Raw genomic sequence first — 57,651 nt, forward strand, 5'->3', positions numbered from 1 at the left:
ACTACACCACAGTGGAATGTGGAGAAATACGGAGATCGTATTGATGTAGATAGTCAACTAGAGCAATTATCTAAGGATTCATCATTTCTAAAGCAAGCAGACAAGGATATCAAAGCAAACGCAGCACAATTTAATTTTAATGAAAACCAGTCATCAAAAGATTCTACTAATAATGATTCCTTTACATACGATGGAGGAACAAAGCTATTTTTAAATAGAAAATTAAACTTCAAAGAATTTACTCTTCGTAGTGTTGGAGAGAATGTTGAAATTTGGGTAGCAAATGATGTATCTTTCCCAGAAGGTGATTCTCGTCCAGATCCTGTAATTACACAAAGTCAAGTAGACAAACTTCGTGATGAGTTTGATAAAAATATTTATCCAAAAGATACTGAATTTTTTGGAACTCCAGACAAACATGATGGTTCAAAATCTCCTATAGCTGGAAAGGTTGAAGGCATTCCTAAAGGTTATTATGAGGGTAGTGAAAAAGTTATAATGCTAGTAGATAATATTATAGATGATAATTATAATGATCCAAATTATCCATTCTTTGTAGCAGGTTTTTACTGGCAAACACTTGAAAAATACATGGATAGAAATATCATAACAATAGATACAAGAGATTGGGATACTCGTTTAGAATCTACATTCTATGGAACAACTATCCATGAACTTCAACATTTGATTCATGCAGACAATGATGCTGCTGAAGAAACATGGATTAATGAAGGTATGTCTACTTTCTCTGAATATCTTGGAGGATATGGGCATGATGATGGTTCTATCAACTTCTATTTAGATCATCCAGAAAATTCACTTGTTAATTGGGATGAACATAAAGTAACATCAACAGGTCCAGAAACTATTGCCGATTATGGTCAGGTATATTTATTTACTTTATATATGAATGATAAATTTGGTAAAGACTTTATTAAAGATTTAGCATTAAATAAAAATCACGGAATCAATAGTATTAATGAAGTATTAAAAGATCATGGAATAAACCTTACTTTTACTCAGCTTTATCAAAACTTTATAACTGCACTAGCTTTAGATAGTGACAGAGGAGGAAATAAGGATTATAAGTTTGATAGTATCAATCTTAGAGATATTGCTGTAGATAAACAAGGTACAAAACGTGGTATGACAGTAAACTATGAAAAAGCTGCACAGTTTGAAAAAACAGGGGTTCCAGCTTGGGGTGGAGACTTTAAGAAATTAGATTTTAAAGATAAAATTAGTAGTATATCTTTTGATGGTGTAGACTTCTTATCAAGTCCATGGAAATCAGTAGCTGATCCTAAAGATCCAAATAATAAAGTACTTTGGGGTAATACAGGTGATGAAGCAGATAATGGTTTGATATTTGAAGCAGATCTTACTAATAAAGACAAAGCGACTTTAAAATTTGATAACCTTATTAATATAGAAGAGCAATGGGATTTTGGAGTTGTTCAAGTTTCTACAGATAACGGTAAAACTTGGGTAAGTCTAGCTAATGAAAATACACGTAGCGATGCAGTGCAAGAAGGACATCCAAAAATAAAAGAAAACCTTCCAGGATTTACAGGAACTTATGATGGATGGAAAAAGGAAACATTTGATTTAAGTGCATATGCTGGTCAAAAAATATTAGTTTCATTCCGTTATTTAACAGACTGGGGAAATAACGAAGCTGGATGGTATATAGATAATATTGAAATACCTGAAATTGGATATATTAAAGATGGAAGTTCTATAGATGGTTTTAAATCATTTAAAGAATTAGCTGGTGAATATGTAAATTACACAGTAACATTTATTAATGAAAGAGAAGTTGGAAACAAAAATGGAAAGAAAACAAATTATAAGGTTATTACAGTGGATCCATTCAATGTAACTCAAAAGGATGCATTATCATTAAGACAGTTATTCCATGATGGAAATAACTATATGATTACATCTTATGCAGCTCCTACAGATGATAAAAATCCTGTAGATTTCACTTATCAGGTTAATTTAAAGACAAATAATTCTCATAAAAAATAAATATGAGCGCCTAGCACTTTAAATAGTGTTGGGCGTTTTTTTAGTGTGATGATGTCGTTGGCGACATGAAGTGTAGCGGATTTTTTAGTGTGATGATATGATTACATAAATTTTAATGAGAAAAAATAATAAAAGACATTGGTTTTCATAAATTCGATGTAAAAAAATGTAGAAAAATGTAAAAAAATGTATTTTAATAAAATAAAAAAGATGATAAAATTATAAATCTGTGTATTCTATATCATTTAAAGGTGGTGAGTAGATATAGATATAGGTATATACAAATAAAATAGATGTACTATTAAAAAGGAGAAGTAATTTGAAAAAGTATCAAAAAATAATATCTATTATCTTAATTATTTCCATATTTGCAACATCATGCCCTATGGAAATCTTTGCACAAGAGATACCTAACATATTTTCTATATTTAAAAAAGAAGATGCGTTAGATGAAAATGAAGAACCTAAGATAATTGGAGAAATAAAAGAAGAAAGAGAAGAAAATGTAAAATATTTCTTGAAAGAAGACAAATCATATGAAGCTGCTATTTATCCAAATGCAGTTCATTATAAAGAGAATGATGAATGGAAAGACATTGACAACTCTCTAGTCCAGAAACTTGATAATGAAGAAAATCAAAATGTATTAGAAAATAAGCAAAACGAGTATAAGATAAAAATAGCTAATAATACAAAAGCAAAGAAAACCGTAAAAATAAAAAAAGATAGCTATGAACTATCATGGAATATAGATAATGCATCTGATTCTAAGGCTGAAATTATTGGAAATGATAATGACTATTCGGATTCATTATCAAAAGAAGAAAAGAAAAAGATTGTACCTAAGATTGGTTCATCTGTTAAATTTAAAGATGTATATGAAAATGTAGATTTTAGATATGACCTTATATCTAGAGACATAAAAGAAAGTATAATTATAAAAGAAAAATTGAATGACCCAGTATTCAGATTTAATCTAAAACTTAAAAATTTAATTCCTAAATTACAAGAAGATAAAACCATAATTTTTTATGATGCTCAAGATACAAGTAAACAAGTATTCATGATGGATGCACCATTTATGTATGATGCAAAAAGTGAAATAAGCAATGATATCCAATTAAATATTAAAGAAAATAAAAATGAATTTATATTAGAATTAGTTCCAAATAAGGAGTGGATGGATAGTACTGATAGAGTTTACCCAATAACTATTGACCCATCAGTAAGCACACCTATAGAAAGAACTAAAATACATGACGCTCATGTATCTCAAAGTTATGGCACAGATAATTTTAGCAATAGCGTTATGTTGAAAACTGGAAAAGGGTCACTTTCAGGTATAAATAGAAGTTATATGTCATTTGATTTACCTGAATTAAAAACAGGGGATCTAATAACAAATGCTAATCTAGATTTGTCATTATACTCAAATAATTCAACATCAGCACAAGTAAATGTACATAAAGTTTTATCTGATTGGAATTCTTATGGTATAACATGGAATAATAAACCTGCATATGGATCTAAAATTGAAGATTATGCAATCGCTCAAGGTGAAGCAGGCAAATTTTTAACGTGGAATATAACAGGTATAGTAAAAGAATGGTATTCAAGTGGAAATAACTATGGATTGATGATAAAAAACAATAATGAAACTACAGGATATACAGAGTATTTTTCATCAGATCAATCATCAGACGAAGCAGAATTTAGGCCACAAGTTACAATAGATTATATAAATAATTCTGGTCTAGAAGATTACTGGACATATCATTCGCAAGATATAGGAAGAGCTGGAACGGGATACATTAATGACTATAATGGAAACTTTGTCCTAGTTCATGATGATTTAGAGATGAATGGAAATAGAATGCCAATTTCCATAAATCATGTATTCAATAGTAATGATAGAAGTTCAAGTGTAGGGTATGGGCTTGGGTGGAGAACTAATTTTAACCAGCGGATAGTTTCTGAAACTATTGGAGGTACCCAGTATTACGTTTATATAGATGAAGATGGAACCAAACATTATTTAGAATATAGTACAACAAACACATACAAAGATGAATCTGGATTAGATTTAACCTTGACAATAGATCCATCTGTTACAAATGGAAGATTTAAGCTAAAAGATAAAGGTGGAAATCAATTAGTATTTAATCAATATGGAACTTTATTGTACATAGAAGATAATAACAGTAACAAAATAACATTAAGTTATGATGGACCAAACTTAAATAAAATAACAGATGGAGCAGGAAGAGTTGTAAATTTAAATCTAGATGCTAATGGAAGACTTACAACTATAGTAGATCCAAGTAATAGAACAACAACTTTTACTTATGATGCATCAAATAGACTTACAAAAATAACTTATCCTGATTCTAAATATACTACGTACACTTATGATTCAAATAATAATTTAACAAGTGCAACAAATTTTGATGGATATAAAATAACATATACATATTATCAAACTTCTCCATATCGAGTACAAAAAGCACAAGAATCTCATACAAATGGGACACTTGGAGAAGAGATTGGTGTATCTTATGGTTATAATACAACAACATTTACTGATTATAAAGGTAGAAAAAATGTATATCAATTTAATAATCAAGGAAACACAATAAATATAAAAGACAACGATGGAAGTGCTCAGTATTATAAATATTTTGAAAGTGGCGGAAATAAAAATAAACTTAATAGCCAATCAAAATTACAAAAAACTATTTCAAACTATTTAAAGAATCATAATTTTGAACAAAATGGATATTGGAGTGAGTTTAACTATGGTAACTCAACTGCTAACATAAGTTTTACAACTGAAAATAAGAACATAGGAAATCAATCTTTAAAAGTTGAAAAAACTAATGCGCTAGGAGATCAGGGTTACTATCAAAGTGTTTCATTAGAAAAAGGAAAAACTTATACACTTTCTGGATATATAAAAACCAATAATATTTCAACTGGAAATAAAAAAGGTGCCGCCCTAATTGTTACATATCAAAAATCGGATGGAACATGGCAAAGTGTATACTCTGATTATATAAATGGAACAAAAGATTGGGAAAGATATGAAACAACATTTACATTACCTTCAGATGCAATGTCTAATTCAGCGACGGTTAAAGCAGGTGTTGATAGAGAAACAGGAACAGCATATTTTGATAATCTACAGTTAGAAGATGGAAATACAGCAAACAGATACAACTTAGTAGAAAATGCAAACTTTGAGTACGAAACATATTTTTGGCAAACTAATAGTGCTTGTAATAGTTCTGATTTTAGAACAACAGCTACAGGTCAACCTGCATCACTAGGTAGTAATGTATTTAAAATAAGTGGAGAAGCAGATAAAAGTAAGTATATAGCTCAAACAGTAAATATATCAGGAAAAAAAGGTGATGCAATAGTATTCGGAGGCTGGTCAAAAGGAGAAGGAGTACCAGATCGAAACTATGCAATTGACCTTGGTATTGAAAAAACAGATGGAACATATCAATGGATCGGAGGTCGATTTAACGAAGATTCAAATGAATGGCAATATACATCAAAGGTAGTTGTAGCTGATGGTGATTATAAAAGTATTAAAATTTATGCACTATATTACAACAATGCAAATTCAGCATATTTTGATGGACTACAATTATACAAAGAGGAATTTGATGAGAGTTATCAATACGATTCAAATGGTAATGTAGTATCTACAAAAGACTTAGATAAGCAAAACTCACAATTTGCATATAATACAAATAATGATTTAATTAAGTCTGTAGATCCTAAAGGAAATAGTTTTAAGTACAATTATGATTCAAAACATAATATGTTAGATGCAACATCATCTGAAAATGTAGTATATTCATTTACATATGATAGTTACGGAAATCCATTAACATCAAAAGTTGGAGATTCTAGCTTATTTATAAACTCATCATCAACTTACACTGCAAATGGAAACTACATAAAAAGTCTTAAAGACTCTGAAGGTAACGTAGTAACATATAATTATGATGAAACAAAAGGAAATCTAAATAGCGTATCAGATGCAAATGGAAAAGCTACATCATACTCATATGATAATATGGATAGACTTCAAAGCACATCAAAAGTTGCAGATGGAGCTACAATAACTAATAGTTATTCATATGAAAATGATAAACTAAAAACTATAACACACAATGGATTTAACTATGGTTTTGGTTACGATTCATTAGGAAACAACACAACAGTATCAGTTGGAAATCAAAACTTAATAACTAATACTTACGAAGCAAGAAGTGGAAAACTTCTAGAATCAAAATATGGAAACAACCAAAAAGTAAGTTCTGTATACGATAATGAAGACAGAGTAATATCTGAAAAGTACACAAATGCATCAAATGTAACTCAAGAGACACATAAATACTCATATGATGCAAGTGGAAACTTAGGATATCATGAGGACTTAGTAAATAAAGTAAACTACAGATACATATATGATTTATCAGATAGGTTAGTAAAAATAAAAGAATCTAATGGAAATGAAATATTATACAACTACGATGCAAATAGCAATCATAACAAAGTCACAGAAAAAGTAAACAACAACACATATGTAACAAGTTACGCATATGACAAAGACGATAGACCAACAAGTGTTACAACACCTAAAAATAAAAATATAAATTATAACTATGACAAAATAGGAAGATTATCAAATAACACAATAAGTACAGGACTAATACCATACACTACTAAGTATTCATATTTAAATGGAATAGATGGATCTACAACAAACAAGATATCATCTATTGAAAATGGAGGAAAGAAAATTTCCTACACATATGATAAAAATGGTAATATAGAAACTATAACTGAAAACTCAAAAACAACAAAATATTACTACAATGAACTAAATGAACTTATAAAAGAAGAAGTAAGAGATAGTGGCGGATCACTTGAAAAAACTATAAAGTATTATTATGATGGTGGAGGAAACTTACTAAAAAGAGAGTTGTATAAAGGAGAATCTACAACTCCTGCAGTAACATCTACTTCTACACAAATTGATGATAACTGGAAAGATAAATTTACAGGATTTAATACAAGAAGTATAGGAATTGATGAAATAGGGAATCCAATATCATGGGAGAAATGGGTTACTAATACTGATGGTGAAATTTTAGATATAGATGGTAATGTAGATAAAGATGGAGAAAATCCACTTTATGAACAATGGGAATTTGAATGGGAAGAAGGAAGACAGCTATCAAAGATATCTAGAAGTGGAAAAAGTCTATATGATATAGCATATAAATATAACTCTGATGGAATAAGAACAGAAAAGACAGTAAATGGAGTTACAACAAAGTACCATGTAGTAGATGGTAATGTAACATTTGAAACTAATGGAACAGATAAAATCTATTACACTTATGATAGTGAAAATAAGCTTGTAAGTATAGAGTTAAATGGAGTAGAATATTACTACGTAAGAAATGCTCAAGGAGATATAATATCTCTAATAGATAGTTCAGGTGATGAAGTTGTATCTTATACTTATGATACATGGGGTAGACTATTATCAATAGATGGAAAGTTAAAAGATAGCTTAGGAGTAAAGAACCCATATAGATATAGAGGATATAGATACGATAACGAAACAGAGTTTTATTACTTACAAAGTAGATACTACAACCCTGAGTGGGGAAGATTTCTAAATGCAGATAGTTTAGTTGGAGAAACTGGAGAATTATTATCTCACAATATGTTTGCATACTGTTCAAATGACCCAGTAAACAATGAAGACACAGGTGGGGAATCTGCAACTGGAATCCGACGTCGTAATCCATTGGTAACTGGAATTGCGTTACTTGAAACTATGATAGCTGGATCTTTATTATATACACAAAATAGGATAAAGAAATCATATACAAGTTATAGGTCTAAAATAAAAGTTTATTCATCAGAGTTAAAAACAAAACAAAAAAGTAAAACAAAAACATTCCCTAAAAATCCTAAAGAGTTAGACAAAATTTTAGGGAAACAAGGGCAAAAGGTTAAAGATGGACCGAAGACTAAGGGCAGGAATAAAACAAAGTGGACGCTGCCTAATGGCGTAACCGTAACACATGAGCAACATCCATACGACACTACTGCACCCAAATATCACAAAGGTCCACATTACCATGTTGATGGGCCAGGATATGCCCATACTCGTTTTATGCCAGGTGCTAAAATACCTAATTTTTAATTCTAAAGAGAAAGTGAGAGTTTTTTAATGAATAATGAACTTAAAAATATTGCGACTATTAATATAGCTGATACTAAATTCAGCGAGAGAAATGAAGGGGTAATTATAGTAAATTCATTTGATAATGCTGAAATAGGATTATGTATTTCAGAAAAATATAATGGAGATCCTCAATTATGGTTTGATGTTGATGAAGCTCTAAAAATTATTTCGTCACTTGAAATTGCTATTAAAGAGATTAAAGATAAAAATCATTAAAATTAAATGGAAAGTGAGATTTCTTAGATGAACAATAAAGTTAAAATTATTATAAATATTAATATAGATAAAACTGAATTTGATGAGGAAAATCAAGGGGTAGTTGAAACTAAAACTTTTAATAACAATAAAATTGGATTAAAGGTTTCACAAATAGATAATGGAAGTGCTGAATTATGGTTTGGTGTTGATGAAGCACAGCAAATTATTTCTGCTCTTCAATTGGCTATTAAAGATATAAAAGATAATAAATAATATTAATAAAGTTCAATAGGTTAAGTTACTTATTGGACTTTGTTTTATATTTAATTATAAGAATGATGAAAGAAGAACCGAAAAAACACTAAATGGGATAAAATATTGTCATACAAAACAATTATTAAGGATAAATAGTATTTGTAATTTCTTAAATAGAATTAGGAGAAAATAAAAAATGGATAAATTTATAGATGGATTCAGATTTTTTGAACATGAAAATATGATAGTAATAGAGCAAGATAGAACAAATGAATATGTTGATTATATAAATAAAAATAATATAAAAAAATTAATGATAAGCGAATTATATTATTTTTCAAATGAGATTAATTTCCTAGAAAAATGCAAGAATGTAGAAGGTGTACATATAATTGCTAATAGAATTAGTGACTTTTCGCCCCTATATAACTTAAGAAATCTTAAAAGTTTATATGTTGATGAGCCGACTGTAGAACTTAATATTTCTCTAATTAAAAACTTAGAGTATTTTAATATAAATGATGCTAAATATCTTAAAGGATTAAATGAATGTAAGAAGTTAAAGACGCTTTTAATATCAAAGTATAAACCTAAAAGTAAGAATCTTGAAGAACTTCACCAAGTATCAAATTTAGAAGATTTACAAATATTTCAAACTCAGATAATATCCTTAAATGGAATAGAAAAATTCACTAAATTAAAGGAACTTGAAATTTATAGGGCACCTAAATTGGAAAGTATTGAAGCGATTGAAAAAGTATCTAAAACACTTAAATTGCTAAGTTTTGATTGCTGCAAAAAAATTAAAAATCATAATTATGTATCTCGTTTAAAGGAAATAGAACTAATTGCTTTTATAAATTGTGGGGAAATTCAAAATATAAAATTTATAAAAGATTTACCAAAGTTAGATACATTTAGCTTTACAGATACTAATATAGTTGATGGAGATTTATCACCATGTATAGGACTTGAATATTCAGGATTTTCTAATAAAAAGCATTACTCTCATACATTTAAAGAATTAAATGATGAAAAGTATTGGTAACATCAACTTTAAATTTAAATCATAAGAAACATAAATAATATATTTTATAAATGAGGTAAAGAAATCCACTGCAAGTATTGTAGTGGGTTTTTGTTTGAAAAAAATTAGCATATTATCAGTATAGACCTCAAAGTACATAAATGAATTTAACTATAATTTTGGTTACGATTCATTAGGAAATAACACAACAGTAGCAGTTGGAAATCAAAACTTAATAACTAATACTTACGAAGCAAGAAGTAGTAAACTTCTAGAATCAAAATATGGAAACAACCAAAAAGTAAGTTCTGTATACGATAATGAAGACAGAGTAATATCTGAAAAGTATACAAATGCATCAAATGTAACTCAAGAGAGACATAAATATTCATATGATGCAAGTGGAAACTTAGGATATCATGAGGACTTAGTAAATAAAGTAAACTACAGATACATATATGATTTATCAGATAGGTTAGTAAAAATAAAAGAATCTAATGGAAATGAAATATTATACAACTACGATGCAAATAGCAATCACAACAAAGTTACAGAAAAAGTAAACAACAACACATATGTAACAAGTTACGCATATGACAAAGATGATAGACCAACAAGTGTTACAACACCTAAAAATAAAAATGTAAATTATAACTATGACAAAATAGGAAGAGTATCAAGTAACACAATAAGTACAGGGCTAATACCATATAGCACTAAGTATTCATATGTAAATGGAATAGATGGGTCAACAACAAACAAGATATCATCTATTGAAAATGGAGGAAAGAAAATTTCCTACACATATGATAAAAACGGTAATATAGAAACTATAACTGAAAACTCAAAAACAATAAAATATTACTACAATGAATTAAATGAACTTAAAAAAGAAGAACACAGAAATAGTAGTGGAGCACTTGAAAAAACTATAAAGTATTACTATGATGGTGGAGGAAACTTACTAAAAAGAGAGCTGTATAAAGGCGAATCTACAACTCCTACAGTAATATCTACATCTAAACCAATTGATAATAATTGGAAAGATAAATTTACAGGATTTAATACAAGAAGTATAGGAATTGATGAAATAGGTAATCCAATAGCTTGGGAGAAATGGGTTACTAATACTGATGGTGAAATTCTAGATATAGATGGTAACGTAGATAAAGATGGAGAAAATCCACTTTATGAACAATGGGAATTTGAATGGGAAGAAGGAAGACAGCTATCAAAGATATCTAGAAGCGGAAAAAGTCTATATGACATAGAATATAAATATGATGATGATGGAATAAGAACAGAAAAGACAGTAAATGGAGTTACAACAAAGTACCATGTAGTAGATGGTAATGTAACATTTGAAACTAATGGAACAGATAAAATCTATTACACTTATGATAGTGAAAATAAGCTTGTAAGTATAGAGTTAAATGGAGTAGAATATTACTACGTAAGAAATGCTCAAGGAGATATAATATCTCTAATAGATAGTTCAGGTGATGAAGTTGTATCTTATACTTATGATACATGGGGTAGGCTATTATCAATAGATGGAAAGTTAAAAGATAGTTTAGGAGTAAAGAACCCATATAGATATAGAGGGTATAGATACGATAATGAAACAGAGTTTTATTACTTGCAAAGTAGATACTACAACCCAGAGTGGGGAAGATTTCTAAATGCAGATGGTATAGTTGGAGAAACAGGAGAACTGTTATCTCACAATATGTTTGCATATTGCAACAATAATCCAGTAAATCGTGAAGACCCAACTGGATTCAAAAGTAAAGTCATAGCACAAGGATTTTATAAGAATGTTAATAAGCTAACGATTAACCTTCCAAAGAGTATACGTGAAATAGCAAATGGAAAATCAAAAAAAGATAAATATGGATATGGAATAGGAGGCGGATTTGAAGCTGGATTAGTCAAAGTAGGTACGAAAAATTGGAGTATTAAAGGTCCTAGTATCACGGCAGGAACATCTCTGTATACAAAAGAACAATCATTATATGGGAGAGTATCTTTAGCTGAAATTAGTGTATCTAAAAGTTTTCGCCTTAAAAAAATAGGGAAAACTGTTACAATAGGAGGTACTTTAACTTTAGGCAGTCTAGGAGCTACATATGGTAGGAAGAAAGGGAAGAAACTTACCTGGGGTAGTCATTATGGTGCAGGCTTTGAGGCTACATATGGAATAAAATAAAATATATATTATAAAAATGCTAACTTAACTTAATATTAAAATAAGAAAGGATTACATTAATGGAGCTAGTTATAGAAAAAAAGCAGTTAAAAAAATATAAGCTTGAAACACGGAAGCATGAATTTAAGATATACTCAGATGAAGAACTTATATATACAGCTAAAAGAAGTAGAATGAGACCTATTATTGAAGGAATGACAAAAATATATTTATATGACAAATATGAAAATAAAATATGTTTTATTAAACAAGAAGGTTGGTTACAACGCATCCTAATTAATATTCCAATTATAGGTTCGTTTTTGTTCGCAATGTGTCCATATATTTTTTATAAAGATGAAGTTAGACAAGGATACTTAAAGTGGCAAGGTGGAAAAGTAAATACTGCAAATGCTGTTGGTGAAATAAATAATGATAAATATAAAATACATGATGATGGAAGAAACATATTTATTGATTGTAATGGAAAACAAGTAGCACACATAATTAGAGATAAATTTATGCCATATGAGGATGGCAAGTACAAGTTGTTCTTAGATGAAGATTTTGATAAGGAAATAGCAATAATGTGTACAATTTTTATAGATATAGATTTTAGTGAGACTCGTAGTATATTCTACAATTTCTAAAAATACAGTATATGATATGTAAGTTTTATTATTATAAATTTTATTAATACCTAGAGATATACATATATTTTTTATTACTAATGAAATAATATTAATTTTAAAACTTAATTATTAAAGTAATATCAATATATTGAGGAAAGTAAAAAGTGACAAAATAACTCTAAATATAGTGTCTGTATTAAAGAGGTAAATTATAGACTACATAAATTATATATAGTCTAGGTGTAAAACTAGCCATAGCAAGGGACTTATAATACTTTGGACTAGACATAAAGTGGAGGATAAAATATATGAAAAAATATTTAGTAATATTTTTAATGACAATTTGTACTATATTTATGTTAGGCTGTGATATGCAACTTATGTATGTAACTGAATCAGACGATGATTATTGGTATAGTGAATACAAGCTTTTTAATGGCTCAGATTCAAAAACAATTAATGTAGATAAAGATCAAGTTGTCAAATTTGATGTTGTTTCAGAAAAAGGTAATTTAAATTTATCAATTAAAGATGAAAATGGAGAAACATGTTTTAATAAAAATAATATTGAGACATCATCATTTGAATTTACACCTAAAAAAAATGGTAAATACGAAATTAGCGTTGATGCTAAAAAACATAAAGGTGGATTTTATGTATTATGGGGACAAGATGATTCTAACTAATACCCTTATATAATCTTGAATTTAGTTTCAAGAATTATTTATAAAATTACAATGTATATTTAAAGAAAAAATTATTGAGTAAGATGATTTTAAGGAAAAATGAACAAAGTTCAATATAAAATTATACTAAATACTTACAATAATTCACAACCTTGCCTTAATAATTTAAGTATGACAATATTATTTAATTATAGTATCTGTAAATTTTAGTCAAAAACTAAATTATTGTAATTTTAAATAAAACATAATAAAAAAAATTTAGGAGAGTATAAAGACTTTGAAAAAAGTATTTATACTACAACAAAATCTTGACTGTAGATAGGTTTGTGTAAAAATAAACTTACCTACAGTCTTTTTTTCATGCAAAACTGGTAAATTTAATAGTAATATAACTACAATGTAAATTCAGCATACTTTGATGGACTACAATTATACAAAGAAGAATTTGATGAAAGTTATCAATACGATTTAAATGGCAATGTAAATTATAATTATGACAAAATAGGAAGATTATCGAGTAACACAATAAGTATAGGATTAATACCATACATTACTAAGTATTCATATTTAAACGGAAGAGTAATATAAATAATAAATAGATTTGATCATGTAGAATTATTCTTAGAATATATATATTATGATATAATCATAATACAGTTAAATAAAGGATGTGATGAGATGAGAGGATTATTAGATCCTAAGATGGATTTTGTGTTTAAAAATATATTTGGAAATGAAAAGAACCCTAAAATACTAATATCATTTTTAAATGCAACTCTAAAGCCTCAATATTTAATTCATTTCATAGAAATTCCTAAATTAGAAGAAGGAAGTGACGAAAAGGACATGCTTGTCAACTGGGTTGAGTTTTTAAGAGACCCAGAAAGTGAAAGAGTTAGAAGTTTAGAAATGAATATAGAAGAAATTAGGCAAGCAAAAGATGAACTTATTAAAATGAGTAATGATGATACTCAACGCCAAATTTATGAAATGAGAGCTAAAACTTTAAAAGATAAAGTAAGTGCTTTAAATGAGGCTGAGAGAAAAGGTATTGAAAAGGGAATTGAAAAAGGTGAAAAAAATAAAGCTATAGAAATAGCAAAATCATTGCTAGATGTGTTAGATTTAGAAACTATAGCATTAAAGACAGGATTATCTGAAGATGAAATAACTAATTTGAAGTAGTATAGCTATTGATATAAAATTATAAAAAATACATTTAGGCAGTCATCGAATATGGTGGCTGCCTAAATATGTTTTTTGATACGATATATAGTTTTATTTAACTATACTGAAAGGAATTAAAAATTATAATACTGGAATTGTAGGAGTTGGAGCACTACAAACTATCCTTGAAGCAGTAGATAACTTTACAGGTTCTGTAGAAGATACAGTTTATAGAAAAGGTAATGACTATGATACATATAAAAGTGAGTGCAAGAGTAACAGTAAAGTCCATGGAAATATTTAGAAATTAACAGTTGAAAATAAAAATATTTATATAAATTTATGAGTAGAATTTAAATTAAAAAATGAGATAATTAGTTATAAAAGTAGTGATCAAGGGTATATAAGACTTAAGTAAATAAAAAGCCGTAGTTTAAGATAAATATAGTTATAAAATAAGGGGCATTGAGTTATTTCAATGAGTAAGAAGGGATGAATATATTTACATGATAATAAAACAAATTGATATTACAAGTAAAATGGGATTGCAATTGTCTATGGAAGAAGATTTATTTATTGTTAAGTTATATGAAGATAGTTTATCTGGATACAAAGAAAATGTTGTATACAAGTGTAAGGTTAGTGATTCAAGTATGGAAGAAATGATTAATCATATAAATAAAACTCATAAGATAATAATGCAACAACAATAATTAAGCTTTAATGCAAATAAAAAAGCTATAGTTTAGGGGGACTATAGCTCCAATAGGGGAGGTAGAATTTTACTTTCCGATCATATATATTAAGTAATTCTTGATTAACCCATCTTAGGTAAATTTAGTATATGAATTAAAATTGTATCTATTTATTGAAAAGTGTTATATAATAATATTTGTAGCAATACAAAATTAAATCAAGATTAAATCTTGAATAGGTTAATTAGGAGTATATAAATGAATAACGGAATAGTAAAATGGTTCAACAATGAAAAAGGATTTGGTTTTATAACAGTAGATGGTGGAGAAGATGTATTTGCACATTTCTCAGCAATACAAACTGATGGATTCAAATCATTAGAAGAAGGTCAAAAAGTAAGCTTTAATATAGTTAAAGGTGCTAGAGGACCTCAAGCAGAAAACATAACTATATTATAATATAGATGGATTCATAAAAAGACACTTTTTAGTGTCTTTTTATTACAAGTAAATTATGATACTTGAAAATCTATGTAAAACTTGTGTATGTAAGTAATATCAACGTATTTTACAAAGTAACATAAATTAAATTTGACATAATATCATATAACTGATATAGTAATAGATGTAGCAAATAATATCGCGGAGTGGAGCAGTTGGCAGCTCGTTGGGCTCATAACCCAAAGGTCGCAGGTTCGAGTCCTGCCTCCGCAACCAATTATTTATATAAAAAAAGTTCTTATATCTAAAGATATAAGAACTTTTTTTATATAAATAATAAAATTTAAGGATACATGAAGAAAGAAATCACTTAGATTGGTTTCTTTTAACCACATTAATGCAAGTAGATAATACGTCACTAAAGGATCAAGAAGATAAAATAAAAATATATGCTAAGCCTAACATATCATAGAATTTGTTAGGCTTATATTAATACTATAAGATAAAAAATTTCAAACTATATATAATATCATTAATCTATAGTTTTTCAGATGAAGTTGTAATATATAAATAGAAGGAGAGAATTAATGAAGACAAATGTAAATGTTGAATTTAATATTGTAGGTGATTATTTTAATCCTGATGTAGTTACTCAAATATTAAATTTAGAGCCAACAGACTCTTATATCAAAGGAGATAAGGGAAGATATACAACTAGAAAGGAAACTTGTTGGAGTATAGAAACTGGATATTATGAATCATTTGATATATCACAGCAGATTAATTTGATGCTTAAAACTATTTCAGAAAAAAAAGAAATACTAAAAAAGTTAAGGACACAGATTGACGTTGAATATTTATTTATGATTGTTATTAAGATTGAAGATAACAGAGGACCTGCTATGATATTTGAGTCTCCAATTATTGAATTTGCTAATTATATAGGAGCTGAAATCCACGTAGATTATTATATAAATTAGTACTAAGGGATAAACTTTGGTGTAAGATTAATGGAGACTCATGCTTTATTCATTTTGGGTATGATTATTATATGTACTTTGGAAACAAAAACAATCCTGAAAATGCACTAAAAAAGATTAGGGAATTAGGTTTATTTGTAGAATGCATAGAGTCTCCATACATCTAGTTTTACTGCACTATATTGAAAGGAATTAAAAATATTAAGGTTTTAATTAATACAAATATGAAAAGTTTAGATGACTTTAAATTTAAAATATAGGAGATAGTGTTCGGCAATGAAAATAAAATGTACAAGTACAAATGGTTATACATTCACCCCAAGAAGTATTAGAAAATATGGCACAGATATGAAAACTGATCATCAGCAAATTACACTAGATAAAATATATAACGTATACGGAATAAGCCTTTATGAAGAAGGTTTAGATTATTTAATATATGATGATTATGATATGGCTAGCTGGTATTGTGCTGAATTATTTGAGGTAGTAGACCATAAGATGCCTAATACCTGGCATCATAGATATTTTGGGATTAGTGATGAAATAAGTCTATCAGCTATTTGGGGATATCATGAATTAGTTTTTTCAGTAGAACATTACAATGGATTATTAGAACAAGAGCGAGAAGATGTATATCTATTTTATAAAAGAAAAAAAGAGATTGATTTAATAAGCATTTATAATATTGAAAATTATGAAAATGAAATAAGAAAGAAACTTGCTAATTATACGAAAAATTTAATAAGTGAATTGAGAGATATATGTTCATATAAACTTTATCCAGAGGTTGGATTGTTAAAATTTTGTGCATCCATACAGTCTTGGGATTTGAATTTAATGGTATATTCAATGAATAGTGAAGTGGATAAGGTATTTAATGAGTATGATAAGGATAGTCTTTTTTATGAAAGTAAGGAAATTTTTAAAGAGCTAGAATATTATCAGATTGAAGAATCACAAGAAGATTTATTTTTTAATTTTTATGAAAAAAATTATGAAATATTAGAAGCACTTGAGAAAAAAATTATACTTGAATGGTTTTTATCTTGTTGGGAACAATCAGGTGGATTAAGTTTAAAATTTCCTGTATATTTCTTATTTAATGATGATATAAAATATTACAATATTCAAAACTCAAAATGGATAAAGAACAATTGTAAATGTAACTGATAAAAATGAAATAAACTATTTGTTTGAAGAATGGTTTAACGTATTAATAAAAAAATTTTAATTAGAAAAGGGAAGTTATATGGAAATTAAACACTTATTATTGGAAGTATATTGCGATTGTGAAGTTTCAAAAGGTGATATTAAACCAACATACTGTTTAAATGGGCTTAACAATCCAGGAAGCCATTGTTTTGAAAATGAATGTAAGTTTTTTAGCTATACTAATGCGCAAAATGAAATAGCTTATGTGGGTATAAATGGCTTAGTAGAACAATTTGATGATTGTATAGGTTTTGGGGGAGAAATGGAACCAGAACTTAATGATGTAGAGCTACGAAAGCTTTTAGTATCTAAATGGAAAAATATATGCAAAAACAAAATAGATGAAGCCTATGATGAATATATGAATATAAAAAATACAATCACTAAAGAGTAATTACATTACAATAATGAAATGAAAAATAATGAAGAATTTGATTATGTAGCAAAATATGATTTTGAAACATTTAGTAATGAAGATAAATGGAAAGTTAAATAAATAGTATAAAGAATTAAAGATATAAGCCTAACATATCATAGAATTTGTTAGGCTTATATTAATACTACGAAGTAAGAAATTTCAAAGGAGATATAATACAATTAATAGATCGTTCTACAAATGAAGTTGCACCTTATACTTATGATACATGGGGTAGACTACTATCAATAGATATAGGCTACTATAAATCGGAAAGATTAAAGGATGGATGAAATATGAAAATTAAAATAGAGTTATATGGAGAAATGTATGAACAAAAATGTAACTTATACTATAAAGAACAAATTTTGTACAGTGGATATGTAGATAATCTAGTAACATCTGTAAATGGATATTTAGAGCTAAAGCTAAATTATGGAACAAATATTACAACACCTACAATTATAAAAAGATTAGGAAATATAATTTTGTGGATTCCTACAGATAACATAAAGTTAAATGAAAAATATTTAAATGTTATAATCTCAATAGAGGAAATGGCAGAAATATGGAAAATGCTAGGGTATGAATTAAAAGATGATATGTATTTAATAAATTATGCTACTAATAAAGATTTAAAAGCATTATGGGTTGCCAATAGTGGTATTAGATTATATATAGAAAATACTAGTGAAGCTTTAAAAATAATTGAAAATAATAGTATTGGATTTAATGATGATTCTAAGGAAGTACATGATTATATCAACTATTTAATCAAAGAAGATTGGGATGAATTAGAAGTGAACTTTATTAATAAAATAGATTTACCCAAAGATAAATTAGTGATCTATATTGACTATCTAAATATACTTACCGAGTGGATACCATTAGTTAATGAAGAAAAACACTACGATGTTATTAACTTAGGAAGCAACTACATTATTAAGTTTATTGGCCAATAGTATTAGAAAAAATATACCAAGTTTATGGACAAGAAAGTCTTTTGATAATAATGATCCTATAGCTTTAGAGGAGTTTGAAAAAGCTGAAAGAGAAATATTAACTCAATCGTAACTTTTAATGGTGAATTAATAGAATATAGTATAAAAAGTTCTAGGGTTTTCAATCTTAGAACTTTTTTTTATTAAAGAACAAAATAATAATGTAGAAAAATGTAAAAAATATTAGAATATAATTAAAAATATGGTAAAATTATAAAAATAAATATAAAATTATTTTTAATAATCAAAAAATAATTTTAGGTAGATTAGGAGATTAAATGGAAATTAATTTTGAAGTAACAAAAGAGGATTATATTAAATTTGAATTATATAACCTTAGTAATTCACCATATCATAAGAGAGATATAAAGTTAAATAAATATGGAATGCCAATAGGTTTTTTATGTATTAATATGATGATGCAAACTAGTGTTGAAGACATTATTATAGCTACTACAATTGAAGCGTTTATATGGCTTGTAATTTATCCTAAGGCTAATAAACTTTTAACCAAAAGAGAAATTGAAAATGTGATAAAAGAAGGCGATAGCACAGAACTATTTGGAAGTAAGAGAATTATTATTGATGAGGAGTCGATAACTATATTTAATAAATCTTCCACAGAAAGAGTATTAAAAAGTGCTATAAAAGATGTAAAAATATATGATGACATAATAGTTATATACACAAGTTTATTGACAGCTTATATTGTACCAACTAGATATTTAGAGGGTGATTTAAAAGCAGATTTTATAAAACAAGTTAGTAAAATAGATAATTTCAATAAATAATGAAAAAAAGAGGAGCAATTAAAAAGTGAAGAATCAATCACCTACTGTAGAACAAGTAAAAGAAATTCTCAACATTGTAAAAGAGAATACATTGAAAGAAGTATTACATATTAGTGCAATTAAGGAAAATACATCTCTATATGACAGTAAATTTGGAGGAGTTCCTTATTTGCCAAAGTGTAGTGGATTACCAGTAAATGAAGATGGACAACAATTGAGATTATTATCTCAAATAAATTTTGAAGATTTGCCAGATAATAATATTTTTCCTAATGAAGGAATCTTACAATTTTATGTAAATGATATATATAATATGGATCTTGATAATCAAACTAAACAAGATAATTTTAGGGTTATTTATTATGAAAATATAGATTTATCGATAAAAGAAGATGATGTTATTAAAAAAATAGATGACTTCGAATCATGGAATGAAGATGAAGAATTTCCAATTCAAGATGAATATAAATTAGAATTTGAGATTGCCAAAGAAGGTATTACTATTCAAGATTATAATTTTGATAAACTATTCAATAATGAATGTAATAAATCATTTATAAATACTATAGATGACGAAGTTATGGATGAAATATATGATGATGACGATGAACAAAAAGATGGCTGCACTCAACATAAACTAGGTGGATATCCATTCTTTGCTCAGCAAGATCCAAGAGAAGGTGAAAAGTCTTTAAGGAGATTTGATACACTTTTACTTCAAATAGATACTGAAGAAGATGAAGGTATTGTATGGGGAGACTGCGGTATTTGTAATTTCTTTATAAACAGTGAAGATCTGAAAAATAAAGATTTTAGTAACGTATTATTTAACTGGGATTGTTATTAAGGATTTCAGTGTAAATAATTTTTACATATTACTAATTAAAATATATAATAATTTATCAGAATAGATTTTTATAAAAAATATTACTGAACTTGATAATTTCAGTAATATTTTTTTATGTATCAGTAAATTTTGATTACACAAAAAATAAGAATTAGTCCATTTGAATATTCGCTATATAAAGGAGAAATCAAAAGTGATAAAAAGAAGAAAAAGACCTAAAGATGGAGATATTTTTACAATAGAGATAAAAGAAGGATTGTACTCATATGGACAGGTAATAGATAAAGAATATAACCTATATCTAATATATGATATATTAGGTGATGAAAATAAATCTATAGAAGAAGTAATAAAAAGCCCCAAAATGCTTTTAACAAGAAGTTTTAATTATTCATTTAGAGATGGGGATTGGAAGATAGTAGGTAATGCTCAAATTCCAGAAGACTTGAATATACCTATGTTTAAAATGGGGGTAGATAGTAAATATCATGTAGTAAACTACAAATGGGATGTAATAAGAAAAGCAACTAGAGAAGAGGGATATTTATTACATTATGTAGATGAAATATCACCTGGTGGTTTGGAAGAAGCTATAATGGCTAAATATGAAATGGCTGAGTGGAACTATAATTATGATTATATGCTATATCCACCTAAGTATGGAATAACTTATAAAGATGTTCTACAAATGTCAGAGTCTGATAAATATCGTTATTTTAATACAACAGTAGCTTACTATGAAGAGCTATGGGGCCTTTATGACGATGGATGGGCTACAATAGAAGGTGATGAAGGCGTGACTATACCACTTTGGCCTGATAAGCAGTATGCAGATATATGTGCTAAGGGAGACTGGGAAACATATACAGCTAAAAGGATAGATTTATATGAGTTCTTAAATAAATGGGTACCTGAAATGGAAAAGGATAATATTAAACCAGCAGTATTTTGGGTAAACGAAGAAGCTGTAATAGTAGATGCAGATTTTCTCCAAGGTACTTTAATACTCTCGTTAGAAGAATATTAATAAAATAGAAGGGGACAGGAGTATGAATGAGTATAATTAAATTTTAATTCAAAAAACAATATATGATTCAATAGCCATTATGTTTTTTATAGCAATTGCAATTGTATTATTTTATGGAAAAGACACTATTAAATCTATCAATTTTTTAGTAGATCAAAATATATAATTCTTGGCGAACATGTTTTTTCACTGAATGTAAAAACATTAGAATCAGCTTGTTAGAAACATTAGATATAAATAGGGCGGTGAATTAATGTTATTTAGAGTATTTGAATATTCAAAGAATCAACATGAAGCAAAGTTGATATTTGAACATATTATTAGTGAAATTCAAAATAGTATAATAAGTAAAGAATATAAAAAAATTGAACCATATTGGAAGGTTGAAGGAATTCATATCGTAGAAGTATTAATTAAACTTGATAAAAGTTTTAATAAAAATCAGCATGAAGAATTTCTTCGAAGTATTTCAGATAAGTGGATATCATATGGAGATCCTGTGAATGAAATAATTGCATCTGAAACAACAGAAGGTTGTAATTATATTAAAAAAGACGTAAGTATGATTAATATATTTTATTAATATTTAAGTAAATTAATTAAAGTAGAATAAGTAGAGGATTAATTATAATGAATGATAAGATACAAAAAATAAATTGGAAAAGAGAGCAGCTATGGAAAGGGTGTATGTTAGCGACAATTGCTCATGCAATTATGGTAGCTCATTATCCAGAGATATCAAATGAACATTCATGGGATGGAATGAATTATAGTGTTCAAGACAGTGAAGGAAGTAGAGGAACTATAACATTCCATCCTGAAATTTGTGTAGGAGCTTTTCGAAATGATAATAGTGATAGATTAAATTCAATAGATAATTGTAGACAATTTAGAAAATACTTTGAAGGAGCGCCTAAAGAAATAATAAATATAAGTGAAGAAGAAGCATTGCAATATTTATTAGACGATATAGATGGAGATACATTACCTCTGATAACTACAGCTTTTTGGGTAGTAGATAACGAATTTTATACAATAGACTCATTTAAAGATATGTACAATAATGGTGGATTTTTATTAGAAAGACAACTTATGGATATTGATATAGCAATAAAATCATGGATAGAGTATTATGATATGTCTTTAAAACAAGGAGAGTTATTAAAAATAATTTTTAATAAAAAAATTAATCAAAGAACAGAACGAATTATATTAATCAAAGATGAAATAAAATTAATAGGAACTAATGATAGACAAGGATTAAGAGAAAGTAGAATTTCATTTAAAGAAATCGGTATAACTTTCAAAAAAAGTTGGAATGAATTTTTAAATTTATAGTTTTATAGTAAGTTATTATATCTATTTTATTTGTAGGGTATTTAGATAAATTAGCTAAAGAATTAATTCAAGCCTATTAAAATTAAGAATTTGAGGTCAATAAATGCACAGAAAATTAATAGAAAAAAACTATATTTACATTTGTAAGTACTTTGAATGGGAAGAGAAAATAAAAGAAGAAATAATAAATAACTCTAATGACGTATTAGTAGTTGAAATAGAGTGTGAAAATTGTAAAGATAAACAAAGTTTAATGGTAGAAATCGCTAATAAATTAAATTTTCCTAGTTACTTTTCATACAACTGGGATTCTCTTGATGAATGTTTAAATGATTTAGAATGGATTGAATTTAGTAGTTTAATTATTGTACTAAGAGATACTGAATACTTATTAGCAAATGAAATTTATAATTTAGGATACTTCTATGATATTATTTCAGATTCATTAATTGAATGGAATGAAGGTAGAAATTGCAATGACTATAAAACTCTTTCAAAGATATATTGCGTACTTTCTACTGTAGAAAATCTAAATTTATTAGAAAAAGAGCTTAAAAAATGTGATATACAAAAATACATATAAATAAATTAAAACATATCTATTATAATTAGGAGACTAACAAAAATGTTAAGTAAAAAAATGAAACAGTTTACTATAGTTGATATTATAGAAAGGCAAATGCAATTTACAAAATCAAATACTGTATTTGATAAAATAGACTTTAAGTATAACGATGAAGGTGAGTTATTAGCTTACAATGAGATGCTTGAAGATATTAAAATAATGAATGAGGATGATTTTAAAAATAAGTACATTAAAATAATTGATGATATAGGAACACATTTTGATAAGATGAATGAACAGGTTAACAGTATTGAAATTTTAAACAAAAATAAAAATGAAGTAGATAAAATATGTGGATATAACAATGCTATAGTATTAATTTTAAGATGTATAAATCCAAGTTTTTATTATGCAGAATATAGAAATTGGATTCCAACAAATACGATAAATAAAAAAATGAAAGATATTACTATGATTGATATTATAGAAAGACAAATACAATTTGTAAAAGATAATATTATATTTGATAAGCACTATAATGCAGGTGAGCAATTAGGTTACAAAGATATTCTTAAAGATATTAAAATAATGAATGAGGATGATTTTGCAAATAAGTATTTTAATATAGTCAAGAATTTAAGGATAAAGTTTAATAATGAAGAAATTTTAAATCAAGATGATGCAGACAAAATGAGTGGGTATGATGAAAGTATAGCATTAATTTTAACATATATGGACCCTATGTACGAACATGATCTACCAATGTGTTTATATGATTTAACACCACAGGATAATTAGTTTTTAATTTATATCGAAATTTAACATATGCAGGTATAAATAATCTATCAAAAATAACATCTAATTACATAAATAAAAAATAAGTTGGGAGATTAAAATGAAATTAAAAGTATACAACTCATGGTATTTGTTAGAAGATTACGACAATATAGATAATATACTAAGCTCTGAAGATGACTACAATATATTGAATTTTGAGAAAGAGAAATATTTAGAGAATAACTCAAATATAATTGACTGTTTTTTAGAAAATAGTGACAGGCTGCTATTTTGCATAATAGAAGAACAGTTAAATTGTTTAAGTGAAAAAGATAAAAAATTCATAAAAGAAAGAACTATTTGTGTTAATAATGAATGGGGTTATAACATACCAAAGCCTAAACATGAAATACCAAAAATAAGATGGTATGAAGCATTAAATAAATCAGATACCATACAGATACTAAGAGATGATTGGCAATTTACATGCGCTATAGTACATAAAAATCGTGAAATTAGTGATGCAAAATATATATTAAATGTAGATGAAGGTGATGAGTGTAATATCTTACATATAAACGAAGGAATAAATGGTGATTTTTTTAATGTAGTTTTACCAAAGTTAAAGATATTACTAGAAGACCAGCTACAAGTAATTGATGAGAGATAGATTAGTGGAAAAACTTTAAATTTGGATGTCTTCATAATCTTTACAAAAGTTTTAATAATCCATAAAGAAAGGAATTAATAAATATGTCATTTTTAGGACCACATACTGGAAATATCAATAAACCATATAGTTATCTTTTCGGACCACACTGGAAGGATAAAAAAGGGTATAGAGTTGTAGAAGGAATTGATAAATATAATCACAAATTTGGAGGTAATGATTGGAACGTACCTGTATGCAAATTATGCAATGAACCAATGCACCAAATTTTTACATTTGATTTAGAAGATCCTAAATTAAATGACATTAATATAGAAGGTATAACGGAAATACCATTAGTATCATGTTTAAATTGTTCTACATCTTGGGATACTCAGGTGTTTAAATTAAATCCACAAAATAAATCAATTGAAATTATTAGTCAAGATGACATTGAAAATTGGACACAAGATGATGAGGATAAGATACCATCTCCATTACCAAATATAAAAATGTCGCTTAAAGAAATGACACAAGATGATATACCAATAAATATTATCAAATATGAAAACGCAATAGAATTATTTGGAACTGAATATTTATGTAGGATTTTAGGAGCTCCGTTATATGCACAAGAGCCCTTGGATAGAGAATGTCCGGTTTGCAAAAAAGAAATGAATTATATTGCAACTGTATCTGGAGAAAGTTATTATAATTCATTTAATCTTATAAAAGAAGTAGATTTTACTATTGGAGAAATGTATTTATATTTCACGATATGTAAAGAATGTCTAACTATAAAAGTGGAGTGTCAAGGAACATAGTATTATGTAGAAGAGAAATTATTATATAAGATAGAAGGTGGAGGTTTTATTCCAGCAGAAATTTGTGATGCAGATTATAAAAGTAAAGAAATAAGTATATATGATATATTTGTGCCATAAATTTAATTATTTTATATTTTTAATAACCCATATAAATAACTTGATATATAAAATGTAGATTTTGATTTTTTTATATAATTTATTTTATGGAAAAGATATTTTAGAAGGAGAAATTATGAAAAATAGTAACTATAATAGTTTGTTACCAGAAGAATTAATAAAGCGCTCATACAACCTTGAATCTATAGGTATATCCGAAATAGCATGGAAAAGCGAGGATATTATTAAAGTTATTGACTTCTTAGTAGACAAAAAATATGTGATTCTTGGAGGGGATGTTTATTCACTGAATGGAAATATATTAGAGTCAACTTATGATAGTTGGTATATAGACGGGTCAGTAAATCAGAGTTTGCTTGAAGACAGTAGAAAAAAAGCTTGTGAATACATTAATAAATATGTGAAGAATAATGGTAATTATTATATTTATAGTGTAGTGTGTCAACTTGTTTAGCAAAAACAACATCTAATACATAAAGAGAAAATAAGCTAGGAGATAATTAAATGTTAAGACAAAATATAGATAGTATTTTAGAAAATTGGATAAAAGAAATATCAAGTAAAGAGATATTGCCTGAAGGCATTCAAGCATTAAATTTTGGAATATTTGAGTCAGAAAATGGATATACAGTTTATTTAACTGGTTCAAATGAGTATGATGCTGAGGATGATGATTGGGCGTGCAATGAGGATTTTGTTCCAAATAATAGGTATTTAGAGTTTGATCAAAAAGAAGTTAGTATGCTTGATTGGGAAGAGTTTTTAAACCTTATAGTGGATTCTTTAAGCAATATTATAAGCTTAGAGAATTATAGTGAATATAAAATATTAAATATAGCTAATATCACATCAGGATTTGATGATGGAGATTTAGTTAAATTAAAATAGATTTTATATAGATAAAATAATTTAATAGATATAGCCTAGCAGGTAAAATTACTTGTTAGGCTTATTTTTTAGATAAAAATATCAAAGTGAAAATTAATAAATCTTATTAGAAAGTTAGATAAGAAAAATTTAATATCATAAATAATACTATTAATATAAATGGTATGAATGTAGCTGGGAAACCTTTATACCAATCTTTTTCATATATAAACCAAGTTATTAAAAGATTAATAATAACTCCTAAAAGTATTAAACACATTGAATAAAATAGTATTTCAATACTACTTGAAAATTTGTAGATACTAGATACCAATATTGTATAAAATAAGAAATCTCCAAATCCTAATGTTGGAACTGGTTTATTTGATTTGAATGAAGTCCCGTAAACTATAAGTTTAATTGTTAAGTTTTTATTTTTCATTACTTTTGCATTTGTAGTCTTTGATCCGATTTTTGTAAAACTAATAACGTCAAACACAGATAGTCCTAATCCAAATCCAATTAGCGCTGAAAAAGATAACATTTTACCAATCAAAACTCCTATAAAAATGATGCTTGTTAGGCATATCCAACTATTAATTGCCAATTTATTTTTATCTTCTTCTATATAAGGCTTTTTAATGTAGTTTAATATAAAAATAATCCCTAGCATAGAAACAGACATTAAAAAATAGTTATTTGGTATATTAGTTGCTATAAAATATATAATAGCTAATGAAAAAATAGTTATTATAACTGTATGTATAATTGATTCCACTGCTCTTTCTTTTAAATCTTCCACAATATTCCCCTCCCTTTTAATTCCCATATATTAAATATTATATACTATCCCATATATTAACAACAAATTATGTACATTGCATAACTTTTAATTTTAAATTGAGCATACCAGCGTTTATGTAATTGACAATAAATTAGTAAAAATAATGCTATAATAAAAACAAGTACGTAATTGTTATATGATGCGAAGTAGAGCGTGTATATATAATAATAGATATACAGGGGAATTATAGGAGGTATTGGTTAAGTATAAATGATTTAAAGATGCATATATAGAAAAAGGCTAGTCATAGGGCTAGCCTTTTTCTATATATTTAACTATTTATCTCTTTCTCAAATATAATTTGATAACAATAAGGAGCAGCAACACCTGGGGCAGCAAATCCTGTATTTTCATTAGCCGGAATAATAACCTGCTTTAATCTCCATCCATTTTTAGATTCTTTATTTATAACACTTTTACAATCTTCAAACGTATCTCCAGATTTAACTTTAAACCCTTTTTTTAATGGTACTTCTATAAACTTATATTCATACATAGTAAATCGTCCCCCTGTTAATGTGATATATTTATATCTCTATATTACATATATATCACATCAACTTTTGGATTATGACTAAAATATAAATAGATGCACCAATGATATATAATTAATTTTTTTAACTAACCTAAATTCTTTTTTATACAAACTAAATACATTGGTATTATGAATAATATATATAATATAAGTGATAGTATAGAAAGGGGAAAGTTTATATGGAGAATATTAGATTAGAAATACCAAGCATAAAATATGAAAAGAGTTTTTTAGAGTATATTAATGACTACAAGATATCAGGAGATAAAGAGTACATGTATGTCTATAGAGATGCTTATAAAGATTTTAAACAATATGTGAGTAAACTTAATAATAATGCTAAAGGCATTGATCTTCCTGAAGGTTATGTACCTTGTTCTAGTTTTTGGTTAGTAAATGATAAAGAGCAAGTTCTAGGATCTATTAGAATTAGACATGGTAATATCCCTTTTGATGGTAATATAGGATATGATATTGCTCCAAAATATAGAGGTAATGGATATGGAAATAAAATACTAGAGTTAGCGCTACCTTATGCAAAGGAAATTGGGCTTGATAAAGTTGTGTTAAATTGTGCTAAAGCTAATATACGTTCTGAAAAAGTTATTTTAAATAATAATGGAATATTCTTTAAAAGTCATGAAAAAGACGGTAATTTGTATAATCAATTTGAAATTAAACTTTAGATATTATTTTAGAATTATAATTATACGCCATAGACAGTTTTCACTGTACCTCACAATAGTTTCATATATATTTCAGTCACTAGGGAGATAAGTCTGAGCTGTTGGGAGCGACCCTAAGCTTCTTACCCCAGTACAAAGTACCATATCCTACATGAGAATGATTACTCATAAATTTAACCTAACTTTCAGAAGTCTATATCGTCTCTATTTGTCATAAGGCTACTTTAACATAGTTCTTGTGTTATACGCAGATTTCTCTGTTTCAAGACAAATGGCTTTGTTTGGTATTTCCAATGTCATATAAGGTACCACACTTATACCCCGTTGGATTATTCCTCACTGAGGCGTCTATTACAGCCACCACAAGGCTACTACCTTTATATGCACTAAAGCTTGGCAAACCAACTTATTCTTTTGGCTTTTACCATTCATTATGATTTTCACAAATCATAAAAGGAATAGAATTTTCAAAGTATCCTTATAAATTCTTCCCGGCACCATCAGCTCTCAGCAGGTTGTCACCCATCTTCACTGAGTTTCTATGACGCATAACTATAACTCAAAAAAAATATTAAAATAGTACATACTATTTTAATATTTTTATTATAACCATATACTTTTTATTTGTCCACTAAAACATATGTTTTAATGCACATTTTTAAGAATAGTAGATTTTAATAGTTTTAGGCTACTTAAAAATTAGATATGCGTATTTCCTATGTATTAGATAAGGTGCTTGTAACTTGCGATTGTAACAATATAGTAAGGATTATCTTAATTACTCACTTTTACCTAAAAATAAACAATAAAGATGTAGAGGATTTAATGACATTTAGTTACAATTTATTATCAATACCGATTATCGTTTGACTAGAGAAAATTAAGAAGCTATTATAATTATTAAAGTATTATCAACTATAACATTGGGGGATATAAAATGGAAGAGTACATAATAAACGATAAATTAAATTTATTTATAAAAAATAGCGAGATGATAAAAGAAATAAAAGGATCATGGCAAATGGGAATGATGCAATATAGCTGTGTACTATCATCTACAATAAAAAATCAAAGTATAAATAAACTAGCAGTAGAAGAGAGTATAAATGTAATTAAAGAAAATACAAGTATGTTCTCAAACTTTAGAGGCCACAGTATGTTTTATCTAGCAAACATACTATCAACAAAGTCAAATAGAGAAGAAGAATTTAAATCAATAAAAAATATATATGATAAATTAAAAGAAAAGAAATTTATTAATGACTCATATTTACCATTTACAGCAATAATAATACATTCAAATAAAGATAAAATGGACATAAATACATCTATAGAAAAAACAAAATATGTATATGATTTTATGAAAAAACATCACCGTTGGTTAACATCAAGTGATGATTATTGTAGAGCGGCACTTATAGCTATAAATTCAAATGACTTAGATAATGATCTAGAATACATAGAAAAGGCTTATGAAATATTTAACTCAAGAGGATTTTTTAAATCAAATAACCTTCAGTCACTATCTCATATAATGGCACTTGATAAAGATAAAAGTGCAAAAACTATAGATAAAGTAATAAGAATTAAAGAGTTATTAGAACAGGAAAAATGTAAGATAGATGGCTATGGTTATCCATTAATAGGAGCATTAGCACTTATAGACTATGATGAAAATAAAATAGTAGAACAAATAGTGAGAGTATCTAATAAACTAAGTGAAGTAAAAGGATTTGGAAACTGGGCATTAGGAAAAAATAATAGAAATATGCTTAGTGCATCAATAGTAGCAGCGTCATATGCACAATATTTAAATGAAGACAGTAATGTAGATTCAATAAGTAGTAATATATTTTTAGAAATAATAATAGCTATAGAAATCGCAATGATGGTAGCTATTATAGCATCAACAGCTGCTGCAGCCTCAAATTAACTTATCCAACAAGAACTTTTGTATGGATAAGAGAATTAAGAGATAGCGGCACAACTAATTAATTCAAAGCAAGAGCTTTTTATAAGGCTCTTGCTTTATTTTATTTTATTTTACTTTTTTTGAAACTTTTTAGATGAATTTGAAGTCTATGTATTGTAAAATATAAATCCCTACTTTTTTTCGTGTAGGCAATAACTGATGTGTTATTGTAAATTTAATAGAAAGGAGTTGTTTTATGAAGGGGTATGATGGTTTAGTTTTTTTATCTGAAGATGAACTGGTAAAAAGAAGCATAAAGGGGAACGCTGAATGCTATGAAATACTACTGAAGAAATACAAAAACTACTTGTATAAAATCTCTTACAGTTATACAGGTAATGAGTCTGACGCTCTAGATATAGTCCAAGAGTGCGTGTGTAAAGCGTGGTTAAATATAAAAAAACTAAAAAAATATTCCTCGTTTAAAGCCTGGATCGCAAAAATACTGATAAACTGCGCATGTGATTATTGCAAGAAGAAAGGATTGCCAAATCTTGAATTTACAGATTCACTCACAGCTGGAGATAACTTTGCATGTGATCTAAGCGAGAAGATAGATATTAATAATGCTATTTATTCATTAAAATATGAATATAAAACAGTACTTATATTGAAATACTTCGATAATTTGACTATAGATGAAATAGCTACGATAATGGGGGTCCCATCTAATACTGTAAAAACTTACTTGAGACGGGCTAAGATTGCTATGAAAGATATTTTAAAGGAGGATTATTTGTATGAAAGATGATTTTTTTGACAACATAGAGGTTTCTGCTGAGTTAGATAGAACGATAGAAACAAGTGTGAGAGCTGCTGTATTAAAGAAGAAGAGAAAAAGGATGAAAAATTTTTCTTTATCCATTGCAGTATTTATTTTGGGAAATATATTTTTTTTAAATACAAATTCTTTTGCCAATACCAAAGACTTTTTTATTAGTATAGCGAGTTATTTCAGCTCATCTAATGATTTAGATGAATATAAAGCTTCAATCGGTTCTTCTATTAGCAATGAAGGATATACTATAACAATAAACGAAGCACTAGTAGATGAAAACGAACTAATCGTATCATCTACTATAAAATCTGATAGTGGAACTTTTTTAGACGAACAAAAATTTCAAGCTACGATACTAGTCAATAACAAAAAACTTTCGTATGATTCAGATGAAATGTTAGAGCGTAAAGATAGTTCTACAATTAACAGCATTAGCACATATAGGTTTAAAGAAGCTTTGACAAAGAATTCAAATATTGAGATTCAGTACCAACCTTTAATTACAAATGAGAAAGCTGATGTTAATAAAATAGAGGGTTCTTGGAATTTCAATTTCAATGTTAATCCAGATGTATTAAAGGAAACATCCGCTACTGTTAAGCTAGATAAAGTTGTAAATTTAACTCATAATATTTCAATGAAGCTTACAGAGTATAAAGGTAACATGTTCCGTTCTAAAATCAAAACTTCAGTTACTGGTGATATTTCTAGTTTAGAGGTCAAATTAATCGGATCAGATAATCTCGGCAATAAATGTGAATTCATTGTAGATCGTTTATATTTAGATGAGAATTTAAGTGGTTTCGTTACATTTGCGCTTGATAATCAAAATAGTAATATAAATACGAATGCAACATCTCTTATACTATATCCCTATTCAAAACCACTTGACAGTAATGAAGAATTTGATAAATTAAACAATACAATAATCATAAATTTAAAATAAAAAACAGAGATTTTTCTCTGTTTTTTTTATTAATTTGTATTGTATTGGTGTTAGTACAATATCATAGATACATTTAATCGAACGAACTATAATTAAGTCAATCAAAAATATATCCCTTATATAAAATGATCTTAAAACTTTTTCAAAAACATATCACGATTTATGTGACCATTATTTTTTACATTATAGTAATAAACGTTGCAACACAACGGTTAGGTTAAATTTTTCAAATGGAATGTAAATACTTAAATTAAATCATTGCCTTGACATATGAAATCTCTAATGATACTATTTTATTACAAACCGACGGTCGGTATTAAGGAGGCTATAATGTTAAACAATAATTTATCAAACCAGACATACGAAGATATTCTATCTACTGCGTATAATTTTTTTATTGAAAAGGGTTATGAAAAAACAAGTGTACAAGACATTATCAATGAACTAGGTATTTCTAAAGGAGCTATATACCACTATTTCAAATCAAAAGAAGAAATATTACAATCAGTACTACTTTTAGAGAAAGAAAAGGCTAATATCTACTTAGATAAGTTAATTCAAGAAGCCGATGGATGTAATGCTAAAGAAAAGATTAAGTATGTATTAAATAGATTAATGAGTGATGAAAAAATAAATACAACAAATAGATTCTTACTTAATCAAACAAATAATAGTAAAGCCATTATTCAAAGTATTATTCAAACAGTGAATATAGATTCAATTAAATTCTTTGAAATAATTAAAGATGGGGTTAAGGATGGTTCATTAAAGACAGATTTTCCAAAAGAATGTTCAGAACTGTTACTTTTACTATGTAATATATGGTTAAATCCTATTTTATTTAATAGGACATATGAGGAGACAGTAAATAGATTTGTATTTATTCAATTTACTATGAAGCAATTAGGAGTAGATGTTATAGGGGATGAGTTATTAGATAAGGTTAAAAATAATCTTAAAGGGGTTGGAATAAATGAAAACACTAAATAGTAAAGCTTTAAATAATAGAAAAAAAGCAATGGAATCATCAAAGAAAATAGTTAAAGATTATAATATATTTACAGCACCTTTAGAGGTTAAGCAAAAACGTGCTATGCTAGGTGCTACTTGTGGAACTGTTGGAGTTTTGGCTGGTGGAGTGTTTTATGTAGTTAAGTCATATAACATAGCAACAGGATTAATAATTGGAGGAGCAGTAACACTAGGAGTTAATTTAGCAACGTCTAAAGTATTAAGTAAAAAATAGACTTAGTACAAAATTAATAGATTAGATTTTTGACATCAAAATATAAATAAAGAGAGTTGAAGTAGGAGCAAAGACTAACGCTAAATCAACTCCTTTAACATCTTGGAGTACGAACTTTATTTGCAGGTGAGGATGTATAAAAATGTTGAAATTTTTAAAGAGAAAAGATCTAATTTGATATAAATAATATTCAACAAAGTTTAATCAGTTAAATGATCATTAAAAGAAGATGTACTACTTATGATTAATGAAAAAACTTTTCCATCTCAAACTTAAATTTAAAAATTAGTTAGCTTTATCTAAAATATCTAGAATATTTAAGACCAAAAGAGCTGAATTATTAGCTGATATTTTTTCAAAATCTATTATAGAGTTAGTAGCATTATCATCTGCATTATCCGAGATGCTTCTAATAATTAAAAATGGTACGTTATTTATATATGCAACGTGACCAATCGCAGAACCTTCCATTTCAACGCAATGAGGAGAATGCTCTTCAATTATTAAATTTCTTAAATTACAATCTGAAATAAATGATTCTCCGCTAACTATTTTACCAATATGATAATTAAATTTAATAGATTCTATCTTTTTATAGGCTTTTATTGCTACATCTATTAAAAATTTATCTGATTCAAATTCTTCTTTAAACGGGAACCAGTTTGTCATTTGAGATTTACGAACATCATGGTGAGTTACAGCATTAGAAATAACTATATCACATATTTTTACAGATTCACTTAGACTTCCTGCAATACCTGTATTTATTATATGTGTAGCCTTAAATTTATCTATGAGTATTTGAGTGCAACTAGCTGCATTAACTTTTCCAATACTACAAGAAGCTAGTACTACTTTTATATTTTCTTTATCACAAATATAAAATTTAAATCCTGCGTATTCTTCTTCGCCTATTATTTTTAAATTGTCTTTTATAAGATTTATTTCAACAGGCATTGCTCCTATTATTCCAATTATATTCAATGATATCCCCCCTTTAAAAAAATTATAGCACCGTATATTTAACTATGCCTTAAAAAATTTAAATGTATAAAGAAGATGGGTTATAACATAGCAAGAAATGGTAAGAAATTTAGAACTTAAAGTTTTGATTTTAATATAAGTTATAATAAGTAAAGATAGTGAAAGTAAGAAAAATTTCTTTAAACTTCACTATCTTTTTATATAATTAATTAAAATCGGCATATTAAAAATTAATTTTTCGACGCGGTAGTATTTAAGAATTATGCATTGCTATTTTTTTATAATAGGTTCCTCAAAAGATGGAGGTGTTATATTTATTTTAGCATCATGATTTGGACCTGGAGATGATAAATCAAAATATAGTTTAGAGTCTTCAGTAACACCAAAATCTTTATTTGAACCAGTGTTTTTAACTTTATTTAAAGCATCTCTAAATAGAGCATTATGAGCTTCTTCTCTGTTAAGTAAAAAATCTATTGTTTCTTTAACGTATTTATCATCTATTTGTCTATATAAATATTCATACACAACTTTAGCCCTTTGCTCAGATGCTATATTTGATAATAAATCAGCAACTAAGTCTCCTGTCACAGTTACATAATCTGCTGTCCATGGAGCACCAGATGAATTTATTAATACAGGTGATAAACCACATTGAACATGAGTTTGAATTTCTCCAGAACTAACTTGACAATTGTCTACATCATGTCCATTTAGTAAATTTATAGTTTGCGCTACCATTTCCATATGGCTAAGTTCTTCTGCTGCTATATCTAAAAATAAATCTTTTATTTCTGGATCTTTTATTCTAAAACTTTGAGATAAATACTGCATAGCAGCTTTTAACTCTCCATTACCGCCTCCTAATTGTTCTTGCATAAGAACTGCATATTGAGGATTAGGTTTTTCAACTTTAACTTCATGAAATAAGGCTTTATCGTGTTTAAACAAAACGAGTTACCTCCCTTTTAAGATTTAGTTTTATATTTATATATATCAATATATTAATTTTGCATAAGAATATATGTAAAGAGGCTGATTTATAGCCTTTTTTACAATTCATCTGTAGCAGCATAAAAAAGAAATACTATTAAAAATTTAATAGATTTCTTTTTTATCTACTTAAGTCTATCAAGATGTTCTTGTAATTTTCTAGCTTGTAAGCCTTCAGTTTCAGCAAATTCTTTAAAGCATTTACTTAACTCTTTATCATCTACATGTTCAGAGTAGCTCATAAAATCTCTTACTTTCTCTTGAGTATCTAATAAAGCTTTTTTTACACAATCTTGTGTGTTCATTTCCATATTATCACCTCCATATGTATCCTATAATATTTATCTCTTTATATAAAATTTATTATGCATAGTTATAACTAAAAAATAATCATTAAAATTAAGTTATGTAAATTTATGTATTTCAATATTATAAAATAATATATAAAAATTAAAAGTTTCTTTATAATAAAATAGACTAGGCTAAATTTAAATTTAGCCTAGTCTATTTTATTAGCAGATATCTTAACTCCTAATTTATAAGCGTTGTCTAATACCTTTTTATTTGATTTAGTAGAGTTTTTTTCAAAAGCTTTTGTAGCTATAAGTGTTTTGTATTGTTCAAGACCCATACCTTTTAAATGTTTTGCTGTATACTTAAAATACTTTTTAAATAAAAAAGAAAAAGGAGCAGCTTGAGTATATACCATTATCAATTTCTTTTTACCAAAACGAGGAATATGTTTTGCTTTATCTATTTCAGTTAAAGGATACAATCTATCAAGTAAAAGCTTTGTCTGAGCAGATACTTGGCATATATAAACAGGTGACCCTATTATAATGTAGTCTGCATCTTTTATTTCATCATAAATTATTTGCATATCATCCTTAATAGCACAATCGTGTACTTTTCTACAATATAGACAACCTTGACATCCCTTTATATTCATATCATTTAAGTGGAATTTTTTTATAATTGCATTATTAGAGGTAGCTCCATCTAAGATTTTTTGAATTATTGTATCTACATTACCATTTTTCCTTGGACTACCCACGAATGCTACTATTTTAATCATATAAATTCCCCCATATTTAACATACTTCTTCTAATTTTTTTTCATTAACTTAAATTCTTTTTTTATAAAAATTAAATACATTAGCGTTATTGCAAAACATAGGATTGTAGATATATATCCTTGTACTCTAGTATTATGTATATTAACATTAGCTTCATCCGCTAAGCTCACTATCGGAACCCCAAACATTGTAATATTTAAAAAAAGTACTACTATAAAATAGTCTTTATCTCTTTTTAGCTTATCTAAATTAAAAAACAAAAATTTTTTATCCATAGAAAATATCTCCTTTATATAAAATGATATTAAAATTTTTCAAAAATATATCACGATTTATTTTACCATTATTTTCTATATTATAGTAGTGAATGTTGTAACACAATGGTTAGATTTTATAACAAAGTGACTATTTAGACATAAAATATGCCCATTAAGGTAATCTCATTGATTTGATTATGTTTTAATGATAATTTATTTAGACAAGAAGAAAGAGTTTTAATGGCAAAGGAAGTATTAGAATTTATAACCTCTCAAATGAAAGTTTATGAATTACCAAAGATGAGTGATCTTTCTGAGATAACATTGAAAGATAATGAGAAAGCTTTTTATATAACATATAATACAGAAGATATAGATCAGTCAGAGTTTACATTTTATGATGTTTAAGAAAAAGAATTAACTATAAAAGTAGAGAGTTGAAGTATGAGCAAAATTGCCCATACTTCAACTCTCTGCATTTAACGAAAAATATCCTATTGCATATTATTTTGTTGTTGATTTTGCATAGAGTTTTTCATTTTATTATTTTGAACAGAATTTTGCATGTTCATCCCAGCTTGGTTTTGCATTTGTTGGTTTTGAGCAGAATTTTGCATATCCATTCCAGCTTGGTTTTGCATTTGTTGGTTTTGAGCAGAATTTTGCATATTCATTCCAGCTTGATTTTGCATTTGTTGATTTTGAGCAGAATTTTGCATATTCATCCCAGCTTGATTTTTCATTTGTTGATTTTGTATAGAATTTTTCATATGTAACATTACCTCCATTATAGATTTATTAATAGGGTATGTAATTAATAAAGTTTTATACTAGCTTCTTTAAAGGAGCACTCAGCGATGATGAACTTAAAGAAAGTTGATAACTGTATTATACATATGAAAAAACTTGTTAGTATTATTTTTTTAGATAGAATAGATTTGTACAGATAATTTATAAAAAGTACATAAATAGATTGAATTTAGCATTTTCTATAAATTATTAAGTTAGTTGTTTTTGATTGGGAAAAAATGTATAATACAATCTGGACTAATATTCAAATTAGAAAGTTGGAGGGTAAATATTATTATGGATTATAGTTGGTTAAATATAGGGAGTATCTTATTTGGCTTGATTGCAGTGGTAATTCCTATAATAAATCTTATGAGACAAGATAAGTCTACTAGTAAAAGTTTGGGGATAATTTCGGGGGTTAGTATTAGTTCATGCGCTATTTCTTTAGGTATGCAAATACTTTATACTAATCATCTAGTAGGCATACAAGATTGGTCAGCGCTAATGGATATACTACCTACAGTAGCAAATGTTTCGTTAGCACTTATAGTAGCTACTATTGTACTTAATATCATTATGTATAAGATATATAATAAAAAAATATCAATATAGAAATTTAATTAATAGCTACATCTTAGTATAAAAATATTGAAAATACTAAGGTGTAGTTATTTTTATATATAAACTTAATACTTTTAATACTATACTTAAGCATAATACCAATTACATTAAATTTAAAATATAATATAAGTTGTTTGTATTTTAAGCAACGTACGAAGCCGTTTGCTCTATGAAGTGTAGACTGATGCAGTGGCTTAAGTGAAGCTAATTTTTTAGGAAATAAAATTATAAATAAGTGGGTAGGGGAGACAGATGAGTTATTTTAAAAAAATAGTAATTGGACTAGTAATTACATTAAGTTTAATTATTTTAGCCGGGTTTGGATTTGTATATAGCAAGTTAAATTCTATATATGTAAGAGATGAAGCTGTAAAAAGTGAACAAGATAGTAATGAAAAAATGGTAGAGGGTATAACTAATATATTATTGGTAGGAATCGATGGAAGATACATAGACAAAGGGAATAGATCTGACTCTGTAATGTTAGTTACAATAGATAGTAAAAATAAGGATATAAAAATAACATCAATAGCAAGAGATACATATGTAGATATACCAGGATACTCAACTGAAAAGTTAACTCATGCATATGCATACGAAGGAATTGATTTATTAAAAGAAGTATTTAAAGTTAATTTTGATATTAAAATTGATAAGTATATAGCTGTTAACTTTGTTTCATTTATGGATATTATGGATGAGTTAGGCGGAGTAGAAGTAAATATTGATAAAAAAGACATTGATGAAGTTAATAAGTATATAGATGATTGTTATGAGTACTATTACAATAAAAAGGATGAAGTTAAAAAAGAATATATAACTAAATCAGGAACTCAAAGATTAAATGGATATCAAGCACTTGCATTTAGTAGAATAAGATATACTGATAGTGCATTTGCTAGGGATAATAGACATAGAGAAGTAGCTCAAAGTGTTTATAAAGAGTTCTTAAAAAAAGGTCCTGAAGAATATAAAAAATGTGCAGATATACTTTTAGAAAACACTAAAACAAATATAAGTCCTATTCAGATGTTAAACTTAGGATATACAGTGTTTAACATTAATGATAAGGATATAGAACAACTACAGTTTCCCCTAGAAGAACATAGAAATGGTCATATTATAAATGATAAAAAAGGCTGGGTATTAGAGTGGGATAAAGAGCCGAATATAAAAGCTTGGCATGAGTTTATTTATGGAAATGAAAATAAATAGTTAATAGACTCTAATTTATACATAATATAGAAAATATTTTCAATATTAGATATTTATGGTAATATGGTATCAGTAAAAAAGAGTGTAAGCAGGAAAATGTTAACACTCTTTTTAATTTAATAGACGAAAATAAATATTTAAAATAAAACACAACACAAGACTGCGAGGGGAATAGAGTATAGAATGAAAAGTAAGACGCTAAAAATAATATTTATTTTGGTAACTATAAGTGTGCTATTTTATAAAATGTGCTATATATATAACCTAAATCAAGAAGTAAGTAATATTAAAAGACATCATCAATTAAATAATTATGAAAAAGAGGATTTTAAATTAAATAATAAAACTTTAATTTCCTTGCTAAATAAAAATAATAAAAACGTAGAAGAGAATTTTATATTAGGATATTATAGCAAATATAATGGGGATTTGGATAATGCAAATAAGTATTTTAATTCAGCTACAAAGCAAATAAAAAATACTAATAATAAATTTATAAAATATTACTTATACAATAAATTAGCGAATAAATTTATAGAAAGTGATTATGAAAAGGCTAAGCAGTATACTACGATAGCATTAGAAAATATAAATTTAAAAAAGGACAATAAGAGCCATGTTTTAGTATGGAATAGTCTATGTAAGTATATAGATAAGCCTGATGGAGTTTATTTCATTATTGAAAATATGGAAAAAAGCATGGAAAGAAGCAATAAAGAGAATATATTTGGGCTTACAGAAAATCTAGCTACAATGTATTACATAGTGGGAGCTAGAGAAAAAACTATAAAAAGTTTCTTATACGTTATACATACTGCAAATGAAAAAGGAGATACATATTTAAAATCAAAAAGCCTAATAGATTTAAGCTTAATGTTTAATGATGTAGGTGCATATGATTTATCTGAAGCGCTTGTATATAAGGCACTAAGTTATATAAATAAAACAGATGATGATAGAAAATATAACCTAAGGCTATATGCATACACATCTTTATGTGAAGTAAACTTAAATAAAAAAGATACTGAAAATTTAAAAAAATATATAGATAAAATTTATAAACTAGAAGGTAAAATACCACAAGAACATTATAACGATTATTTAGTTAATGCAAAAATATTTGAAAGTATGACTTATGATAAAACAAATGAATACAAAAAATCTAAACAATGTATAGATGAAGCTATCAAGATATTAAAAGAAGAAAAAGAAATCTTATTAGTAGATACGGATATATTAGCTATAGCTGGATATGCAAATTATGAATATTTAATTGGTGAATATTATGAAGCTATAAAATATTATGAGATGGCTTATAATAAAATGTATGAACGAAAAAGCAGATGTTATGAAATATTGATTTTAACAAATTTAAAAGAGCTTTACCATATAGTAGGGGATACAAATAAATTTAATCATACTAATGAATCGTTAGAAAATATATATTCTAAATATCAAAATGAAATCGCTACTTCTTATTTAAAAAATAGTATTAGTGAATATAAAGAAGCAATAAAATTAGAAGCAGATTTTAAAAATAAAATTACAACTTTAGGTATAGTAATTTTTGTGTTGACTGGTTTTATTGTTACTGTAGTATCTTATAATATAAAAAATAAAAGATTAGAAGCAGAGCTAAAAATAGATCCATTGACCAAAGTTTACAACAGAGGATACTTTAATTTAATGTATGATACCTTATTAAAAGGTGATGGTGATATGGACTTTTATGTTGCAATGCTTGATATTGATGATTTTAAGCAAATCAATGATAATTATGGACACCAATTTGGAGACGAAGTATTAGTTGGAATGTGTAGGTTCTTTAGACGAAATTTAAATAACAATTGCTCTATATACAGATATGGTGGAGAAGAGTTTATTATAATAATTAAAGACAAAACTAAAAAAGAAGTTTTAGATAAATGTGAAGGATATAGAAAAACCATAGAAAGCATGACTTGGAGTGAAAATATTACAGTTACTGTAAGTATAGGTGTAGCTAGTTTTAAAGAAAATAAATATAATACTTTAGGAAAAGCAGATGAGAATTTATATTTATCTAAATTTAATGGTAAAAATAGAGTGTCTATATAAATAATCTTATTTAAAATTAATGAAGAATAAAAGATTTATGTTTCAAATTATATGATACTTGCAACCACTTTGATTAACGGATTTGTAAGCTAATTTAGTCATATGCGTTAGTCTAGATATTAATTTTTAATTTAAATTATATTAAATGAATCTTATTTGGTATAAATATCCAAAATAGGTCCATAATTTTAATTAGAATTTATATGTTTAAATTAATAGGATTTAAGAATTAAAAGGAGTGGTTTTTTGAGTAAAAAGAAGATAATTATTGCAAGTATTGCTGTATGGATGATGGTTATATTTGTTATGTCTAACCAACCTGGAAATGTATCGTTTAACATATCAGGTAGTTTTATAGAAATGCTAAAAAATGTTCCTATAATAGGAAGTCTTTTAAATGATATTTTAGTATCAAATAGTGCCCAGTTTATTATTAGAAAGGGTGCTCATATGTTTTCATATTTAACACTAGCTGTACTTTGTTTTATGGTTATTTATGAAGTTAAAAAGTCTAGTAAAAAAGCTACATATATATCCTTTTTAATAGCATTTTTATATGCTTGTAGTGATGAATTTCATCAATTGTTTATACCTGGTAGAGGGGCTCAATTTAAAGATGTAATGATAGATTGTGTAGGTGCTTTTATAGGATTAATGATTGTTAATGCTATAGTTAAATTTAATGAAAATAAAAAATCAAAAGTGAGTGCTGATGATTTATAAAATTAAATTTTAATCAATAAACAAAATCGTTGACGTTATAAAGTGAATCTATTTAAAAATGATTTTTATATGAGGAAACCTTGGAATAAGTATATTTATTATATTTTTGCAAAAGCTTAGAATATAATTATTTTTACATAAAGGAGACCAATATGAAAAAAACATTAATAGCAACACTTATTATAAGTACAAGTATGTTTTTTGTAGCATGTAATAATTCAACACCAGTAAAAGATGAAGCACCTAAAGAACAAGCTACACAAAACAAAATAACAATAGAAGAAGCTAAAGATATAGCCTTAAAGCATGCAAAATTAACAAATGATAAAGTTACATTTGTAAAATCAGAAGAGAATATGGACAATGGGGTAAAAACATATGATGTTGAATTTTATGTAGATAAGACTGAATATGATTATGAAATTAATGCAGATACAGGCGAAATCATAGAATTTGACCAAGATATAGAAGACCATGAAATTAATCAAGATAAAAAGCTTAATAATAACAATGCAAAAATAACTGAAGAACAAGCAAAGGAAATAGCATTAAAACACGCAAATTTAACAAGTGACAAAGTAAACTTTTCAAAAGTTGAATATGAAATTGATAAGACTACAGGCATAGAAAATTATGATATAGATTTTTATTATAATAATCAAGAATATAGCTATGATATAGATTCACAAAGTGGAAAAGTTATATCATATGAAATTGATAAAAAGTAAATATAACTTTAATTATAAAAGACACTGACTTAGATAAGTTAGTGTTTTTTTCTATTGATATAATTATATTTACAGAAAAGTGTGAATTTATTTACTAAAATTGAATTTTAATGCAAAAAAACTATAGTATAGAGAAAAATTATGGAAAAATGATTAAAATTTTGTCTCAACCTTTCCTGTATAAAATAGTCTAAAATGGATATAGAGCAAAGATAACGTTTTCGGTAAAGGGGTTTGTAAAAATATATTATCGTAAATTTTATTAATGACATTTTAAAATTACAGGAGGGAATTATGAACAATTTAGCAGTAAAATGGAATAATATTAGTTTAGTAAAAAGAATAATCATGGGGCTTATTTTAGGAACTATATTAGCTTTAGTAGTGCCAAGTGCTACACCTATAGCGTTACTTGGATCTTTATTTGTTGGGGCATTAAAAGCAATAGCTCCAGTATTAGTATTCTTCTTAGTAATGGCAGCTCTTTGCCAACACAAAGAAGGTAAAAAAACAAACATGAAATCAATAGTTGCATTATATCTTTTAGGAACATTAATAGCAGGAATGGTTGCAGTTATAGCAAGTTTCATGTTCCCGATTAAATTGACTTTAGTTGCTGGAGCTGAAGGTGTTACACCTCCTGGAGGGGTAGGGGAAGTATTACAAACTTTATTAATGAATGTTGTATCTAACCCAGTAAGTTCATTAGCAAATGCAAATTACATAGGTATATTAACATGGGCATTAGTATTTGGTTTAGCTCTTAAAAATTCTTCTGATTCAACTAAGCAAGTTATAATAAATATATCTGATGCAGTATCTCAAGCAGTTAGATGGATAATAAACTTAGCACCATTTGGTATAATGGGATTAGTATTTGATACAATAGCTACAGCTGGTATAGAATCATTATTTAGTTATGGGCAATTAATAGTATTACTAGTAGGATGTATGGCATTTGTTGCATTAGTAGTTAATCCAATATTAACTTTCATAGCAATACGTAAAAATCCATATCCATTAGTATTTAAGTGTTTAAAAGAAAGTGGTATAACAGCATTCTTTACTCGTAGTTCAGCTGCTAATATACCTGTAAATATGGGATTATGTAAAGATTTAGGTTTAAACAAAGATACTTACTCAGTTTCAATACCTCTTGGAGCTACTATAAATATGGGTGGAGCAGCTATAACAATATCTGTACTAGCACTTGCAGCAGCTCATACTATGGGAGTAAAAGTAGATATAGGAACAGCAGTAATATTAAGTGTACTTTCAGCTGTTAGTGCATGTGGAGCTTCTGGAGTTGCTGGAGGATCATTACTTTTAGTACCACTTGCTTGTAGTTTATTTGGTATACCAAATGATATAGCTATGCAAGTTGTTGGTGTTGGATTTATAGTAGGGGTTATACAAGATTCTTGTGAAACAGCTTTAAATTCATCAACAGATGTTTTATACACTGCAATAGCTGAACTTGCTAAAAATCGTAAAGAAGGAAAAGCTAGTAAAATAGCTTAATATAATAAAAGCTAATTTAAAATGAGTTAAATCATCTTAAATTGGCTTTTTTATATATTAAGGTATTATAATTTAAATCCACTTTTGATAGCATCGTGAGGACAAGATTTTTTACACTTACCACATCTTATACAATCAATGTTCTTAGGATCTTCATAGATTTTTATTTCCATATGACAAGATTTACTGCACAGTTTACAACTTGTACACTTATCTTTGTCTATAGTATATTGATAAAAACTAAATCTATTAAATAAAGAATAAAAAGCTCCTAATGGACAGATATATCTACAAAATGGTCTATATATAAATACAGATGATATTATCATAACTAACAATAAAAATATCTTCCAGGTAAATAAAAATCCTATAGTTTGTCTTAGAGATTCATTTAATAATACTAAAGGTATACCACCTTCTAGTGTACCCGCGGGACATATAAATTCACAAAAATATGGTTTAGATATGCCAAACTCGTTAGTTAAAAATATAGGCATAAGAATTACAAAAGTAATAAGTATAACATACTTTAAATATTTTAAGACATTATCTATTTTCTTATTTATCTTTACTTTTCTAGTTTTTATTTTATAAAGAAGGTCTTGGAAAAATCCAAAAGGACAAAGCCATCCACATATAAATCTACCAAAGATTATCCCAAACAAAGATATAATACCTATTACATAAAATGAAAATTTATATTTGATGCCACCTAATACAGCTTGGAGAGCACCTATTGGGCATGAACCCATTGCTCCTGGACATGAATAGCAGTTTAACCCTGGGACACATATTTTTTTAGAGTCACCCTTATATATATTTCTTTCTAAAAATCCTTTGACATTAGCATTGGTAATTATTGTTGCAAATATTTGAGTTAAAGTTCTTTTATCCAATTCCTATACACTCCAAACATATATTAATTGCTTTATTAAAGACTACCTTAACTTCACTTCGATTAACTCCAAATGCTATAAAACCAATGCTTAAAAAAAGTATGATGTACTTTATAAATCGATCTTTCATATTATTATTTTTCACTTTCTAATAGCTTCTTTATGTTATCCATATATGAATCTCTGCTTTGAGCACCTACTATTTCTTCACCTACAATTTTTCCATCTTTGTCTACAAATATTGTTGTAGGAACTCCCATAAGATTCTTTAATAGCCCTTTTTCTAATTTTTCATCACAAGATAAATTATCAAATTTAACTCCTTTTTCAGTTAATATTTTTTTAGCTAACTCAATAGTATCTTCACTGCTAGCATCATTTACTATTCCTAATACATTTACGTCTAATTTTTTTGCTTCCTCAGATAACTTTTGTAAATCGGGCATTTCCTTTATACAAGGATCACAATAAGTTCCCCATATATTTATCATAGTAAGTTTATAATCTTTGAATATAGAACTGTCGATATTTTTTCCATCTATCGTTTTACCAGTAAATTCTACTTTGGTTTCTTGTATTTGTTGTACTTGTTCATCAGAAGAAGTGCTTATATCATTTTTTTCAGGCGTTTTTGAACAAGCAACCAAACTTAATGATGCTATTAAAAATCCTGTTATTAAAATTCTTTTTTTCATATTCATTACCTCCATAAACTTTAAATAAAAGTTATATAAACTGCATTTAAAAATTAGCATTCTTTATTTGAATTTTCAACTGTTTTGACATGAATAGTAAATTTAGCGACCCCATTAGCATGTTTCAAGAGGAAATTTAACTCTATAAGTATTACAAAAATTATACTTGTGGGTAGTGTCTTAAAAGTTTTTATAAAAATATAATATATGTATAAATGTTGATAGAATAGTCAATTAAAAAGCGGGGTTTAAAGGGAGGAATTAATTTATGATAACTTTAGAAACGATAGTATCTCATAGAGGAGAATTAGACGCTACTGATTTAGACGGTGAAATAGTAATGATGGATTTAGACAAAGGTCAATATTTTGCCTTAAATGGTGTAGGGAGTAGAATATGGCAAGAGATAGAACAGCCTGTTAAAGTAGGTGAAATAGTTGATACACTTATTGGAGAATATGATGTAGATAGAGAAACTTGTGAAAAAAGTGTATTAGAATTTATAACGGGATTAGAAAATGCTGAGCTTCTATCAATGGGTTAAAAGAATAAACAAGTTTTTATTTAAGTTAAGTATAAAAGAAAAGCTTTTGTTTATAGAAGCTTTTTTTTTAACAGGTTTAATGAGAGCTAAAATACTAAAGGTTCCTTTCAATAAATTAAAAAAAGAATTAGGTACATACAATACTGAATCAGCAGATGATGTAGTACTAGATGATTATAAAATAGCAAAAATAGTAAGAGATGTTGTAGTAACAATAAGTAAGTTTACTCCTTGGGAAAGCTTGTGTTTGGTACAGGCTATGACTGTTCAAAGGATGCTTAAAAAACGAGGAATTTCAACTACTATATACTTAGGTGTAAATAAAGAAAATAAAAATATGGTAGCACATGCATGGATAAGATGTGGGCAGATGTTTGTGACTGGTGGAGATGGTAGTGGATACGCTACAGTTGCTAAATTTTCTAATTAATATATAATAAAAGCTTCTTTTTAGAATTAAAATTCTAAGAAGAAGCTTTTATTTTTGAGAAAAAACGTACGGGAGTGGTTGATGACATGAAGTTTAGCGCTAAGAGAAGCTAATTTTTGTAACTATAAATTATAGATTATTTATTTGAGTATAATATGACTTAAGAAAATAATTAAAAAAATATTTAAAATTTATGATAATAATTTTTTTTTCGTTCGTTATATATAGTGTAAAAGCTTTTACAAAAGATAATAGCCTAAATAATATTATCTGTAAAATTAAGTAGGAGGACAACATGGCATGTAATGAAAGTAACTATATAAAAAGATTAAAAAAGAAAAAAGAGGACGCTCTAGAGTATATAGTAGACCAATATTTAGGACTAGTAAAAGGAGTAAGTTATAAAATACTATCACCATTACAAAACGATGGGATTATAGAAGAGTGTATGAATGATGTATTTTTATCAGTATGGAATAATTCTGATAAATTTAGTGGAGAAAATGATGACTTTAAAAAATGGATATGTGCAATAACCAAATTCAAAGCACTTGATTATTACAGAAAAGAAGCTAAAAAATCAGAAGTAGCCTTAGATGATTCAGATTATACACATAAAACTACAGTTGAAGATGAAATTATTGAAGCAGAAAACAAAGAAGAATTAATAGCTTTAATAAATACACTAAATGATATTGATAGAGATATATTTGTAATGAAATTTTTCCTTGGAATTAAATCAGAAGAGATAGCTTTAAAATTAAATCTTACAAAAGCAAGTGTAGATAACCGGATATCTAGGGGGAGAAAGAAGCTAAAAGGGGATTACACTTTGATGGGAGGTAGTAAATATGAAAAATAAAGATATATACGAATTATTAAATGACATAAATTTAGATGAAAGTGAGTTTGTTGAAATGAACGTAAATGATATAGAAAAAGCAAAGTTTAAGAAGAATTTAAAGAAATCTGTTAACAGAAAAACTAAATATTTAAATGGGTTAAAAGTAGTATCAGTAGCTGTTTTAAGTATAGGTGTATTAGCTACTACTGATTTAGGAGGACATGTTTTTGCTAATGTTAATGAATTCTTTTATGATATAGCTACATCTTTAGGAATAAAAAAAGATCTAAAAGATTATAAAACAGAAGTACTTCAAACTGTAACTAGAAATGGATTTACAGTAAGTTTAAATGAAGTTGTTTTAGACAAAGATCAATTAATAATTACTTCATCTTTTAAATCAAAAAATAAAATAGAAGCAGGATACATATCACCTAAGGCAAAAGTTTCTATAAATGGGAAAGTTATAGAATCAACTGGAGATGGAACTTGTGTAGGTGTAGATGACAATACTGTAGAATCAATGATATTTTATAAAATAGATGAAAAGTTAACAGGAGATGTTAAAATATCAGTAGAATACACAGACCTTGAGTACTTAAAAGATGGTAAAGAAGAGACTCTAAAAGGACCTTGGGCGTTTGACTTTAATACTCAAGCAAAAGTAGCTGATACTACTAAAGAAATAAATATTAACAAAGAAATCAAACTTAAGAATGGTCAAACTATCACACTTGATAAATACACAAGCAATGTTATGGGGCAAGAAATAACTTATACAAAAGAAAAGAAAGAATTAGGGTATTACTTACAACTTAAAGGAACAGATGATTTAGGTAATGAGGTAGTATTTTCATTAAATCAGAGTTCTGATGATAAAGGAAAATTTGAATTTGATAGATTCAATATGGATTTCCCTGAAAAAGCAAAAGAACTTAAGTTAACTGTTTATGGAGATAAAAACCCAGAAGATGGTAAACAATTTAAAGGCAAGTATGAAAAACTTAGTGATGAGTTTATAATAAATATATCAAAATAATTTTTAAAAAATGATTCTTTTATCAAAAAGGATCATTTTTTTTACGCTTAAGCGAATTTTTTATTAAAAAATAATAATTATATAAAAAAAATTGTATATGTTACAAAAAATTATACTTATGGGTAATATATTTTTATTTTTTGTAAGAATATAATAGATATATATAAATTTATAGCAAAAAATTATATAGTTGATAAAATTTCTAATTAATAGAGTTTAATATGATTTTTAAATGGAATATATTTAAAATTAAATTATTTTAATGATTTTAATTTTAAATATTATAAATTATAAAAAAAATTCAAAAAAAATATGCTTAAAATAGCTTAAAAAAAAGGGATAATTCTTATTTAAAGAAAATAAGGATTATCCTATTTTTAGTTAAATAAAAAATACATTTTATTAAATGTGGTTTAATTTTTAAAGCTAAAACTTAAAAATACTTAATCGGCACATAAGACTATTTTTCGACCTAAATTACGAGAAAATTCCAAAAAGAAAAATTTTTCTCAAAAAACTTGTTGCGAAGGAATTGGAAATATGTAACAATTTGATTAAAGATACGGTTGATACAAAATTATCAGCAATGTCTTTGAAGGGTCAGAGGTCTTACCAAATAAATTAGAGGGGGAAATGAAAAAATGGAATTAATAAAATATGATGCACCTGTAGTAGAGTGCGATAACTTTGAAATATGTGAAGAGGAAGCTTGGTTCCTTGTATTTGTAGCAGTATTATTAGGATTAGGAGCTTCTGTAGTTTTAGGAGCTGCAGTATGGTGTTTAATCCAAGGTAAAGGAAGCTTTACTGGTGGAGTTAAGTGGGATAACGGACTTAACGTTAACATAGAGTGTAAATAGGAATAGTAAATTTTAATTAAGGTCAAAACGTTTAAATTTAAAAAATAACAAATGATGAAAATTTAAAGGTAAGACCTCTGACATATTTAAATGAAATATTAGAAGAGGAGGGTTTACAAGACATGCTTTGTGTTAATAATTTAACAAAAACTTATAATAATAAGATTGTTGCTATAAAAAATCTTAGTTTTTCACTAAGTAAAAACAAAATATTAGGTCTTGTAGGGCCTAATGGATCAGGAAAAACTACAACAATAAATTCAATTTTAGGGACTATAAAATGCAGTAGTGGAAGTATACTATATGAAGATTATAAAAATGATAGTCTAGAATTTAAAAAAAAGGTAGGATACATTCCAGATGATTTAATATTACCAGAATCATTAACTGGTAGAGAATACATAAAGTTTGTATTGTCGATCTATTCTATAAAAAAAAGCGATAAATTAGAAAAATTAATAAGGCTGTATAATATGCAAGACTTTTTAGATATATTAATAAAAGAATACTCTCATGGTATGAAAAAGAAGATTCAAATAATAACTGCTTTTTCATTAGACAGTGAATTAATAATTGTAGATGAGCCATTTAGAGGGTTAGATGTAGAGTCAATGATAATAACAAAGCAACTTTTTAGGGGATTCACAGAATCAGGAAGTATATTACTGTGTTCACATGATTTACATTTAATAGAAGAATTATCTGATGAAGTTATAATGCTTTATAAAGGAGACACTGTAGCAAAAGGGAGCAGTGATTTCTTAAAAGATAAATTTAAGTGTGATGATTTAGAACAAGTTTTTATGAATGTTTCTATGGGGGAGGAAAGAAAAAATGAGATTGGAGAAATCATTTCTAATTTTAACAACAATGCTTAAAGGTGTTAAAAATAATTTATATAATAAATTAAAAAAATATTTTATTATTATATCTTTAGTAGTTCCGTTTTTCATTATCTTGGGATCGATACTTTCTTATAAAATATTTTCCCCTATGATTAGTGCAATTATCACTGGTAATCAAAGTATGTTTTTTTCATTCATTTCATCTAGTATGTTGAATGTAACTTTGATTACATTTGTTGTATACATAATACTAATAAATTCAAATAATGATAGTAGCAATTATAGTCAAATAATAAAATGCTTACCTATTACAAAACAAGAAAAAATATGTGCTCAAACACTTCAAGAGCTATTTTTTATAGTTATTACTAATTTGTGTTACGTCATATTTTTCCACTTGCCATCTTTTATAGGTTCTAAAGTAAGTATAAAGTTTATTGCAATCTATTTATTATCTATAATCATGCAATCTTTATTAACATATTTTTTATTAAATACAATTTATTTATTAATAATTAGATTACTATACTTTATATCACAAAAGAAATTTATTAGAGAATTAGCATCAATTATTTTAGGAATTAATACTTTTATATATTTAGTTAGTAAAATCAACTTGGAAAGCCTTTTAGTTGAAACTAAAACCTACACTATATCTATAATAAATATTTTATTACCAGTTACAGACATGTTTATGGGCTATGAATATTTTAATCATATAGATACAAGAAACTCTTTAATAATCAGTGCAATAATTTTATTAGTAGGAATTTTTATAACAATTATATTTGGTGGTATTGAGTTTGAAAATAGAAATTTAATGATATTTAAACATATACCTAAAAGCAATAATAAGTTTTTATGGATTATTATAAAAGAAGTTAAGTACATTGTAAGAAGTGAAACTAATATATCAAACTTCTTTGTACTAATTTGTGTAGTTATATCTATAGGATTTTTAGATGCAAGTACAATAAATATTGTAGTAATAAATTTACTTTTATCAAGTTTTTGTTCAATTTTTTCACTAAATTCATTTGGTGAGGATAAAAATTTTAGTATTTACTCTAATGTAGTTCCAATTTCAACTAAATTAATTTCTTATGGTAAATTAGTAGGAAATCTTATAGTTGGAATATTAGTGTATACACTATTATATCTTATTGTATTTACATACCTAGGAATGAACTTAGATATATTTAAAGATGGAATAATATACACTGCACTAGGTGTAGTTGTAATTTACACATATGGAATAATTGTACCAGTTAGAGAAAAAGAGCCTTTTTCAAATATAATTGTATTTTTATCATTTGCTGCAATAAGTATATTGATTGCTGTAATATCAATGACTTTTGGTGGAGCTTATATATATGAATTTATTGTAGCTGGAGTTTTAGTTATTCTATTTATGATACCAAAGATTTATAAATTAAATTCTCTATTAGAGTAAATTTATACTTTATAGTTAATTTAAATTTAGAAAGGGGGAGATCTATGAAATTATTTGTTATTTTTATTATTGAAAAATTAAAGTCACTATTAAAATTAAGAACAGTTTTCTTTATCCCTAAAGATGTGTGCATAGGTGAAAATTTAATCGTAGATAATGCTTTGGACAAAAGTGTTAAGTTAAATCATGTAGCTTACAATATTTTAAGTTTATTAGATGGAAATAATACCATAGATGATATCGCTTCTTTGCTTGTTGAGAAATATGAGGTAAGTAAACAAGTATTAGAAAGAGATATAAACATCATAGTAAATAACTTACAAGAGAAAAATCTAGTTGAAAGAAAAGTTATAGGAAATAAGTTATTAGCTTTCCTTTTTAATTTAACAATAGGTCAATATTTATATAAAAAAAGATATTCTATACCTAAATCAAAAATAGCTACGTTTTTATTACTATTTTATATAGTAGTTAAGAAACTACTTATAATGTGGATTGCTATTATTATACCTATTTGTTTTTTCACAAGTAATTTTAGTTTGAATTTTAATTCGGAAATATACTATGCTATTGGATGTTATTTTACTTTTATATTTGCAATAATAATTGGATTTGTACTTCATGAATGGACTCACATAGTAGTTACTCAAGTTCAAAATAAAGAAGTTCATGGATATATATTAGCCAAAAGATTTACTGTAAGTATAGTTAAATTAAATACAGAATCTAGTATAATGTCTATTTTATTAGGACCTCTTATACCTAGTATATTGGGATTTGTTTTTATATTTATATCATTAATAGTACAAGATTTAATGATTTTCTTGTTAGGAATTGGGTTTGTTATTAATATAATAAATTTACTTCCTTTTACAAAAGATGGAAATGGTATACTTGAAAAAATTCTGATGAAGAAGATGATGAAAGGAGCTATAAAATGAAGAAGAACTTAAGTATTTTATCAGTTATATATTTTATAATTATTCCGTTTAGTTTAGTTTTTTATTTATTATATTCACTATTTAGCAACAAGAGTGTAAATCTATTTAATAATGGAATAGTTTTAGGTGTAACTGAAAAGGGATGTACATTAAATATTAATTCTCACATGATTTTAATATATATAGTAATATATGTGGTGCTTGCAGGTTTATTATTTATAGGTTCAAAAACAAAGCGTAGTAAAAGCTTTATGAAATAAAAATCTTGTAAAAAAATCTTATGAAAAGGAAATGAAAGTAAATGGATAAAAAAAGGGGTACTAAATTATTTTTCTTTGTTGCTTTTGTTATCATTTTTATATCTGCATATTCAATTTATTCAAACACTAAAGATGAAATTGATATAAAAAATGGTATAGGATATGGAAATCCTAATGCTAAAATAAAGATGGTAGAATATATGAGTTTTCAATGTATAGATTGTTTTGAACTACATGAAAATATTGGAAAAACGTTGACAGAAAAGATTAAAAATGGTGAAATATATTACATGGTAAAGCATGTGGATTTTGAAAAGTTTAAGTATGATGATGTTATATTTAATAGGATCAAAGACCTTGAGAAAATAGAAACTATAGACTATGTAATGGATAATTATAAGACATGGACTAAAATGAAAAATGTAGAAGATGTAGAGAAATTTTTTGATTTAGGCGATGTTAAAAATGAAAGAGTTGAAATGCAAAAACGTATTTTAAAAGAAAGAGATGAGAAAAAGATAGATTTCATCCCTACTTTTTATTTAAATGGAGAAAAACACGTAGGTGCATTTACAGATAAAGAATTTAAACAAATGATTAATGAGATAAAAGAAAAGTAAAGTAAAGTTATTGTATATAGACTTTTACATGAAAGGATAATTTTATGAAGTATATAAGCAAAATACCAGAAGGTGATGTTAATGTAAAAAAAGAAATGATCAATAAGGGTTGGAAAATGCTAAAAGAGCCTAACAATTTAGTAACAGCAACACTTATATCATTACCTATATCAATTTTAAATATTTATTTATGTATATTATTTATGAAATGGATAAATAAGGACCTAGTAACAGTTACTAACTCTATTATTAGTGGTGGTGGCATAAGTTTTACAATAAAGTTTAGATACATAATATATATATATTTATACATATTACTTCATGAGATTGTTCATTTGATTTTTATTCCTAATTTTATTAAGTCAAAATCAACATTTATTTCGGTTAAACTATGGGGAGGATTTGTTTATACAGAAGAAACAATAAAGAAAAGTAGATATTTAGTTATAACAATACTACCTTTCATAATGCTATCTTTTGTACTTCCTTTTATAATGACTTTAATGGGATTTGACCCAATGATTATTTTAACTTTATCAATTATAAACTCAGCTGGATCATCAGTTGATATATTATCATTTTTATTGTTAGTACTTCAAATTCCTAAGAATGGAATTATAAGAAATAATGGAATAAACACATTTTATATTAATAATTAATAAAAAGTAGTGTAGGTAGATTTGTGTAAATACAAATTTGTCTACACTTTTTTATTTAGGAATAAAGGTAATAAGATACATAGAAATATCAAATACTATGAGTATAAATTTTATAGGAGGAGTTTATGTACAAAAAAATATTATGCACCATGGCAGCATTTATCCTTTGTACCAATATAGTATTTGCAGATGTTAAAGGAAGTATTAAAGATATAGATTCTATTTCAAATTCTTTAAATACCATTTTTTTATCTATACTAAAAGGTGATAATTATGAAAACGTAAAAAAAGATATGCAATTTATACAATCTCAAATAAACCAAGAAAAGAAAGATATATTAAACAAAATAGACGGTACTGAAAGTACAGAGAAAATAAACTATTTAGCATTAATTTCAGTTTTAAATTATTATGAAATATCAATGTTAGAAGTAAAGGATTACTATGATAAAAATGACAATCAGTCATATATAAGAGCTGTGTCATCTTTTAATGAGGGAGATACAATTTTTGAAATAATAAAAGCTAGATTAAATTATAATCAAAAATAGGAGCTAATGCTCCTATTTTATTTTTAGTAAGATATATGATTAAAAACTTTATAGAAATTGACATTTTTCTATATTGTTTGATTTAAATACTTCATCCACTAAATTCATTTGATAAGAACTTACCTTTATAATTCTTTGAGTATATGAACGACCAAATTTAAATTTTAGTTCAATAGAATTAATAACTTTACCTTTAGAATGCTCTTTCGTCCATCTGTATGCTGAAATGTTATCCCAAGGAATAAAGTTTTCAAATGTAAGTATCCCTTCATCATATACAATGTTATTTTGTTTCTTAGGTGATAAACAAGAAAACATAACAATAGAAATAACATATAAGTTTAAAACATGCATCATATCTAAAGTTTCATTTAAAAGCTCATTTTTAGGAATATCTTTAAAATCAACTAAAAATCCTAACACAAGAAATATAATTGAAAGTATAAAGAACCATTTAGTAGGTTTAAGCACTACCTCATACCAATTTGGCTCTTTATAGCTTTGTATATGAAAAATAGGTTCTTTTTTAGATAAAGTTTTACTTTTTTTGTATGCTTTTATAGTTCCAAAAATAAGTGGTAGATATAAAATAAAAATAGCCATATTTACTAAAAGGTCTATAATTGAATAAATATTATTAATATAAGCATAAATTGTCATTGATGAAAGTGAGGTAATAAAAAATAAGAATAAACTTATTGTAAATATTCTATTCTTATTAGATATCTTATCTTTAAAGCCAGTACTTAAAGTATCAGGGTCTCCCATTTGCATTAAAGCTTTTGATGTTGCTTCCTCAACAGAAAATCCATCATTTGTATATTCACAAATATAACTTTCAATATGATCTTTAAGTTCATCCTTTATATCTTGTGCACGCTCCTCAGTTGAGACAAATCTACATACAGATTGTAAAAATTTATCTACAGTACTTTCTTTAGTAGTCATTAAAATCATCCTCCCAGTACAAAATCCATTGTTTTGCTAAATATTTTCCATTCATTTTCCCTACTTTTTAATTCTTTTAACCCCTTAGTTGTAATCTTGTAGTATTTTCTACGTCTACCATTTTCAACATCCCAAAACGATTCTATAAACTTATTTTTTTCAAGGTCATGTAAAATAGGGTATAGAGTACCTTCTTTAAATAAAAACACTCCACCAGATTTGTTTTCAATTTCCTTAATCATACCGTATCCATAAAGTGGCTGTTTTTTTAACGCATTTAGGATAATGGTAACTGTACTTCCTTTTATAAGTTCTTTATTTATAACCAACACCTCGGATTCCTATGTATTATATTTATTATAATAATTACAAATTTTGGAAAAGTCAAGTGCTACTATTATGAAGTATTTTTTTACGCAACGGACGAAGTCGTTGGCGATAGGAGCTAAGCGACTTTTTTATATTTTTAAATACAACGAAATGAGATAGTATAATATTTATTGGACAGTTTAGCACAAAACTATGAAAGTGATTGATCTTTATGCTTGTAATAGTTAAATGACAATAAAAGGTTTAGTATCATAATTATAGATATAAAAATTATTGAAATATGTCAAAAGTGTTATATTTGAGACACTAGTTTGTTATATTTATTTGATATATTTATAGCATAGACAAAAGATAATTTTTAGGAGGGGAATATGAGTATAGTAAAAGTTAATGATTTAAAAAAATACTATGGGAAAGATGAAAGTTTAGTTAAGGCTTTAGATGGAGTAACATTTGAAGTAAATAAAGGAGAATTTGTTTGTATTGTAGGAACATCAGGAAGTGGAAAAAGTACTTTACTTCATATGATAGGTGGTCTTGATAGACCAACAAAAGGAAATGTAGCTATAAATAATAGTGATATATTTAAATTAAATGATGAGGAACTTACAATATTTAGAAGAAGAGAAATAGGATTTGTATTTCAACAATTTAATTTAATTCCTATTTTAAATGTTTATGAAAATATAGTATTACCAATAGAACT

65 protein-coding genes and 1 tRNA gene (1 of these 66 running past the window's edge) are annotated in these 57,651 nt (G+C 26.5%); 53 read left to right on the plus strand and 13 right to left on the minus strand.

All coding sequences use genetic code 11. The annotated features are described in order from the left end of the window. The 27 genes from BLP75_RS10245 to BLP75_RS10375 all read left to right on the plus strand — a co-directional run. Positions 1 to 2,031, plus strand: the 3' portion of a protein-coding gene (locus tag BLP75_RS10245) for an immune inhibitor A domain-containing protein (RefSeq protein ID WP_092725822.1). It extends 99 nt beyond the left edge of the window; the window shows 2,031 of its 2,130 coding nt (coding positions 100-2,130); the start codon falls outside the window, past its left edge; its stop codon occupies positions 2,029 to 2,031. A 319-nt stretch (positions 2,032 to 2,350) separates the two neighbouring features. Beyond that, the gene (locus BLP75_RS10250; protein ID WP_092725824.1) at positions 2,351 to 8,269 is read left to right on the plus strand and encodes a DNRLRE domain-containing protein; all 5,919 of its coding nucleotides are present in this window, start codon (positions 2,351 to 2,353) and stop codon (positions 8,267 to 8,269) included. 27 nt (positions 8,270 to 8,296) lie between these two features. Beyond that, positions 8,297 to 8,527, plus strand: coding sequence for a hypothetical protein (locus tag BLP75_RS10255; RefSeq protein WP_092725825.1), 231 nt, complete (start codon positions 8,297 to 8,299; stop codon positions 8,525 to 8,527). A gap of 27 nt (positions 8,528 to 8,554) precedes the next feature. Continuing rightward, positions 8,555 to 8,782, plus strand: coding sequence for a hypothetical protein (locus BLP75_RS10260; RefSeq protein WP_092725827.1), 228 nt, complete (start codon positions 8,555 to 8,557; stop codon positions 8,780 to 8,782). Between the two features lie 178 nt (positions 8,783 to 8,960). Then, a complete protein-coding gene (locus tag BLP75_RS10265; protein ID WP_092725828.1) occupies positions 8,961 to 9,812 on the plus strand; it encodes a leucine-rich repeat domain-containing protein in 852 nt (283 codons plus the stop codon). 1,129 nt (positions 9,813 to 10,941) lie between these two features. Then, positions 10,942 to 12,000, plus strand: a complete 1,059-nt coding sequence (locus tag BLP75_RS18570) for an RHS repeat domain-containing protein (RefSeq protein WP_482211627.1) — start codon at positions 10,942 to 10,944, stop codon at positions 11,998 to 12,000. Between the two features lie 59 nt (positions 12,001 to 12,059). Further along, on the plus strand, positions 12,060 to 12,629 hold the full coding sequence (locus BLP75_RS10275; protein WP_092725831.1) for a hypothetical protein: 570 nt from the start codon (positions 12,060 to 12,062) through the stop codon (positions 12,627 to 12,629). A gap of 290 nt (positions 12,630 to 12,919) precedes the next feature. Beyond that, the gene (locus BLP75_RS10280; RefSeq protein ID WP_092725833.1) at positions 12,920 to 13,297 is read left to right on the plus strand and encodes a hypothetical protein; all 378 of its coding nucleotides are present in this window, start codon (positions 12,920 to 12,922) and stop codon (positions 13,295 to 13,297) included. 678 nt (positions 13,298 to 13,975) lie between these two features. Beyond that, positions 13,976 to 14,482: an Rpn family recombination-promoting nuclease/putative transposase gene (locus tag BLP75_RS10285; protein ID WP_092725835.1), complete on the plus strand. Its 507-nt coding sequence runs from the start codon at positions 13,976 to 13,978 to the stop codon at positions 14,480 to 14,482. Positions 14,483 to 14,970: 488 nt separating this feature from the next. Further along, positions 14,971 to 15,177 carry a hypothetical protein gene (locus BLP75_RS10290; RefSeq protein WP_092725837.1) on the plus strand — a complete coding sequence of 69 codons (207 nt, stop codon included), beginning with the start codon at positions 14,971 to 14,973 and terminating at the stop codon, positions 15,175 to 15,177. Between the two features lie 240 nt (positions 15,178 to 15,417). Continuing rightward, entirely contained in the window at positions 15,418 to 15,618 is a 201-nt protein-coding gene (locus tag BLP75_RS10295; RefSeq protein ID WP_021124347.1) for a cold-shock protein, read from the plus strand. A 182-nt stretch (positions 15,619 to 15,800) separates the two neighbouring features. After that, positions 15,801 to 15,876, plus strand: a tRNA-Met gene (locus BLP75_RS10300). A 311-nt stretch (positions 15,877 to 16,187) separates the two neighbouring features. Continuing rightward, positions 16,188 to 16,580, plus strand: a complete 393-nt coding sequence (locus BLP75_RS10305) for a DUF4279 domain-containing protein (RefSeq protein ID WP_092725839.1) — start codon at positions 16,188 to 16,190, stop codon at positions 16,578 to 16,580. 276 nt (positions 16,581 to 16,856) lie between these two features. Beyond that, a complete protein-coding gene (locus BLP75_RS10310; RefSeq protein WP_092725841.1) occupies positions 16,857 to 17,753 on the plus strand; it encodes a hypothetical protein in 897 nt (298 codons plus the stop codon). A gap of 79 nt (positions 17,754 to 17,832) precedes the next feature. Next, a complete protein-coding gene (locus tag BLP75_RS10315) occupies positions 17,833 to 18,189 on the plus strand; it encodes a hypothetical protein (protein ID WP_092725842.1) in 357 nt (118 codons plus the stop codon). Between the two features lie 317 nt (positions 18,190 to 18,506). Beyond that, the gene (locus tag BLP75_RS10320; protein WP_092725844.1) at positions 18,507 to 19,172 is read left to right on the plus strand and encodes a hypothetical protein; all 666 of its coding nucleotides are present in this window, start codon (positions 18,507 to 18,509) and stop codon (positions 19,170 to 19,172) included. Between the two features lie 317 nt (positions 19,173 to 19,489). Then, entirely contained in the window at positions 19,490 to 20,002 is a 513-nt protein-coding gene (locus BLP75_RS10325; protein WP_092725846.1) for a YcxB family protein, read from the plus strand. Between the two features lie 25 nt (positions 20,003 to 20,027). Further along, on the plus strand, positions 20,028 to 20,849 hold the full coding sequence (locus BLP75_RS10330) for a YwqG family protein (protein WP_092725848.1): 822 nt from the start codon (positions 20,028 to 20,030) through the stop codon (positions 20,847 to 20,849). A gap of 193 nt (positions 20,850 to 21,042) precedes the next feature. After that, entirely contained in the window at positions 21,043 to 21,876 is an 834-nt protein-coding gene (locus BLP75_RS10335) for a DUF2750 domain-containing protein (RefSeq protein WP_170139068.1), read from the plus strand. A gap of 253 nt (positions 21,877 to 22,129) precedes the next feature. Continuing rightward, positions 22,130 to 22,459, plus strand: a complete 330-nt coding sequence (locus BLP75_RS10340) for a hypothetical protein (protein WP_092725852.1) — start codon at positions 22,130 to 22,132, stop codon at positions 22,457 to 22,459. 47 nt (positions 22,460 to 22,506) lie between these two features. Further along, complete coding sequence (locus BLP75_RS10345) at positions 22,507 to 23,214, plus strand: hypothetical protein (RefSeq protein WP_092725854.1); 708 nt, start codon at positions 22,507 to 22,509, stop codon at positions 23,212 to 23,214. Positions 23,215 to 23,317: 103 nt separating this feature from the next. Then, positions 23,318 to 23,797 carry a barstar family protein gene (locus BLP75_RS10350; protein WP_092725856.1) on the plus strand — a complete coding sequence of 160 codons (480 nt, stop codon included), beginning with the start codon at positions 23,318 to 23,320 and terminating at the stop codon, positions 23,795 to 23,797. 42 nt (positions 23,798 to 23,839) lie between these two features. Continuing rightward, on the plus strand, positions 23,840 to 24,577 hold the full coding sequence (locus BLP75_RS18290; protein ID WP_207645430.1) for a hypothetical protein: 738 nt from the start codon (positions 23,840 to 23,842) through the stop codon (positions 24,575 to 24,577). A 97-nt stretch (positions 24,578 to 24,674) separates the two neighbouring features. Then, positions 24,675 to 25,226, plus strand: coding sequence for a hypothetical protein (locus BLP75_RS10360; protein ID WP_092725858.1), 552 nt, complete (start codon positions 24,675 to 24,677; stop codon positions 25,224 to 25,226). Positions 25,227 to 25,309: 83 nt separating this feature from the next. Next, positions 25,310 to 26,029, plus strand: a complete 720-nt coding sequence (locus BLP75_RS10365) for a hypothetical protein (RefSeq protein ID WP_092725860.1) — start codon at positions 25,310 to 25,312, stop codon at positions 26,027 to 26,029. Positions 26,030 to 26,264: 235 nt separating this feature from the next. After that, positions 26,265 to 26,603 (plus strand): Imm40 family immunity protein, encoded by a 339-nt coding sequence (imm40, locus tag BLP75_RS10370; RefSeq protein ID WP_092725862.1) that lies wholly within the window; start codon positions 26,265 to 26,267, stop codon positions 26,601 to 26,603. Between the two features lie 50 nt (positions 26,604 to 26,653). Continuing rightward, positions 26,654 to 27,037 carry a hypothetical protein gene (locus tag BLP75_RS10375; RefSeq protein WP_207645431.1) on the plus strand — a complete coding sequence of 128 codons (384 nt, stop codon included), beginning with the start codon at positions 26,654 to 26,656 and terminating at the stop codon, positions 27,035 to 27,037. 106 nt (positions 27,038 to 27,143) lie between these two features. Here the strand turns inward: BLP75_RS10375 and BLP75_RS10380 are convergent, their stop codons facing one another. Together BLP75_RS10380 and BLP75_RS10385 are read right to left on the minus strand one after the other, a co-directional pair. After that, complete coding sequence (locus tag BLP75_RS10380; protein ID WP_092725863.1) at positions 27,144 to 27,818, minus strand: hypothetical protein; 675 nt, start codon at positions 27,816 to 27,818, stop codon at positions 27,144 to 27,146. Positions 27,819 to 28,131: 313 nt separating this feature from the next. After that, positions 28,132 to 28,356, minus strand: coding sequence for a DUF4177 domain-containing protein (locus BLP75_RS10385; protein ID WP_092725865.1), 225 nt, complete (start codon positions 28,354 to 28,356; stop codon positions 28,132 to 28,134). Positions 28,357 to 28,574: 218 nt separating this feature from the next. On the opposite strand from BLP75_RS10385, the gene BLP75_RS10390 reads away from it, so the two are divergent. From BLP75_RS10390 to BLP75_RS10415, 6 genes are all read left to right on the plus strand, one after another. Further along, positions 28,575 to 29,081 (plus strand): GNAT family N-acetyltransferase, encoded by a 507-nt coding sequence (locus BLP75_RS10390; protein ID WP_092725866.1) that lies wholly within the window; start codon positions 28,575 to 28,577, stop codon positions 29,079 to 29,081. Positions 29,082 to 30,018: 937 nt separating this feature from the next. Continuing rightward, positions 30,019 to 31,014 (plus strand): DUF4003 family protein, encoded by a 996-nt coding sequence (locus tag BLP75_RS10395; protein WP_092725867.1) that lies wholly within the window; start codon positions 30,019 to 30,021, stop codon positions 31,012 to 31,014. Between the two features lie 235 nt (positions 31,015 to 31,249). After that, positions 31,250 to 31,804, plus strand: a complete 555-nt coding sequence (locus BLP75_RS10400; protein ID WP_092725868.1) for a sigma-70 family RNA polymerase sigma factor — start codon at positions 31,250 to 31,252, stop codon at positions 31,802 to 31,804. Next, positions 31,794 to 32,777 (plus strand): DUF4179 domain-containing protein, encoded by a 984-nt coding sequence (locus tag BLP75_RS10405; protein ID WP_092725869.1) that lies wholly within the window; start codon positions 31,794 to 31,796, stop codon positions 32,775 to 32,777. Before BLP75_RS10400 ends, BLP75_RS10405 begins: the two co-directional genes overlap by 11 nt. 330 nt (positions 32,778 to 33,107) lie before the next feature. Next, complete coding sequence (locus BLP75_RS10410; RefSeq protein WP_170139069.1) at positions 33,108 to 33,767, plus strand: TetR/AcrR family transcriptional regulator; 660 nt, start codon at positions 33,108 to 33,110, stop codon at positions 33,765 to 33,767. After that, complete coding sequence (locus BLP75_RS10415; RefSeq protein WP_092725871.1) at positions 33,751 to 34,023, plus strand: hypothetical protein; 273 nt, start codon at positions 33,751 to 33,753, stop codon at positions 34,021 to 34,023. The genes BLP75_RS10410 and BLP75_RS10415 overlap by 17 nt, the downstream gene beginning before the upstream one ends. A 285-nt stretch (positions 34,024 to 34,308) precedes the next feature. Here the strand turns inward: BLP75_RS10415 and BLP75_RS10420 are convergent, their stop codons facing one another. The 5 genes from BLP75_RS10420 to BLP75_RS10440 form a co-directional block, all read right to left on the minus strand. Continuing rightward, positions 34,309 to 35,007, minus strand: a complete 699-nt coding sequence (locus BLP75_RS10420; protein ID WP_092725872.1) for a 5'-methylthioadenosine/adenosylhomocysteine nucleosidase — start codon at positions 35,005 to 35,007, stop codon at positions 34,309 to 34,311. 270 nt (positions 35,008 to 35,277) lie between these two features. Then, positions 35,278 to 35,958, minus strand: a complete 681-nt coding sequence (locus tag BLP75_RS10425) for a manganese catalase family protein (protein WP_092725873.1) — start codon at positions 35,956 to 35,958, stop codon at positions 35,278 to 35,280. Between the two features lie 167 nt (positions 35,959 to 36,125). Beyond that, the gene (locus BLP75_RS10430) at positions 36,126 to 36,311 is read right to left on the minus strand and encodes a hypothetical protein (RefSeq protein WP_092725874.1); all 186 of its coding nucleotides are present in this window, start codon (positions 36,309 to 36,311) and stop codon (positions 36,126 to 36,128) included. A 188-nt stretch (positions 36,312 to 36,499) separates the two neighbouring features. Beyond that, the gene (locus BLP75_RS10435) at positions 36,500 to 37,075 is read right to left on the minus strand and encodes a flavodoxin family protein (protein ID WP_092725875.1); all 576 of its coding nucleotides are present in this window, start codon (positions 37,073 to 37,075) and stop codon (positions 36,500 to 36,502) included. 30 nt (positions 37,076 to 37,105) lie between these two features. Beyond that, complete coding sequence (locus tag BLP75_RS10440; RefSeq protein WP_092725876.1) at positions 37,106 to 37,351, minus strand: hypothetical protein; 246 nt, start codon at positions 37,349 to 37,351, stop codon at positions 37,106 to 37,108. A 222-nt stretch (positions 37,352 to 37,573) separates the two neighbouring features. Here BLP75_RS10440 and BLP75_RS18180 point away from each other — a divergent pair, with 222 nt between their 5' ends. Beyond that, positions 37,574 to 37,741: a hypothetical protein gene (locus tag BLP75_RS18180; protein WP_170139070.1), complete on the plus strand. Its 168-nt coding sequence runs from the start codon at positions 37,574 to 37,576 to the stop codon at positions 37,739 to 37,741. An 86-nt stretch (positions 37,742 to 37,827) separates the two neighbouring features. Here BLP75_RS18180 and BLP75_RS10445 read toward each other — a convergent pair whose 3' ends face one another. Beyond that, complete coding sequence (locus tag BLP75_RS10445) at positions 37,828 to 38,112, minus strand: hypothetical protein (RefSeq protein WP_139149836.1); 285 nt, start codon at positions 38,110 to 38,112, stop codon at positions 37,828 to 37,830. A 307-nt stretch (positions 38,113 to 38,419) separates the two neighbouring features. Here BLP75_RS10445 and BLP75_RS10450 point away from each other — a divergent pair, with 307 nt between their 5' ends. The 6 genes from BLP75_RS10450 to sstT all read left to right on the plus strand — a co-directional run bounded on the left by BLP75_RS10450 (position 38,420) and on the right by sstT (position 45,030). Then, the gene (locus BLP75_RS10450; RefSeq protein ID WP_092725878.1) at positions 38,420 to 38,737 is read left to right on the plus strand and encodes a hypothetical protein; all 318 of its coding nucleotides are present in this window, start codon (positions 38,420 to 38,422) and stop codon (positions 38,735 to 38,737) included. Between the two features lie 261 nt (positions 38,738 to 38,998). Continuing rightward, positions 38,999 to 39,961 carry an LCP family protein gene (locus BLP75_RS10455; RefSeq protein ID WP_092725879.1) on the plus strand — a complete coding sequence of 321 codons (963 nt, stop codon included), beginning with the start codon at positions 38,999 to 39,001 and terminating at the stop codon, positions 39,959 to 39,961. Between the two features lie 183 nt (positions 39,962 to 40,144). Continuing rightward, positions 40,145 to 42,058 (plus strand): GGDEF domain-containing protein, encoded by a 1,914-nt coding sequence (locus tag BLP75_RS10460; RefSeq protein WP_092725880.1) that lies wholly within the window; start codon positions 40,145 to 40,147, stop codon positions 42,056 to 42,058. 246 nt (positions 42,059 to 42,304) lie between these two features. Next, positions 42,305 to 42,781 carry a VanZ family protein gene (locus tag BLP75_RS10465; protein ID WP_207645432.1) on the plus strand — a complete coding sequence of 159 codons (477 nt, stop codon included), beginning with the start codon at positions 42,305 to 42,307 and terminating at the stop codon, positions 42,779 to 42,781. Between the two features lie 152 nt (positions 42,782 to 42,933). Continuing rightward, positions 42,934 to 43,509, plus strand: a complete 576-nt coding sequence (locus BLP75_RS10470) for a PepSY domain-containing protein (protein WP_092725881.1) — start codon at positions 42,934 to 42,936, stop codon at positions 43,507 to 43,509. Between the two features lie 294 nt (positions 43,510 to 43,803). Next, positions 43,804 to 45,030 (plus strand): serine/threonine transporter SstT, encoded by a 1,227-nt coding sequence (sstT, locus tag BLP75_RS10475; RefSeq protein WP_092725882.1) that lies wholly within the window; start codon positions 43,804 to 43,806, stop codon positions 45,028 to 45,030. Positions 45,031 to 45,095: 65 nt separating this feature from the next. Here the strand turns inward: sstT and BLP75_RS10480 are convergent, their stop codons facing one another. From BLP75_RS10480 to BLP75_RS10490, 3 genes are read right to left on the minus strand one after another with little or no spacing between them, the layout of a single operon-like run. After that, positions 45,096 to 45,926, minus strand: coding sequence for a 4Fe-4S binding protein (locus BLP75_RS10480; protein WP_092725883.1), 831 nt, complete (start codon positions 45,924 to 45,926; stop codon positions 45,096 to 45,098). Further along, positions 45,919 to 46,056, minus strand: a complete 138-nt coding sequence (locus tag BLP75_RS18605; RefSeq protein WP_092725930.1) for a CD1871A family CXXC motif-containing protein — start codon at positions 46,054 to 46,056, stop codon at positions 45,919 to 45,921. Before BLP75_RS18605 ends, BLP75_RS10480 begins: the two co-directional genes overlap by 8 nt. A 4-nt stretch (positions 46,057 to 46,060) precedes the next feature. After that, the gene (locus BLP75_RS10490; RefSeq protein ID WP_170139071.1) at positions 46,061 to 46,621 is read right to left on the minus strand and encodes a TlpA disulfide reductase family protein; all 561 of its coding nucleotides are present in this window, start codon (positions 46,619 to 46,621) and stop codon (positions 46,061 to 46,063) included. Between the two features lie 268 nt (positions 46,622 to 46,889). Between BLP75_RS10490 and BLP75_RS10495 the strand changes: the two genes are divergently transcribed. From BLP75_RS10495 to BLP75_RS10550, 12 genes are all read left to right on the plus strand, one after another. Continuing rightward, positions 46,890 to 47,165 (plus strand): lasso peptide biosynthesis PqqD family chaperone, encoded by a 276-nt coding sequence (locus BLP75_RS10495; RefSeq protein ID WP_092725886.1) that lies wholly within the window; start codon positions 46,890 to 46,892, stop codon positions 47,163 to 47,165. Next, a complete protein-coding gene (locus BLP75_RS10500) occupies positions 47,140 to 47,595 on the plus strand; it encodes a lasso peptide biosynthesis B2 protein (protein WP_092725887.1) in 456 nt (151 codons plus the stop codon). The genes BLP75_RS10495 and BLP75_RS10500 overlap by 26 nt, the downstream gene beginning before the upstream one ends. 295 nt (positions 47,596 to 47,890) lie before the next feature. Beyond that, positions 47,891 to 48,457 carry a sigma-70 family RNA polymerase sigma factor gene (locus tag BLP75_RS10505; protein WP_092725889.1) on the plus strand — a complete coding sequence of 189 codons (567 nt, stop codon included), beginning with the start codon at positions 47,891 to 47,893 and terminating at the stop codon, positions 48,455 to 48,457. Further along, positions 48,447 to 49,478: a DUF4179 domain-containing protein gene (locus BLP75_RS10510; protein ID WP_092725891.1), complete on the plus strand. Its 1,032-nt coding sequence runs from the start codon at positions 48,447 to 48,449 to the stop codon at positions 49,476 to 49,478. The genes BLP75_RS10505 and BLP75_RS10510 overlap by 11 nt, the downstream gene beginning before the upstream one ends. Positions 49,479 to 50,119: 641 nt before the next feature. Then, the gene (locus BLP75_RS10515; RefSeq protein ID WP_092725892.1) at positions 50,120 to 50,338 is read left to right on the plus strand and encodes a hypothetical protein; all 219 of its coding nucleotides are present in this window, start codon (positions 50,120 to 50,122) and stop codon (positions 50,336 to 50,338) included. A gap of 122 nt (positions 50,339 to 50,460) precedes the next feature. Continuing rightward, entirely contained in the window at positions 50,461 to 51,216 is a 756-nt protein-coding gene (locus tag BLP75_RS10520) for an ABC transporter ATP-binding protein (RefSeq protein WP_092725894.1), read from the plus strand. Continuing rightward, on the plus strand, positions 51,173 to 52,636 hold the full coding sequence (locus BLP75_RS10525; protein ID WP_092725896.1) for a hypothetical protein: 1,464 nt from the start codon (positions 51,173 to 51,175) through the stop codon (positions 52,634 to 52,636). Before BLP75_RS10520 ends, BLP75_RS10525 begins: the two co-directional genes overlap by 44 nt. Positions 52,637 to 52,680: 44 nt before the next feature. Further along, entirely contained in the window at positions 52,681 to 53,577 is an 897-nt protein-coding gene (locus BLP75_RS10530) for a PqqD family protein (RefSeq protein ID WP_092725897.1), read from the plus strand. Beyond that, on the plus strand, positions 53,574 to 53,837 hold the full coding sequence (locus tag BLP75_RS10535) for a hypothetical protein (RefSeq protein WP_092725899.1): 264 nt from the start codon (positions 53,574 to 53,576) through the stop codon (positions 53,835 to 53,837). Before BLP75_RS10530 ends, BLP75_RS10535 begins: the two co-directional genes overlap by 4 nt. 41 nt (positions 53,838 to 53,878) lie before the next feature. Continuing rightward, positions 53,879 to 54,457 carry a thioredoxin domain-containing protein gene (locus BLP75_RS10540; protein ID WP_092725900.1) on the plus strand — a complete coding sequence of 193 codons (579 nt, stop codon included), beginning with the start codon at positions 53,879 to 53,881 and terminating at the stop codon, positions 54,455 to 54,457. Positions 54,458 to 54,501: 44 nt separating this feature from the next. Continuing rightward, complete coding sequence (locus tag BLP75_RS10545; RefSeq protein WP_092725901.1) at positions 54,502 to 55,116, plus strand: DUF3267 domain-containing protein; 615 nt, start codon at positions 54,502 to 54,504, stop codon at positions 55,114 to 55,116. Positions 55,117 to 55,241: 125 nt separating this feature from the next. Next, the gene (locus BLP75_RS10550; protein ID WP_092725902.1) at positions 55,242 to 55,667 is read left to right on the plus strand and encodes a hypothetical protein; all 426 of its coding nucleotides are present in this window, start codon (positions 55,242 to 55,244) and stop codon (positions 55,665 to 55,667) included. A gap of 48 nt (positions 55,668 to 55,715) precedes the next feature. Here the strand turns inward: BLP75_RS10550 and BLP75_RS10555 are convergent, their stop codons facing one another. Both BLP75_RS10555 and BLP75_RS10560 read right to left on the minus strand, forming a co-directional pair. Continuing rightward, positions 55,716 to 56,615, minus strand: coding sequence for a permease prefix domain 1-containing protein (locus BLP75_RS10555; RefSeq protein WP_092725904.1), 900 nt, complete (start codon positions 56,613 to 56,615; stop codon positions 55,716 to 55,718). A 5-nt stretch (positions 56,616 to 56,620) separates the two neighbouring features. Beyond that, complete coding sequence (locus BLP75_RS10560; protein WP_330385802.1) at positions 56,621 to 56,947, minus strand: PadR family transcriptional regulator; 327 nt, start codon at positions 56,945 to 56,947, stop codon at positions 56,621 to 56,623. Positions 56,948 to 57,316: 369 nt separating this feature from the next. On the opposite strand from BLP75_RS10560, the gene BLP75_RS10565 reads away from it, so the two are divergent. Then, a partial coding sequence (locus BLP75_RS10565) for an ABC transporter ATP-binding protein (RefSeq protein ID WP_139149837.1) occupies positions 57,317 to 57,651 on the plus strand: 335 nt, incomplete at its 3' end.

This window comes from Romboutsia lituseburensis DSM 797, assembly GCF_900103615.1.
Lineage (GTDB): Bacteria > Bacillota > Clostridia > Peptostreptococcales > Peptostreptococcaceae > Romboutsia_F > Romboutsia_F lituseburensis.

Bases quoted from the DNA above. Each gene is read 5' to 3' on its own strand.
- BLP75_RS10435 (WP_092725875.1), bottom strand. From the start codon at position 37,075: ATGATTAAAATAGTAGCATTCGTGGGTAGTCCAAGGAAAAATGGTAAT.
- BLP75_RS10540 (WP_092725900.1), top strand. From the start codon at position 53,879: ATGGATAAAAAAAGGGGTACTAAATTATTTTTCTTTGTTGCTTTTGTT.
- BLP75_RS10515 (WP_092725892.1), top strand. From the start codon at position 50,120: ATGGAATTAATAAAATATGATGCACCTGTAGTAGAGTGCGATAACTTT.
- BLP75_RS10350 (WP_092725856.1), top strand. From the start codon at position 23,318: ATGCACAGAAAATTAATAGAAAAAAACTATATTTACATTTGTAAGTAC.
- BLP75_RS18605 (WP_092725930.1), bottom strand. From the start codon at position 46,056: ATGAAAGATCGATTTATAAAGTACATCATACTTTTTTTAAGCATTGGT.
- BLP75_RS18180 (WP_170139070.1), top strand. From the start codon at position 37,574: ATGGCAAAGGAAGTATTAGAATTTATAACCTCTCAAATGAAAGTTTAT.
- BLP75_RS10280 (WP_092725833.1), top strand. From the start codon at position 12,920: ATGAAAAAATATTTAGTAATATTTTTAATGACAATTTGTACTATATTT.
- BLP75_RS10255 (WP_092725825.1), top strand. From the start codon at position 8,297: ATGAATAATGAACTTAAAAATATTGCGACTATTAATATAGCTGATACT.
- BLP75_RS10265 (WP_092725828.1), top strand. From the start codon at position 8,961: ATGGATAAATTTATAGATGGATTCAGATTTTTTGAACATGAAAATATG.
- BLP75_RS10340 (WP_092725852.1), top strand. From the start codon at position 22,130: ATGTTATTTAGAGTATTTGAATATTCAAAGAATCAACATGAAGCAAAG.
- BLP75_RS10445 (WP_139149836.1), bottom strand. From the start codon at position 38,112: ATGTTACATATGAAAAATTCTATACAAAATCAACAAATGAAAAATCAA.
- BLP75_RS10315 (WP_092725842.1), top strand. From the start codon at position 17,833: ATGGAAATTAAACACTTATTATTGGAAGTATATTGCGATTGTGAAGTT.
- BLP75_RS10555 (WP_092725904.1), bottom strand. From the start codon at position 56,615: ATGACTACTAAAGAAAGTACTGTAGATAAATTTTTACAATCTGTATGT.
- BLP75_RS10385 (WP_092725865.1), bottom strand. From the start codon at position 28,356: ATGTATGAATATAAGTTTATAGAAGTACCATTAAAAAAAGGGTTTAAA.
- BLP75_RS10260 (WP_092725827.1), top strand. From the start codon at position 8,555: ATGAACAATAAAGTTAAAATTATTATAAATATTAATATAGATAAAACT.
- BLP75_RS10405 (WP_092725869.1), top strand. From the start codon at position 31,794: ATGAAAGATGATTTTTTTGACAACATAGAGGTTTCTGCTGAGTTAGAT.
- BLP75_RS10320 (WP_092725844.1), top strand. From the start codon at position 18,507: ATGAAAATTAAAATAGAGTTATATGGAGAAATGTATGAACAAAAATGT.
- sstT (WP_092725882.1), top strand. From the start codon at position 43,804: ATGAACAATTTAGCAGTAAAATGGAATAATATTAGTTTAGTAAAAAGA.
- imm40 (WP_092725862.1), top strand. From the start codon at position 26,265: ATGAAAAATAGTAACTATAATAGTTTGTTACCAGAAGAATTAATAAAG.
- BLP75_RS10345 (WP_092725854.1), top strand. From the start codon at position 22,507: ATGAATGATAAGATACAAAAAATAAATTGGAAAAGAGAGCAGCTATGG.
- BLP75_RS10510 (WP_092725891.1), top strand. From the start codon at position 48,447: ATGAAAAATAAAGATATATACGAATTATTAAATGACATAAATTTAGAT.
- BLP75_RS10490 (WP_170139071.1), bottom strand. From the start codon at position 46,621: ATGAAAAAAAGAATTTTAATAACAGGATTTTTAATAGCATCATTAAGT.
- BLP75_RS10520 (WP_092725894.1), top strand. From the start codon at position 50,461: ATGCTTTGTGTTAATAATTTAACAAAAACTTATAATAATAAGATTGTT.
- BLP75_RS10390 (WP_092725866.1), top strand. From the start codon at position 28,575: ATGGAGAATATTAGATTAGAAATACCAAGCATAAAATATGAAAAGAGT.
- BLP75_RS10455 (WP_092725879.1), top strand. From the start codon at position 38,999: ATGAGTTATTTTAAAAAAATAGTAATTGGACTAGTAATTACATTAAGT.
- BLP75_RS10535 (WP_092725899.1), top strand. From the start codon at position 53,574: ATGAAGAAGAACTTAAGTATTTTATCAGTTATATATTTTATAATTATT.
- BLP75_RS10430 (WP_092725874.1), bottom strand. From the start codon at position 36,311: ATGGAAATGAACACACAAGATTGTGTAAAAAAAGCTTTATTAGATACT.
- BLP75_RS10310 (WP_092725841.1), top strand. From the start codon at position 16,857: ATGAAAATAAAATGTACAAGTACAAATGGTTATACATTCACCCCAAGA.
- BLP75_RS10285 (WP_092725835.1), top strand. From the start codon at position 13,976: ATGAGAGGATTATTAGATCCTAAGATGGATTTTGTGTTTAAAAATATA.
- BLP75_RS10365 (WP_092725860.1), top strand. From the start codon at position 25,310: ATGTCATTTTTAGGACCACATACTGGAAATATCAATAAACCATATAGT.
- BLP75_RS10395 (WP_092725867.1), top strand. From the start codon at position 30,019: ATGGAAGAGTACATAATAAACGATAAATTAAATTTATTTATAAAAAAT.
- BLP75_RS10275 (WP_092725831.1), top strand. From the start codon at position 12,060: ATGGAGCTAGTTATAGAAAAAAAGCAGTTAAAAAAATATAAGCTTGAA.
- BLP75_RS10375 (WP_207645431.1), top strand. From the start codon at position 26,654: ATGTTAAGACAAAATATAGATAGTATTTTAGAAAATTGGATAAAAGAA.
- BLP75_RS10410 (WP_170139069.1), top strand. From the start codon at position 33,108: ATGTTAAACAATAATTTATCAAACCAGACATACGAAGATATTCTATCT.
- BLP75_RS10525 (WP_092725896.1), top strand. From the start codon at position 51,173: ATGAGATTGGAGAAATCATTTCTAATTTTAACAACAATGCTTAAAGGT.
- BLP75_RS10325 (WP_092725846.1), top strand. From the start codon at position 19,490: ATGGAAATTAATTTTGAAGTAACAAAAGAGGATTATATTAAATTTGAA.
- BLP75_RS10440 (WP_092725876.1), bottom strand. From the start codon at position 37,351: ATGGATAAAAAATTTTTGTTTTTTAATTTAGATAAGCTAAAAAGAGAT.
- BLP75_RS10500 (WP_092725887.1), top strand. From the start codon at position 47,140: ATGCTGAGCTTCTATCAATGGGTTAAAAGAATAAACAAGTTTTTATTT.
- BLP75_RS10545 (WP_092725901.1), top strand. From the start codon at position 54,502: ATGAAGTATATAAGCAAAATACCAGAAGGTGATGTTAATGTAAAAAAA.
- BLP75_RS10415 (WP_092725871.1), top strand. From the start codon at position 33,751: ATGAAAACACTAAATAGTAAAGCTTTAAATAATAGAAAAAAAGCAATG.
- BLP75_RS10360 (WP_092725858.1), top strand. From the start codon at position 24,675: ATGAAATTAAAAGTATACAACTCATGGTATTTGTTAGAAGATTACGAC.
- BLP75_RS10550 (WP_092725902.1), top strand. From the start codon at position 55,242: ATGTACAAAAAAATATTATGCACCATGGCAGCATTTATCCTTTGTACC.
- BLP75_RS10460 (WP_092725880.1), top strand. From the start codon at position 40,145: ATGAAAAGTAAGACGCTAAAAATAATATTTATTTTGGTAACTATAAGT.
- BLP75_RS10450 (WP_092725878.1), top strand. From the start codon at position 38,420: ATGGATTATAGTTGGTTAAATATAGGGAGTATCTTATTTGGCTTGATT.
- BLP75_RS10400 (WP_092725868.1), top strand. From the start codon at position 31,250: ATGAAGGGGTATGATGGTTTAGTTTTTTTATCTGAAGATGAACTGGTA.
- BLP75_RS10295 (WP_021124347.1), top strand. From the start codon at position 15,418: ATGAATAACGGAATAGTAAAATGGTTCAACAATGAAAAAGGATTTGGT.
- BLP75_RS10470 (WP_092725881.1), top strand. From the start codon at position 42,934: ATGAAAAAAACATTAATAGCAACACTTATTATAAGTACAAGTATGTTT.
- BLP75_RS10290 (WP_092725837.1), top strand. From the start codon at position 14,971: ATGATAATAAAACAAATTGATATTACAAGTAAAATGGGATTGCAATTG.
- BLP75_RS10505 (WP_092725889.1), top strand. From the start codon at position 47,891: ATGGCATGTAATGAAAGTAACTATATAAAAAGATTAAAAAAGAAAAAA.
- BLP75_RS10305 (WP_092725839.1), top strand. From the start codon at position 16,188: ATGAAGACAAATGTAAATGTTGAATTTAATATTGTAGGTGATTATTTT.
- BLP75_RS18290 (WP_207645430.1), top strand. From the start codon at position 23,840: ATGTTAAGTAAAAAAATGAAACAGTTTACTATAGTTGATATTATAGAA.
- BLP75_RS10495 (WP_092725886.1), top strand. From the start codon at position 46,890: ATGATAACTTTAGAAACGATAGTATCTCATAGAGGAGAATTAGACGCT.
- BLP75_RS10530 (WP_092725897.1), top strand. From the start codon at position 52,681: ATGAAATTATTTGTTATTTTTATTATTGAAAAATTAAAGTCACTATTA.